This is a genomic window from Mycobacterium sp. SMC-14 (genome assembly GCF_046250075.1).
Lineage (GTDB): Bacteria > Actinomycetota > Actinomycetes > Mycobacteriales > Mycobacteriaceae > Mycobacterium.
This window is the reverse complement of the sequence record NZ_CP176429.1, coordinates 1590934-1647281: the sequence shown is the minus strand read 5'-3', so window position 1 is coordinate 1647281 and position 56348 is coordinate 1590934. Positions and strand designations below refer to the sequence as shown.

Annotated in this window: 55 protein-coding genes (2 of these 55 only partly in view); 20 read left to right on the top strand and 35 right to left on the bottom strand. The window is 67.0% G+C overall.

All coding sequences use genetic code 11. The features are described 5' to 3' along the window. The 3 genes from ACKY0W_RS07825 to ACKY0W_RS07815 form a co-directional block, all read right to left on the bottom strand. A protein-coding gene (locus tag ACKY0W_RS07825) for a salicylate synthase (RefSeq protein ID WP_409437079.1) crosses the window boundary here: on the bottom strand, positions 1–1324 show its 5' portion. Its footprint begins 23 nt before the window's first position; only the first 1324 of its 1347 coding nucleotides appear in the window; its start codon is at positions 1322–1324; its stop codon lies off the left edge, out of view. A 65-nt stretch (positions 1325–1389) separates the two neighbouring features. Next, positions 1390–1884, bottom strand: coding sequence for a hemerythrin domain-containing protein (locus ACKY0W_RS07820; RefSeq protein WP_406758565.1), 495 nt, complete (start codon positions 1882–1884; stop codon positions 1390–1392). Then, positions 1881–2906, bottom strand: a complete 1026-nt coding sequence (locus ACKY0W_RS07815; RefSeq protein WP_409437078.1) for a Rieske 2Fe-2S domain-containing protein — start codon at positions 2904–2906, stop codon at positions 1881–1883. Before ACKY0W_RS07815 ends, ACKY0W_RS07820 begins: the two co-directional genes overlap by 4 nt. A gap of 515 nt (positions 2907–3421) precedes the next feature. Between ACKY0W_RS07815 and ACKY0W_RS07810 the strand changes: the two genes are divergently transcribed. Beyond that, complete coding sequence (locus ACKY0W_RS07810) at positions 3422–3694, top strand: hypothetical protein (RefSeq protein WP_406758563.1); 273 nt, start codon at positions 3422–3424, stop codon at positions 3692–3694. A gap of 48 nt (positions 3695–3742) precedes the next feature. Here ACKY0W_RS07810 and hemW read toward each other — a convergent pair whose 3' ends face one another. From hemW to ACKY0W_RS07795, 3 genes are read right to left on the bottom strand one after another with little or no spacing between them, the layout of a single operon-like run. Then, complete coding sequence (gene hemW / locus ACKY0W_RS07805; protein WP_409437077.1) at positions 3743–4924, bottom strand: radical SAM family heme chaperone HemW; 1182 nt, start codon at positions 4922–4924, stop codon at positions 3743–3745. Positions 4925–4974: 50 nt separating this feature from the next. Continuing rightward, on the bottom strand, positions 4975–5370 hold the full coding sequence (locus ACKY0W_RS07800) for a transglycosylase family protein (protein ID WP_409437076.1): 396 nt from the start codon (positions 5368–5370) through the stop codon (positions 4975–4977). After that, on the bottom strand, positions 5367–6038 hold the full coding sequence (locus ACKY0W_RS07795; protein ID WP_409437075.1) for a hypothetical protein: 672 nt from the start codon (positions 6036–6038) through the stop codon (positions 5367–5369). Before ACKY0W_RS07795 ends, ACKY0W_RS07800 begins: the two co-directional genes overlap by 4 nt. On the opposite strand from ACKY0W_RS07795, the gene ACKY0W_RS07790 reads away from it, so the two are divergent. From ACKY0W_RS07790 to ACKY0W_RS07765, 6 genes are all read left to right on the top strand, one after another. Then, the gene (locus ACKY0W_RS07790) at positions 6024–6194 is read left to right on the top strand and encodes an Ms4527A family Cys-rich leader peptide (RefSeq protein ID WP_406758559.1); all 171 of its coding nucleotides are present in this window, start codon (positions 6024–6026) and stop codon (positions 6192–6194) included. The genes ACKY0W_RS07795 and ACKY0W_RS07790 overlap by 15 nt on opposite strands. Positions 6195–6307: 113 nt before the next feature. Then, positions 6308–7987: a nitrite/sulfite reductase gene (locus tag ACKY0W_RS07785; protein WP_409437074.1), complete on the top strand. Its 1680-nt coding sequence runs from the start codon at positions 6308–6310 to the stop codon at positions 7985–7987. Next, positions 7984–8727 (top strand): phosphoadenylyl-sulfate reductase, encoded by a 744-nt coding sequence (locus ACKY0W_RS07780; RefSeq protein WP_409437073.1) that lies wholly within the window; start codon positions 7984–7986, stop codon positions 8725–8727. The genes ACKY0W_RS07785 and ACKY0W_RS07780 overlap by 4 nt, the downstream gene beginning before the upstream one ends. Beyond that, positions 8706–9446 carry a sirohydrochlorin chelatase gene (locus ACKY0W_RS07775; protein ID WP_409437072.1) on the top strand — a complete coding sequence of 247 codons (741 nt, stop codon included), beginning with the start codon at positions 8706–8708 and terminating at the stop codon, positions 9444–9446. Before ACKY0W_RS07780 ends, ACKY0W_RS07775 begins: the two co-directional genes overlap by 22 nt. 105 nt (positions 9447–9551) lie before the next feature. Continuing rightward, entirely contained in the window at positions 9552–10364 is an 813-nt protein-coding gene (locus tag ACKY0W_RS07770) for an iron reductase (protein ID WP_409437071.1), read from the top strand. Next, positions 10361–11998 carry a sulfite reductase flavoprotein subunit alpha gene (locus ACKY0W_RS07765; protein ID WP_409437070.1) on the top strand — a complete coding sequence of 546 codons (1638 nt, stop codon included), beginning with the start codon at positions 10361–10363 and terminating at the stop codon, positions 11996–11998. Before ACKY0W_RS07770 ends, ACKY0W_RS07765 begins: the two co-directional genes overlap by 4 nt. 44 nt (positions 11999–12042) lie before the next feature. Here ACKY0W_RS07765 and ACKY0W_RS07760 read toward each other — a convergent pair whose 3' ends face one another. The 5 genes from ACKY0W_RS07760 to ACKY0W_RS07740 form a co-directional block, all read right to left on the bottom strand. Beyond that, entirely contained in the window at positions 12043–13074 is a 1032-nt protein-coding gene (locus ACKY0W_RS07760) for a sulfate/molybdate ABC transporter ATP-binding protein (protein ID WP_406758553.1), read from the bottom strand. Beyond that, positions 13071–13883 carry a sulfate ABC transporter permease subunit CysW gene (gene cysW, locus ACKY0W_RS07755; protein WP_409437069.1) on the bottom strand — a complete coding sequence of 271 codons (813 nt, stop codon included), beginning with the start codon at positions 13881–13883 and terminating at the stop codon, positions 13071–13073. Before cysW ends, ACKY0W_RS07760 begins: the two co-directional genes overlap by 4 nt. A 1-nt stretch (position 13884) precedes the next feature. Beyond that, the gene (gene cysT, locus ACKY0W_RS07750; RefSeq protein ID WP_409437068.1) at positions 13885–14736 is read right to left on the bottom strand and encodes a sulfate ABC transporter permease subunit CysT; all 852 of its coding nucleotides are present in this window, start codon (positions 14734–14736) and stop codon (positions 13885–13887) included. Next, the gene (locus ACKY0W_RS07745) at positions 14733–15716 is read right to left on the bottom strand and encodes an extracellular solute-binding protein (RefSeq protein WP_409437686.1); all 984 of its coding nucleotides are present in this window, start codon (positions 15714–15716) and stop codon (positions 14733–14735) included. Before ACKY0W_RS07745 ends, cysT begins: the two co-directional genes overlap by 4 nt. 417 nt (positions 15717–16133) lie before the next feature. Further along, positions 16134–16331, bottom strand: coding sequence for a hypothetical protein (locus ACKY0W_RS07740; RefSeq protein ID WP_047320021.1), 198 nt, complete (start codon positions 16329–16331; stop codon positions 16134–16136). A gap of 197 nt (positions 16332–16528) precedes the next feature. On the opposite strand from ACKY0W_RS07740, the gene ACKY0W_RS07735 reads away from it, so the two are divergent. After that, positions 16529–18577: a glycoside hydrolase family 15 protein gene (locus tag ACKY0W_RS07735; RefSeq protein ID WP_409437067.1), complete on the top strand. Its 2049-nt coding sequence runs from the start codon at positions 16529–16531 to the stop codon at positions 18575–18577. Between the two features lie 16 nt (positions 18578–18593). Here the strand turns inward: ACKY0W_RS07735 and ACKY0W_RS07730 are convergent, their stop codons facing one another. The 4 genes from ACKY0W_RS07730 to ACKY0W_RS07715 all read right to left on the bottom strand — a co-directional run bounded on the left by ACKY0W_RS07730 (position 18594) and on the right by ACKY0W_RS07715 (position 22801). Next, entirely contained in the window at positions 18594–19358 is a 765-nt protein-coding gene (locus tag ACKY0W_RS07730) for a sensor domain-containing protein (RefSeq protein ID WP_409437066.1), read from the bottom strand. Beyond that, positions 19358–21247 carry a translation elongation factor 4 gene (lepA, locus tag ACKY0W_RS07725; RefSeq protein ID WP_406758637.1) on the bottom strand — a complete coding sequence of 630 codons (1890 nt, stop codon included), beginning with the start codon at positions 21245–21247 and terminating at the stop codon, positions 19358–19360. Before lepA ends, ACKY0W_RS07730 begins: the two co-directional genes overlap by 1 nt. A gap of 115 nt (positions 21248–21362) precedes the next feature. Further along, positions 21363–21899 (bottom strand): hypothetical protein, encoded by a 537-nt coding sequence (locus ACKY0W_RS07720; protein WP_409437065.1) that lies wholly within the window; start codon positions 21897–21899, stop codon positions 21363–21365. 353 nt (positions 21900–22252) lie between these two features. Then, complete coding sequence (locus tag ACKY0W_RS07715) at positions 22253–22801, bottom strand: hypothetical protein (protein WP_409437064.1); 549 nt, start codon at positions 22799–22801, stop codon at positions 22253–22255. Between the two features lie 583 nt (positions 22802–23384). On the opposite strand from ACKY0W_RS07715, the gene ACKY0W_RS07710 reads away from it, so the two are divergent. Further along, positions 23385–23999 (top strand): type II toxin-antitoxin system PemK/MazF family toxin, encoded by a 615-nt coding sequence (locus ACKY0W_RS07710; RefSeq protein WP_409437063.1) that lies wholly within the window; start codon positions 23385–23387, stop codon positions 23997–23999. 44 nt (positions 24000–24043) lie between these two features. Here the strand turns inward: ACKY0W_RS07710 and ACKY0W_RS07705 are convergent, their stop codons facing one another. Further along, positions 24044–24472: a CBS domain-containing protein gene (locus ACKY0W_RS07705; RefSeq protein ID WP_409437062.1), complete on the bottom strand. Its 429-nt coding sequence runs from the start codon at positions 24470–24472 to the stop codon at positions 24044–24046. Positions 24473–24597: 125 nt separating this feature from the next. On the opposite strand from ACKY0W_RS07705, the gene ACKY0W_RS07700 reads away from it, so the two are divergent. After that, a complete protein-coding gene (locus tag ACKY0W_RS07700; protein WP_409437061.1) occupies positions 24598–25455 on the top strand; it encodes a ribonuclease Z in 858 nt (285 codons plus the stop codon). 100 nt (positions 25456–25555) lie between these two features. Continuing rightward, entirely contained in the window at positions 25556–25816 is a 261-nt protein-coding gene (gene rpsT / locus ACKY0W_RS07695) for a 30S ribosomal protein S20 (RefSeq protein ID WP_046286530.1), read from the top strand. 69 nt (positions 25817–25885) lie between these two features. Here rpsT and holA read toward each other — a convergent pair whose 3' ends face one another. From holA to ACKY0W_RS07675, 4 genes are all read right to left on the bottom strand, one after another. After that, entirely contained in the window at positions 25886–26848 is a 963-nt protein-coding gene (holA, locus tag ACKY0W_RS07690; RefSeq protein WP_409437060.1) for a DNA polymerase III subunit delta, read from the bottom strand. Between the two features lie 12 nt (positions 26849–26860). After that, positions 26861–28423, bottom strand: coding sequence for a ComEC/Rec2 family competence protein (locus ACKY0W_RS07685; RefSeq protein ID WP_409437059.1), 1563 nt, complete (start codon positions 28421–28423; stop codon positions 26861–26863). A gap of 2 nt (positions 28424–28425) precedes the next feature. Then, positions 28426–29271: a ComEA family DNA-binding protein gene (locus ACKY0W_RS07680; RefSeq protein ID WP_409437058.1), complete on the bottom strand. Its 846-nt coding sequence runs from the start codon at positions 29269–29271 to the stop codon at positions 28426–28428. Between the two features lie 118 nt (positions 29272–29389). Then, complete coding sequence (locus ACKY0W_RS07675) at positions 29390–29926, bottom strand: DUF4352 domain-containing protein (RefSeq protein ID WP_409437057.1); 537 nt, start codon at positions 29924–29926, stop codon at positions 29390–29392. A 109-nt stretch (positions 29927–30035) separates the two neighbouring features. Here ACKY0W_RS07675 and ACKY0W_RS07670 point away from each other — a divergent pair, with 109 nt between their 5' ends. Both ACKY0W_RS07670 and ACKY0W_RS07665 read left to right on the top strand, forming a co-directional pair. Then, positions 30036–31196, top strand: coding sequence for an acyl-CoA dehydrogenase family protein (locus ACKY0W_RS07670; protein WP_409437056.1), 1161 nt, complete (start codon positions 30036–30038; stop codon positions 31194–31196). Between the two features lie 14 nt (positions 31197–31210). Then, the gene (locus ACKY0W_RS07665; protein ID WP_409437055.1) at positions 31211–32320 is read left to right on the top strand and encodes an acyl-CoA dehydrogenase family protein; all 1110 of its coding nucleotides are present in this window, start codon (positions 31211–31213) and stop codon (positions 32318–32320) included. 3 nt (positions 32321–32323) lie between these two features. Here the strand turns inward: ACKY0W_RS07665 and ACKY0W_RS07660 are convergent, their stop codons facing one another. After that, positions 32324–33541: an enhanced intracellular survival protein Eis gene (locus tag ACKY0W_RS07660; protein WP_409437054.1), complete on the bottom strand. Its 1218-nt coding sequence runs from the start codon at positions 33539–33541 to the stop codon at positions 32324–32326. A gap of 75 nt (positions 33542–33616) precedes the next feature. On the opposite strand from ACKY0W_RS07660, the gene ACKY0W_RS07655 reads away from it, so the two are divergent. Further along, positions 33617–34672, top strand: coding sequence for a dihydrodipicolinate reductase (locus ACKY0W_RS07655; protein WP_409437053.1), 1056 nt, complete (start codon positions 33617–33619; stop codon positions 34670–34672). Between the two features lie 129 nt (positions 34673–34801). Here ACKY0W_RS07655 and ACKY0W_RS07650 read toward each other — a convergent pair whose 3' ends face one another. Further along, the gene (locus ACKY0W_RS07650; protein ID WP_409437052.1) at positions 34802–35389 is read right to left on the bottom strand and encodes a PepSY domain-containing protein; all 588 of its coding nucleotides are present in this window, start codon (positions 35387–35389) and stop codon (positions 34802–34804) included. A gap of 231 nt (positions 35390–35620) precedes the next feature. On the opposite strand from ACKY0W_RS07650, the gene ACKY0W_RS07645 reads away from it, so the two are divergent. Next, a complete protein-coding gene (locus ACKY0W_RS07645) occupies positions 35621–36064 on the top strand; it encodes an MmpS family transport accessory protein (RefSeq protein WP_409437051.1) in 444 nt (147 codons plus the stop codon). Beyond that, positions 36061–38979 carry an RND family transporter gene (locus tag ACKY0W_RS07640; protein ID WP_409437050.1) on the top strand — a complete coding sequence of 973 codons (2919 nt, stop codon included), beginning with the start codon at positions 36061–36063 and terminating at the stop codon, positions 38977–38979. The genes ACKY0W_RS07645 and ACKY0W_RS07640 overlap by 4 nt, the downstream gene beginning before the upstream one ends. Positions 38980–39000: 21 nt before the next feature. Here the strand turns inward: ACKY0W_RS07640 and ACKY0W_RS07635 are convergent, their stop codons facing one another. Genes ACKY0W_RS07635 through nadD form a run of 5 tightly spaced genes read right to left on the bottom strand, consistent with a single transcriptional unit; the run spans position 39001 to position 42279 of the window. Then, on the bottom strand, positions 39001–39843 hold the full coding sequence (locus tag ACKY0W_RS07635) for a DegV family protein (protein WP_409437049.1): 843 nt from the start codon (positions 39841–39843) through the stop codon (positions 39001–39003). Between the two features lie 7 nt (positions 39844–39850). Next, a complete protein-coding gene (octT, locus tag ACKY0W_RS07630; protein ID WP_409437048.1) occupies positions 39851–40600 on the bottom strand; it encodes a diglucosylglycerate octanoyltransferase in 750 nt (249 codons plus the stop codon). Continuing rightward, complete coding sequence (gpgP, locus tag ACKY0W_RS07625) at positions 40590–41285, bottom strand: glucosyl-3-phosphoglycerate phosphatase (protein WP_409437047.1); 696 nt, start codon at positions 41283–41285, stop codon at positions 40590–40592. Before gpgP ends, octT begins: the two co-directional genes overlap by 11 nt. Then, the gene (rsfS, locus tag ACKY0W_RS07620; protein WP_409437046.1) at positions 41282–41674 is read right to left on the bottom strand and encodes a ribosome silencing factor; all 393 of its coding nucleotides are present in this window, start codon (positions 41672–41674) and stop codon (positions 41282–41284) included. The genes gpgP and rsfS overlap by 4 nt, the downstream gene beginning before the upstream one ends. Next, entirely contained in the window at positions 41671–42279 is a 609-nt protein-coding gene (gene nadD / locus ACKY0W_RS07615) for a nicotinate-nucleotide adenylyltransferase (RefSeq protein WP_409437685.1), read from the bottom strand. The genes rsfS and nadD overlap by 4 nt, the downstream gene beginning before the upstream one ends. Before the next feature lie 181 nt (positions 42280–42460). Here nadD and ACKY0W_RS07610 point away from each other — a divergent pair, with 181 nt between their 5' ends. Next, complete coding sequence (locus ACKY0W_RS07610) at positions 42461–43513, top strand: class I SAM-dependent methyltransferase (RefSeq protein ID WP_409437045.1); 1053 nt, start codon at positions 42461–42463, stop codon at positions 43511–43513. Positions 43514–43526: 13 nt separating this feature from the next. Here the strand turns inward: ACKY0W_RS07610 and ACKY0W_RS07605 are convergent, their stop codons facing one another. The 6 genes from ACKY0W_RS07605 to ACKY0W_RS07580 all read right to left on the bottom strand — a co-directional run bounded on the left by ACKY0W_RS07605 (position 43527) and on the right by ACKY0W_RS07580 (position 51905). Beyond that, positions 43527–44579 (bottom strand): NAD-dependent epimerase/dehydratase family protein, encoded by a 1053-nt coding sequence (locus ACKY0W_RS07605; protein WP_409437044.1) that lies wholly within the window; start codon positions 44577–44579, stop codon positions 43527–43529. A gap of 60 nt (positions 44580–44639) precedes the next feature. After that, positions 44640–46082, bottom strand: a complete 1443-nt coding sequence (locus tag ACKY0W_RS07600; protein WP_409437684.1) for a vWA domain-containing protein — start codon at positions 46080–46082, stop codon at positions 44640–44642. Positions 46083–46089: 7 nt separating this feature from the next. Beyond that, entirely contained in the window at positions 46090–46998 is a 909-nt protein-coding gene (locus ACKY0W_RS07595; protein ID WP_406758526.1) for an AAA family ATPase, read from the bottom strand. Positions 46999–47023: 25 nt separating this feature from the next. Then, positions 47024–48277, bottom strand: coding sequence for a glutamate-5-semialdehyde dehydrogenase (locus tag ACKY0W_RS07590; protein ID WP_409437043.1), 1254 nt, complete (start codon positions 48275–48277; stop codon positions 47024–47026). A gap of 68 nt (positions 48278–48345) precedes the next feature. Further along, positions 48346–49713, bottom strand: a complete 1368-nt coding sequence (locus tag ACKY0W_RS07585) for a mechanosensitive ion channel domain-containing protein (protein WP_409437042.1) — start codon at positions 49711–49713, stop codon at positions 48346–48348. Then, positions 49710–51905: an adenylate/guanylate cyclase domain-containing protein gene (locus tag ACKY0W_RS07580; RefSeq protein ID WP_409437041.1), complete on the bottom strand. Its 2196-nt coding sequence runs from the start codon at positions 51903–51905 to the stop codon at positions 49710–49712. The genes ACKY0W_RS07585 and ACKY0W_RS07580 overlap by 4 nt, the downstream gene beginning before the upstream one ends. Before the next feature lie 51 nt (positions 51906–51956). Here ACKY0W_RS07580 and ACKY0W_RS07575 point away from each other — a divergent pair, with 51 nt between their 5' ends. Continuing rightward, positions 51957–52826, top strand: a complete 870-nt coding sequence (locus ACKY0W_RS07575; RefSeq protein ID WP_409437040.1) for a ribokinase — start codon at positions 51957–51959, stop codon at positions 52824–52826. On the opposite strand, the gene ACKY0W_RS07570 is transcribed toward ACKY0W_RS07575, so the two are convergent. Both ACKY0W_RS07570 and ACKY0W_RS07565 read right to left on the bottom strand, forming a co-directional pair. Next, on the bottom strand, positions 52810–53205 hold the full coding sequence (locus tag ACKY0W_RS07570; RefSeq protein ID WP_409437039.1) for a tautomerase family protein: 396 nt from the start codon (positions 53203–53205) through the stop codon (positions 52810–52812). The genes ACKY0W_RS07575 and ACKY0W_RS07570 overlap by 17 nt on opposite strands. Positions 53206–53289: 84 nt before the next feature. Continuing rightward, a complete protein-coding gene (locus ACKY0W_RS07565; protein WP_409437038.1) occupies positions 53290–55344 on the bottom strand; it encodes an NAD(+) synthase in 2055 nt (684 codons plus the stop codon). Between the two features lie 56 nt (positions 55345–55400). Here ACKY0W_RS07565 and ACKY0W_RS07560 point away from each other — a divergent pair, with 56 nt between their 5' ends. Together ACKY0W_RS07560 and ACKY0W_RS07555 are read left to right on the top strand one after the other, a co-directional pair. Continuing rightward, positions 55401–55940: a cysteine hydrolase family protein gene (locus tag ACKY0W_RS07560; RefSeq protein WP_409437037.1), complete on the top strand. Its 540-nt coding sequence runs from the start codon at positions 55401–55403 to the stop codon at positions 55938–55940. Between the two features lie 4 nt (positions 55941–55944). Beyond that, positions 55945–56348 carry the 5' end (the start) of an NAD-dependent protein deacetylase gene (locus ACKY0W_RS07555; protein WP_409437036.1) on the top strand. Its footprint extends 448 nt past the window's final position, so the window shows 404 of its 852 coding nt (coding positions 1–404); it begins with the start codon at positions 55945–55947; its stop codon lies off the right edge, out of view.

The window sequence follows — 56348 nt, the reverse complement described above, 5'->3', positions numbered from 1 at the left end:
GCGCCAGGGTGGCCAGCTTCTCGCAGGTCTCCTCGAATTCCCGCTCGGGCCGCGACTCGGCGATGACGCCCGCTCCGGCCCGCAGCCAGCAGCGCCCGCCGCCTTCGTAGGCCGCCCGCAGCGTCAACGCGGCATCGAGGCCGCCATCGTCCGAGAACATCACTACCGCACCGGAGTACAGCCCTCGCGGACACTCGTCGAGCCGCAGGATGGCGTCGATGCCGGCCGATTTGGGAATTCCCGACGCGGTGACCGCGGGGAACAGGGCCTCGAGGGCATCCATCCGGTCCCGGGCAGGATCCAGCTGCCCGCGCACCGTCGACCCCAGGTGCTGGACGCTCCCCCGCTCCCGCACGGTCATGAAGTCGGCGACGACGGTAGTGCCGGGCTCGGCGATCTCGGTGATCTCGTCCACCGAGGTGCGTACCGAGATCGCGTGCTCCACGATCTCCTTGGCATCGGATTCCAGCTCGGCTCGGACCGCCGCGTCGATCGCGGGATCGCCGGTACGTGCGCGCGTCCCGGCCAGCGGCTCGGTGACCACCACGCCGTCGCCGCGCACCTCGGCCACCAGCTCCGGGCTGTAGCCGAGCGCGCGGATCCCGCCCAGCCGCAATAGGAATGACCGAGCCGGGGTGTTGTGCCGCCGGCCCAGCCGGTAGGTCGAAGGGAAGTCCAGCGCGAACGGCACGTCGACGCAGCGCGACAGGATCACCTTGCGGTAGGCGCCGGCGCGGATCTCCTCGACCGCGGTCCCCACCCGATCGCGATAGCCGGCGCCGTCCGCGTCGACCACGATCGGCGACGGCTCTGCCAGCGCGGGGACTCCGTCGGCCAACAGTCGCTCCAGCACCGCGACCGCCCGGTCACCGTGCCCGAAGAGCTCGACCTTCTCGGCGGTGACGACGATGCGGGTCTGCGGCCAGAACACCCGCGCCAGTGCGGTTCCCGGCGCCAACCGGTCCTGCAGTCCGAAGCGGTAGGTCCCGAATTCGAAAGCCACCCAGCCGAATACCTCAGCGGCCTCGAGCAACAACCGGTCCACTGCCTCACCGAGCACCGCTGCCGGTCGGCCCCGCCAGTGTTCGCGACGCACCACCCCGTCGCGGACTGTGCGCAACTCGTCGCTGTCCAGCTCGACGGCGGCACGCACGCCGGCGGCCAGCGTCCAACTTCCACCACGCTCGTAGAGCAGGTACTCCTGACCGTCATGTTCGGGCAGTTCCGCGGCCAGCGCGGCAGCCAGATCAGCCGGCTCGATGCCCGGCGGCAACGGCACCGACGACGCAGCTTCGGAGACTGTTTCGACACCGACCTCGGACACGATTAGTAAATGTAGCCTAACCTACCAAGTGACGTGCGCCTCGCCCCGCGATCCCGCGCGCAACCTCAGCCGGGCAGCAGGGCCAGCAGTCTCGCTCGCGCTTTCACGTGCAGCTGCTCGAACTTGGAATTGCGCTGCCGCTCCATCTCCGCGGCCATCCGATTGCCCAGGTCCTCCAGCTCCGCATCGGTCAGGTCGACCGGCGCCGGCGGGGGCACCAGGTCGCGCTCCTCTTCGTCGGCGTGCGCCTCCAGGACGGTCAGGAAGGAATTCCACTCGTCCACATACCGGGGCGAGCTGGTCGGAGTCCGCAATGCCACCGCGAGCTGGTCGTAGATCTGTCGGTGCTCGGCATGTGCAATCGCGATCAGCTTGCTCGCGGCCGCCAGCGCCGGATAGTAGATGTCGTCCTCGATCTTCATATGGATGGTGAACTCGCGCAGCAATGTATCGAGGGTCTGCTGCCGCTCGGCCGAGCCGACGGGAGCGGCTTTCAGCCGGCCGCCCAACCCGCGCAGCACGTTGTGGTGGTCCCGCAAGACGGTGTAGGCGTCACTCATTGTGCGATCTCCTTCTGTTCCGCGATTTCGGGGCACTCCAGGGTCTGCGGGGCGAGATATTTGACCCGGCCCTCACCAAGGGGTGTCACCGCGCCGTCGCGCAGCTCGACCATCCCGTCACGCACCCGCGCCTGGTAGCAGGGCAGCGGCGCGGCAGACGGTCCGCGCAGCACCGCACCGGTTTCCACGTCGAACTGCGAGCCGTGCCACGGGCACACGATCCGGCCGCGGTCCACCCAGCCGTCTTCCATCGGCGCGGCCAGGTGCGGGCACAATCCGGCGAAGGCCGAGACGCTGTCGCCGTTGCGGCACAGCACCACCGCGACGCCGTCGATGTCGATGCGCTTGGGCTTCTTGCCGGCCGGGAGCTCCGCCTCCGGAAGCACCGGCGTCCAGTCGTCGATGCGCAGCCGATCACCGGACTGATCGATGCCGATTCCGGAGCCGAACACCAGCGCACCGCCCAGGAATCCGCTGGCGGAGGTAATGCCATAGCCGACCGCGCTGGTCACGATGCCGCGCAGCTGCCGGCCGCGGCGCCGGTCCCGCCAGGACTGGATGTACAGGCCCGTGGCGACGAGATTCAGCACGCCGTGCACCAGCCCGATACGCCGGTCCTTGTCGTGGGTGTGCTGCCAGTCGGTCACCCCGGTGGCCGCGGATGCGAAGTTGGCCGCAATCCCCAGCCCCAGGGCGCGCCGGGCGAATCGCGACGCGTCAAGCACTTCTGTCGCGGACTTGCCCGGGAGCAGACTCAGCGCATCCAGGGCGACGGTTGTTCCAATGGCACCGGTGGTCAGCGATGCCAACGGCGGATGTACCGGGTGACCCAGCCACACGCCGTTCAAGAAGTTGGTCACCCGGGTCCGGGCCCCGCCGAAGGCATTGAACGCGAAGCTCAATACGTTCTCCAGCCGGTAGCTGGGCCGGTCCATCCACTCCTGTCGACCGAGAATCTCCAGCACTCGCCCGCCGGCTCCGTGCGCCCGGTCCGCGGCGCCGCGCGCCCGCTGAACTGCCATCCCGTCGGTCCTCCATCTGCCCCCGGCTACGCCATGTATTGGGCCTCGTTTGCGGAGCTATAACCGGGAGCGTATCCGCATATACGATGTCCTACAAGTAACGGATTACGATATTGCTGCCCGCGCTCCGGACTCGATGCCAACCGGACCGGCGCTGCGCGTCGCAGCAATAGCAAAACCACTATTTACCATTGCAATTAATCCTCCTACAGCCGCCACTCCACGCCTAACGAGACGGACCTGGCAACGCCAAGCAAGATTGCTGTGAATACGTTGGCAACGCATTTCCGGTGCATATCACCGACCAGTCGGAGTACCGCCTAAACCGTATCTGCGGTTTCCCTATAAGTCGCCGGACCGGCCAGCGGATGAGTGGCGCCGGCCGCTGCGACGAGATTGCAGTGACGCGTAACAGGCGTTCACGATTCGGTATCAGTCCTCACACAAAGGTTGGCAACGCCGACATCCGTGCGGACTATGGAGTCATGCTAAGTATTCGCAAACTCGTGGGATCGATGTTCGTAGCGACAGCCGCCGCGGCAATCGCCGCAGCCCCGACAGGCGTGATGCTGATGACCGGCTCGGCGGGCACGCCCGGCCAGACCGCGGTGGCCCAACCGCACGGTTCCGGTGGCCCGGACGGCAACGGCGGAGGCGGCGGCTGTGGCCATGACGCCGGTTGGCAGGGCTGTGGCGGCTTTGTCCCCGGCCAGGGTGGTTTCGGCCACGGCTGCTTCAACGGCATCTGCGGCAGCTGGGACGGCGGCCGCGGCTGGTTCAGCGGCTAACTCGCCGCTGAACCAATTGGCGGCGACCCGCCGCGCTCGTGATCGCCGCTAGCCCAGCAGCGAACGCACCACCGCGTCGGCCAACAGTCGGCCGCGATCGGTCAGCACCAGTCGCTCACCGTTGATGTAGAGCAGTCCGTCGCCTATCGCGGTCGCGGCGCGCTCGCGCTCCTGGGCATCCAGAACCGCCAGCGCCAGCCCGTCGCGCATCCGCAGTCGCAACATCACGTCCTCGGTGTGCCGGTCGGCGACGGAGAGTTCTTCGAAGCCGGCCACCGGCAGGGCGTTGTCCCCCAACAGTTGCGCGTAAGTGTTCGGGTGCTTGACGTTCCACCAGCGCAGGGCGCCGTCGTAGCTGTGCGCGCCCGGTCCGGCGCCCCACCATCGGCCGCCGGCCCAGTAGCCCAGGTTGTGCCGACAGGCTGCGCCGGGCCGGCTCCAGTTGGACACCTCGTACCAGTCCATCCCGGCCGCTCGCAGCCGGCCGTCGACCAGCTCGTAGCGGTGTGCCGCCACATCACCCTCGGGAGCGGGCAGTTCCCCGCGCCGGACCCGACGGGCCAGTGCGGTGCCGTCCTCCACGATCAGGCTGTAGGCCGAGACGTGATCCACTCCCGCCTCCAGCGCGGCGTCCACCGACCGCAGCAGATCGTCATCGGTCTCGCCGGGGGTGCCGTAGATCAGGTCGATATTGAGGTGCTCGAAGCCCGCGGCCCGCGCCTCGCGGGCGGCCGCCACGGGCCGGCCCGGCGAATGGATCCGGTCCAGGGTGGCCAACACGCGCGGCGACACCGACTGCATGCCCAGCGAGACCCGGGTGTACCCCGCGGCACGGATCGATTCAAAGAATTCCGGCGACGTCGACTCCGGGTTCGCCTCGGTGGTGACCTCGGCGTCGTCGGCCAGTCTGAAGTGCTCACGAACATGGTCGAGCACGCGCGCCAGCCGCGCCCCGCCCAGCAGCGACGGTGTGCCGCCCCCGACGAAAACCGTGTCGGCCGGCTGGCCGCCCAGCCGGGCGGCCGCCAGTTCCAGTTCCTTCCCCAACGCAGCCACCCAGGCGTCGGGGTTGGCGCCGCCGAGCTCCGCCGGGGTGTAGGTGTTGAAGTCGCAGTAGCCGCACCGGGTGAAACAGAACGGCACGTGCACATACACGCCGAACGGGCCGTCGTGGCCGCGCCGGTCCGGCGCCACGTCGGGCAGCGCTACGGCAGTCGGGGTGGATGTCATGGGGCCCGATCATCCCACGGCGACGCGGGTGGCGCCGTGGCGTCAACGCCTCAGTCGGATGGCCCGCCGGTCGCCGACGTGTCCGCGTCCAGCGTGGACACGTAGTGGGTCAGAGACCCGACCGGCGCAGCCCCGGCAGCGTTGCCACGCGACACGCATCCCGGCCATGCCCCAGGGCCCCGGTTGGCCATGATGCGCTTGGCGACGGCGATCTGCTGTTGCGCCGAGGCCTGCGAGGGCAGTCCCACCCCGCCGTTATCGCCCCAATCCGCCACGCTGATCTGCAACCCGCCGTAGCCACCGTCGCCGGTATCGGCTGCCCAGTTCCCACCGGATTCGCAGCGGGCGATCGCTTCCCAGTCGATCGGGTCGGCGCTGGCCGAGCCGGACAATTCGGCGGCACCGACCAGCAGCACACCCGCCGTCAGCGCTGTGAACTTCCTCATACCAACTCCACCTTGCTGGCCAGCCAGCGACCGTCGACCTTGTCCATGGTCATTCGGATCCGGCTGTGATCAAGCACGGGTTCGGGGTTGTCGGCGTTACGCACCGCCTGGTCGACCAAAAGCACCACCACGGCGTGATTCCGGTCGGCGGACTTCAGTACCGCCTCGGCGACGTTCCCGCGCGCGGTCGCCTTGCTGTCGATCAGTTGCTGACGGAGCCTCACGCTGGAACGGGTGTGCATGGTCCGGAACTCGCCGGTCGATCCGTCGGTGATGTCGGCGAAATTACGATCGATGTTGTCGGCGTCGATGTTGCTCAGCCGCAACACATATGCCTCGGCAGCCTCCAGAGCCTGCTCACCGGCGAGGTGGGTTTGGTAATGCTGGACCGCCAGCCATCCGCCGCAACCGACCGTGGCCGTCAACGTCGCCACTGCCAGCCAGCGCCGCAGTTGGGCACGGCCGCTCGTGCGCGGTGGCGGCTCGGCCACCGGCAGTGGTTCCCACACCGGTTCCCATCCGAAGTCGACACTCACCTGTCCCACCCGCCTTCCGATCGGCTGTCCGTCTGCGGTGGCCCGGTTCCGGGGCGCATAGCCCCGAACCGTTCCGATCCGCTCCCCCGGCCCGACCGCCGCAGCGTCGAGCCCCAGATGAGTTTTGCTCACGCTGATCACAACTTTGCGCCGGTAAGGAAGATTTTCGGCATCCATGGCATAATCGCCGTTGTGACCGCCGCCTACTGCACCTCGTCCGGGGTTGCCTTGGTGGCTCGGCGGCATATCGATTTCAAGCGTGTTTGCAGCTGTCGCTGTCTGCCTTGATGTCGTAGAACCGCCCACCTGTATTTTCCAGCTGGCCGCCGGATCTGCGCCGCCGGAGACAGTTGCCGGTGCACCGCGCTCAATCCCGCCGGCTCCTCTTTGAAGGAGAATCCATGACCGCCACTCCGACTGCTCCCCCGAGCAGGGCCAAGCGCAGCGAGGCCCAGTGGGCGCTCGGCGAGACCGAACCGGTCAACCCCAACGAGCAGTTCAAGCAGGAAGACCCGGCGCTGAACGTGCAGGCCCGGATCGTCGATGTGTACTCCAAGCAGGGGTTCGACTCCATCACCAAGGACGACCTGCGCGGGCGCTTCCGCTGGATGGGCCTCTACACCCAGCGCGAGCAGGGCTACGACGGCACCTTCACCGGCGACGAGAACGCCGACCTGCTGGAGGCCAAGTACTTCATGATGCGGGTGCGCTGCGACGGCAAAGCACTGTCTGCCGCCGCGATGCGGACCCTTGGTGAGATCTCGGTCGACTACGCCCGCGGCACCGCCGACATCTCCGACCGCAACAACCTGCAATACCACTGGATCGAGATCGAGAAGGTCCCCGAGATCTGGGACCGACTGGATGCGGTCGGGCTGCAGACCATCGAGGCCTGCGGTGACTGCCCGCGCGGCCTGCTCGGATCCCCGCTGGCCGGGGAATCGCTCGACGAGGTCCTCGACCCGTCCCCCGCCCTCGACGAGATCGTCCGCCGGTACATCGGCAACCCGGAATTCGCCAACCTGCCCCGCAAGTTCAAGACCGCGGTCTCGGGCCTGCCGGACGTCGCCCACGAGATCAATGACATCTCTTTCATCGGCGTCAACCACCCCGAGCACGGCCCTGGCCTGGACCTGTGGGTCGGCGGCGGCCTGTCCACCAACCCGATGCTGGCCCAGCGTCTCGGCGCGTGGGTGCCCTTGGACGAGGTGCCCGACGTCTGGGAGGCCGTCACGAGCCTGTTCCGCGACTACGGCTACCGCCGGCTGCGTTCCAAGGCCCGGCTGAAGTTCCTGGTCAAGGACTGGGGCGTCGAAAAGTTCCGTGAAGTTCTCGAAACCGAGTACCTCAAGCGCCCGCTGATCGACGGGCCGGCACCGGAGCAGCACACCGCGACCGTCGACCACGTCGGGGTGCAGAAGACCCGCAACGGCCGCAACGCGATCGGGGTGGCCCCGATCTCCGGCCGGGTGAACGGCGCGACGCTGCTCAAGGTCGCCGAACTGATGGAGCAGGTCGGTTCGGACCGGGCCCGGTTCACGCCGTACCAGAAGCTGGTCATCCTCGACGTTCCCGACGACAAGGTCGACGCCCTGGTGGCCGAACTGGATGCGCTGGGCCTGCCGTCCAACCCGTCGCCGTGGCGGCGCAACCTGATGGCCTGCACCGGACTTGAGTTCTGCAAGCTGTCGTTCGTCGAGACCCGCGTGCGGGCCCAGAGCCTGGTCCCCGAACTCGAGCAGCGCCTCGATGACCTCAACGCCGTCCTGGATGTCCCGGTCACGGTCAACATCAATGGGTGCCCGAACTCGTGTGCCCGGATCCAGGTGGCCGACATCGGGTTCAAGGGCCAGATGATCGACGACGGCAACGGCAATTCGGTGCCCGGCTTCCAGGTGCACCTCGGCGGCAGCCTGGGCGCCGACAGTGGGTTCGGCCGCAAGCTGCGCCAGCACAAGGTCTACAGCGACGAACTCGGCGACTACATCGAACGAGTGGTGCGCAACTTCATCAAGCAGCGCAGCGCCGGTGAGCGTTTCGCCCAGTGGGCGGTGCGTGCCGAAGAAGACGATCTGCGATGAGACCCCACAGCGAAGCGGAGTTGCGTGAGCTGGCCGCCAAGGGCGCGGCCGAGCTCGACGGCGCCAGCGCCACCGAGCTGCTGGAGTGGACGGATGCGAACTTCGGCGGGGTGAACGGGCTCGACGCTTCAGGAGGACCCGCCTCCTCGTGCAACTACGTGGTGGCCTCCAACATGGCCGACGCGGTGCTGGTGGATCTGGCGGCCAAGGTCCGCGCGGGAGTTCCGGTGCTGTTCCTCGACACTGGCTACCACTTCGCCGAGACCGTCGGCACCCGCGACGCGGTGGAGGCGATGTACGACATCGCGTTGGTCAACGTCACCCCGCAGCAGACCGTGGCCGAGCAGGACGCGGCCCACGGCAAGGACCTGTTCGGGTCCAATCCGGCGCTGTGCTGCCGGCTGCGAAAGGTCGAGCCACTGTCCCGCACGCTGCGCGACTACTCGGCGTGGGTCACCGGGTTGCGCCGGGTGGAAGCGCCGACGCGTGCCAATGCGCCGCTGGTCAGCTTCGACGAGCAGTTCGGTCTGGTGAAGATAAACCCCATCGCCGCATGGTCCGACGAGGAGTTCGACGCCTACATCGTCGCCAACAACGTGCTGGTCAACCCGCTGATCGACGAGGGCTACCCGTCGATCGGCTGCGCGCCGTGCACCATCAAGCCGGCGGAGGGTGCCGATCCGCGTAGCGGACGCTGGGCGGGCCTGACCAAGACCGAATGCGGGCTTCACGCCTCGTGACCACCACGCTGGTGCTGACCGCACACGGCAGCCGGGATCCGCGCTCGGCCGCCAACACGCGTGCGATCGCCGGGCATCTGCGCCGGGTGGCGCCCGAATACGCCGTGCGGGTGGCGTTCTGCGAAAACAGCACCCCGAACCTGCGCGATGTGTTGCGCGAGACGGCTGGTAGTGGCGACGACACCGTCGTCGTCCCGCTGCTGTTGGCCAGCGCGTACCACGCCCGCGTCGATATTCCGGCGATGATCGCGGACTCCGGCGTCGGCGTACGAGTGGCTCCGACGCTGGGTGAGGACAGCCGTCTGGTGCAGGTTCTCGGTGAACGCCTGACGAGCGCCGGCGCCTCGCGATTCGACCCGGAACTGGGCGTGGTGGTGGTCGCGGTGGGCTCCTCGCACGCGGCGGCCAACGCTCAGACCGCGACGATCGCAGCCCCGCTGTCTCGCGGAACACGTTGGGCCGGAGTAGAAGTCGCCTTCGCCACGGACGGTCCCCAGCCATCGGTGCCCGAAGCGGTGGAACGCTTGCGAGCCCGCGGCGCGACGAAGCTGATGATCGCCCCGTGGTTCCTGGCCCACGGCAGGATCACCGACCGGCTGGCCACCTACGCCGCGCAGGCTGGTATCCCGATGGCCGAGCCACTCGGCGCGCATCGCCTGGTGGCAGCGACCGTGCTGGACCGCGTCGAAGACGTCCTGACCGCCCAGGCTGCTGCCTGACGCACGACGGTCTATCAACAACCGTTCCGCAGTGAAACCCGTCACAGCACTCATCACCACCCCTCACCCTTAGTATGGTTAGCCTAACCTACTTAAGGAGCTTGGGTGACGTCCACGGGCGAGGATCCCCTTATCGCGAGAATGGTAATTCGTCGGCGGTTCGCGCTGCACGAATCATGTACCAGGCTTCGCCAGATCCATCCGCATTGCCCGCGAACCTACGGTGTCGCGGTTCTCGCCGATGTCAACAAGCGCCGATGGTTCCCATTGGATTCGGTTTTCACCATCGACCGCCTGCGGGTCCGCTTCGACGAGACCGCTGCCCTGACCGACCGCCGCGCGGCCGGGAACGTGTTGGCTGCGCGCTTGATCCACGAAGTGCTGGGTCGGCTCCTTCCGCTGGTGCTTCTCGAGGGACGCGCGTGGGACGCGGGCCTGGAGAACCTGTGGGTGCACTTCGACCGGGACAACGACATCGACTGGGTGGCCGTTGTCGATCCGACCGTGCGGGTGCTGCCCGACGATCCCTGGCTCCAGCAGAAGGGCGAGCGCTGCCAGGCCGACGCGGTGGTGGTGCTGCCGAGCGAGTCGGCCCTGACCACCTGGGCGGCACACCGCTGCCACCGGACCCTGGCGCCGCTGTTCGTCTGGCTCCACTCGGTATGCGAGGGCGCGATCTCGATCTCATCGATGTGGCAGCTCCTGGGTTCGACTGTGGTGGTGGCGGCCGCCCAGCTGCCACGCCACACCGAGCAGGACGAGGCCATCAGCTTCCGGCGTAGCCAGGCCATGCTGGACGCGATGGTCGGCTTCGGCCTGCCAGTACGGGGGCCCGCCATGTCAGCACTGCAACCGAGGACAGCTCCCCGTCGGGTCCCCACCAGCACTGCGTCGAGTTCGGGCGGGCGACAACTGTGAGCTCCCGCCCCGACTTCTCGATGCTCGTCGGCTACGGCAGCGACATGGGCAACGCCGAAGACGCCGCCATGTCGTTCGCCGAGGCCTTCGAAGAGACCACCGGTCTCAGCGCGGAGGCCGTCGAACTGAACCAAGTGGACATCGCCGACCTGCAGTCGGCCACCCACCTCATCGTCGTCACCTCGACCTGGGGCGACGGCGAGTTTCCCGACAACGCCACGCTGTTCTGGGAGGCATTGAGCGCGCAGGCCGCCGACCGTCTGGAACACCTGAGCTTCGCGGTGCTCGCCCTCGGCGACACCGGCTACGACCTGTTCTGCAACGCCGGCCGACTGCTCGATGCACGCCTGGAACAGTTGGGCGCCACCCGGTTGGCCGAACGCGTCGAGATCGACGGCTCCTACGCCAAGCCGGCCGCGGCGTGGACGACGGACGTCGTCAAGCTCCTGGCAGCAGAGCACACCACGCCCGCCGCCGGTGGCGTGGTGTCCAGCCGCGCAGCACAGCCACCCGATGAGGCCGCACCGGCCAACCCCGACCGGGATCACCCCTTCGAAGCCCGCGTCGTGGTCAACCGACTGCTCACGGCGCCCGGATCCGACAAGGAGGTCCGCCACTTCGAGCTGGACCTCACCGGCTCCGGCATCGCTTATGCCGCAGGCGATTCCCTGGCCGTGCACCCGGTGAACGATACCGCCCTGGCCGACGCCATCCTGGCCGAGTTCGGCTTGGGGCCCGAACACGCGGTGCCCGGCCACGACGAGCCGCTCGGAACGCTGCTCACACACCACCTCGAGATACGGACGCCGTCGCGGGCACTGCGGGAGCTGACGGCATCGCGCACCAGCGATGCACACGCCGCGGCCGCCCTCAGCGGGAACGCTGCTGCGGCACAGGACTCTTGGCTCTACGGCAGGGACGTCCTCGACCTGATCAGACTGGGCTCGCTGACTGCGGACGAGGTGATCGACACCTTGCGCCCGCTTCAGTACCGCGACTACTCGATCGCGTCTAGCCCGCTGGTCAGCCCCGACCACGTGCACCTGACCGTCGCCACCGTCCGTTATGCCCTCGCGGACCGCCACTATGGCGGCGTGGCCACCACGTTTCTGGCCGATCGCGCCGAAACGGTGCGAGTACATCTGCGGCCCACCCATTCGTTCCGACTGCCCGGGCACGATGTCCCCGTCATCATGATCGGACCTGGGACCGGAGTGGCGCCGTTTCGCGCGTTCCTGCAAGAACGCCGCGCCGTCGGGGCGCAGGGACGTTCGTGGCTTTTCTTCGGGAATCGGCGCCGGGCCGGCGACTACCTCTACCAAGCCGAGTTCGAGGACCATCTCCGGTCAGGAGTGCTGTCCAGGCTCGACCTTGCATTCTCCCGTGACGGCGCCGCCGACGCACCGAACCGGTATGTCCAGCAACGCATGTGGGAGAACTCGACCGAGCTCTTCAGCTGGCTGGAAGAGGGCGCGCTGCTCTACGTGTGCGGCGATGCCGAACGCATGGCCAAGGACGTCGACGCCGCACTGCATGCCATCGTGGCCAGCGCCGGCAACATGGAAACCGCCGCGGCGCACGCGTATGTCAACCAGCTCATCAAGACTCACCGCTATCTGCGGGACGTCTACTAAGGCTTTCCCCGCGCGGTCCGGCACGGGGAAGGCCTACCGAGCTGTTAGGCCGACACCGGTGCGTCTGCCGCCACATCGGTCAACGGCGGCACCCGGGTGGCCCGCACATAGACGGTATCCCCCTCGGCCAGCGCGAGCGCTTCGGCGTCCCCGCGGGTGATCTGCGCGGTAAACGGCACCTGCGTGGCGGCGTTGGTGAGCTCGACCCGCACCTCGAAGCCCAGAGCCACCACCCGGTCGACGACGGCGCGCAGCACCCCAACCCCGTTGGTGCCGTCGACCGCCGCCGCGGACACCGCCATGTCGGGGGTGCGACCGACCCGGATGTCGTGCGGACGGACCAACGCTCCGTTGAGCGAGGACACCGCGCCCAAGAACGACATGACGAACGCGTTCGCCGGAGCGTCGTAAACCTCGGTCGGGGTACCGAGCTGTTCGATACGCCCCTGATTCAGCACGGCGATCCGGTCCGCGACGTCCAGCGCCTCGGCCTGATCGTGTGTGACCAGCACCGTGGTGACGTGCACCTCGTCGTGCAGCCGACGCAGCCAGGCCCGCAGGTCTTCGCGAACCTTGGCATCCAGTGCCCCGAACGGCTCGTCGAGCAGCAGCACCTGCGGGTCCACCGCCAGGGCCCGTGCCAGGGCCATCCGCTGACGCTGACCGCCGGACAGCTGGTTGGGATAGCGGGTCTGAAAACCGCTGAGCCCCACCACTTCCAGCAGGTTGTCTACCTTTTCTTTGATCTCAGACTTGGGCCGCTTGCGGATCTTGAGCCCGAACGCCACGTTGTCGCGCACCGTCATGTGCTTGAACGCCGCGTAGTGCTGGAAGACGAATCCGATCCCGCGCCGCTGCGGCGGTACACCGGTGACGTCGACTCCGTTGATGGTGACTGTTCCGCTGTCCGGGTGATCCAGACCCGCGATGGCCCGCAACAGAGTCGACTTGCCCGAGCCGCTGGGGCCGAGCAGCGCCGTCAGTGAACCGGACGGGACCGCGAAGTCGACGTTGTCCAAGGCGACGAAGTCGCCGTAGCGCTTGTTCGCCCCGCGCACCGTAATTGCGTTGCTCATTTGTCTCCCTTTCCGGCCCGCACGTGGAGCACCACCTGAACGATCAAGACCAATACCGACACTGTCATCAGCAGCGTGGACAAGGCGTAGGCGCCGTACTCGGCGCCGCGGTTGTAACGGTCGGACACCAGCAATGTCAGGGTCTGGGACTTTCCGGGCAGGTTCGACGACACGATCAGCACCGCGCCGTACTCGCCGAGGGTGCGCGCCACCGTCAGCACGATCCCGTACGTCAGGCCCCAACGGATCGAGGGCAGCGTGATCCGCCAGAACGTCTGCCACCAGCTCGAACCCAGCGTGGCCGACGCTTCCTCCATATCGGTGCCCAGTTCATGCAGCACCGGTTCTACTTCCCGGATCACGAACGGCAGCGTGACGAAGATGCTGGCCAGCACGATGCCGGGAAGACCGAAGATGATCTTGAAGCCCCAGTCGTTCTCGACGAAGCCCAGCAATCCCGCAGATCCCCACAGCACGACCAGCGCCACACCGACAATCACCGGCGAGACCGCGAACGGCAGGTCAATGACCGCCTGGAGCACGCCCTTGCCTCGGAACTTGTTGCGCGCCAATACCAATGCTGTCGGAATACCGAAGATGACGTTCAGCGGCACCACGATCGCCACCACCAGCACCGACAGTTGCAGCGCCGAGATGGCCGCCGGCGTGGAGATGTAGTCGTAGAACTGTCCCAAGCCGGGCTCGAAGCTGCGCCACAGGATCAGCGACACCGGGACGATCAGCAGCAGCCCGATGTAGGCCACCGCCAGGAAACGGAACAGATAGCGGATTTTGCGTGACGACGTCATGTCAGGACCTCTCCTGCCGCTTGCTCACTCGCGATCCCAGCACCCGCAACGCGAGCAGCACCAGGAACGAAATCGCGAGCAGCACCAACGAGATCGCCGCCGCGCCAGTGCGATCGTCGTTCTCGATCAGCGTGCGGATCCACTGCGAGGACACCTCGGTCTTACCGGGCACCGCGCCACCGATCAACACCACCGAACCGAACTCGCCGATCGCCCGGGAGAACGCCAGCCCCGCCCCCGTCAGCAGCGCCGGGGTCAGGGCCGGCAGCACCACCACGCGGAAGATGGTCAGCCCGGAGGCGCCCAGCGACGCGGCAGCTTCCTCGACTTCCCGGTCGATCTCCAGCAGCACGGGCTGCACGGACCGCACCACGAAGGGCAGCGTGACGAATGCCAGCGCCAAGCCGACGCCCCAGGCGGTGTGCTGCAGATGCACGTGCACCGGGCTGGCGGGACCGTAGAGCGCCAGCATCACCAGGCTCGCGACGATGGTGGGCAGCGCGAACGGCAGGTCGATGATCACATCGATAAAGCGCTTGCCGATGAAGTCGTCGCGCACCAGTACCCACGCGATCAACAGGCCGAAAATCAGGTTGAGCACGGTGACGCCGGCCGCGATCGTCAGTGTCACCCGAAACGACTGCAATGCAGCGTGCGAGCTGACCGCCAACTGGAACGCACGCCATCCGCCGCCGCCGGCCTGCCAGGCGATCGCGGCCAGCGGCGCCAGCACAATCAGCGACAGCCACACCGTGGCAGCACCGACGCGCAGCGACACCCCTTCCCGGCGGAATCTCGAATGAGTGCCGCCCTCGCCGGGCCGAGTCGCCTCGGTGACCACTGTCGCGCTCATCCGGTGACCCGGGTGTAGATCTTGGTGATGGCGCCGTTCGACTTGTCGAAGAGGGAGTTGTCGACGACGTCCCACCCGCCGAGGTCGGCGATCGTCCACAGCTTGTCGGGATCCGGGAACGCGTGGCGGAATTCGTCGGCGATGCTCGGGTCGGCCGGGCGGAAGCCGGCTTCGGCCCAGAGGCGTTGCGCCGCCGCCGTGTACTGGAAGTTCTTGAACGCGGTGACGGTGTCAAGGTGCCGACTGGAGGTCACCACCGCCAACGGGTTTTCGATCTTGAAGGTCTGCGACGGGTTGACGTGCTCCACCGGCTTGCCCTTGCGCTCGACTGCGATCGCCTCGTTCTCGTAGCTGATCAGCACGTCGCCACTGCCCTGCAGGAACACATCGGTGGCCTCGCGACCGGAGCCCGGGCGCAGCTCGAAATGGTCACTGACGAGCTTCTCGATGAAGTCCAGGCCGGCCTGCGGATTCTTGCCACCCTCACTCTTGACGGCGTACGGGGCCAGCAGATTCCACTTGGCCGAGCCGGAGCTCAGCGGGCTGGGGCTGATCACCTCGACCCCGGGCCGCAACAGGTCGTCCCAGCCGCTGATGTGCTTGGGATTGCCCTGCCGGACCACCAAGGTCACCACCGAGCCGAACGGGATACCCCTGGTGACATCGGCGTTCCAGTCCTCCGCGACCTTGCCCGCCTTCACCAGGCGAGTGACGTCGGGTTCTACCGAAAAGTTCACGATGTCGGCGGGTTTGCCGCTGGCGACCCCGCGAGACTGATCACCCGATGCGCCATAGGAAGTGACGATCTGGACATCGGCGCCCTCCTCGGTGTTGTAGAAGGCCGGGATCACCTTGCTCCAACCGGGTTCGGGAACCGCGTAGGCCACCAACGTCAGGGTGGTGTGCGCGTCGGAGCGCTCACCGCCTCCAACGACATCGCTGGGTCCGCCGCCGCATCCTGCGAGCGTGGTGACTGCCATGGCGGCGGCCAGTGCCAGCGCGATGCTGCGCGCGATGGTGTTGGGCATTGATGACCTTTCCGGGCGAATCCGTATAGACGTCGGCAAGAATGCTTGTCCGTCGGATCGCGAAAGGCGTTCGATTTCTAAAGAACGTGCGTCAACAAAGACGACACCGGTACGCCGACGGGTGCGGTATCAGCGACAACAGTGCAGGTCGGCCACAGCGGAAGTGATCACGGCGAGTTTCGGGAACGCCAAAAACTGGCGCCGCCGGTCACCGGTCGCTGCGAACATGCGGGGAAGCATAACAGAGGGCGATGCGGGCAGCGCCCGGCCCGGTTCAGCGCGTCTGAAGGGCTCAGCGCGTCAGCAGCCAACTGACGATCACCAGCACAATCAGGCCGACCAGCACCAACGTGACCTGCGAACGCGGCATCAGCGGGCCCCACCGTCGCGACCGTGCCGGACACGCTCCTGCACCCGGATTCCCTCCCCCAATGCCGCGTCCAGCACCGAGGCCAGACCGTAGGCCAGCAACAACACCACGGGCATCACCACCGCGGTCTGCACCACGAAGCCGAGGCCGGACAGCCACAGCTCAACACCGTCCCACCAGCTCAGGAAGCCCACCACCCTGCCTACTGTAGCGGCGATCGCAAATGCGGCGCAGCCGGGCGAATGGGGTCGCCGCCATCGCCCCAGCGCGGCGATCGCAAATGCGGCGCAGCCGGGCGAATGGGGTCGCCGCTGTCGTCTTGCCGGGCCGCAGCCGAAGCCACGATCGGCCGATCCGGGTAGACGCACGGCATGAGGCCAGAGATGATGGCGGAATGGATCTGCACACCCCGCCGGGCGATGCACCCGCCAAGACCGCCCCGGAGATCATCACCCCCGCCGGTGGCTCCAACACCGCCGCTCCGACGCCTCCTCTGTCAGCGACCGCCCCGGTGCCCTATGCGGCGACACCGAGTCAGGTCCGCAACCCGTTTCCGCCGATCGCCGACTACGCATTCCTGTCGGACTGCGAGAACACCTGCCTGATCTCGGCGGCAGGCTCGGTGGAGTGGATGTGCCTGCCACGCCCCGATTCCCCCAGCGTCTTCGGCGCCATCCTGGACCGCAGCGCCGGGCACTTTCGGCTCGGGCCGTACGGGGTCTCGGTGCCCGCGGCACGGCGCTACCTGCCCGGCAGTCCGATCATGGAAACCACCTGGCAGACCCACACCGGCTGGCTGATCGTGCGGGACGCGCTGGTGATGGGTAAGTGGCACGACATCGAAGCACGGTCCCAGACCCACCGGCGCACACCCACCGACTGGGACGCCGAACACATCCTGCTGCGCACGGTGCGTTGCGTCAGTGGCACCGTCGAGCTGACCATGAGCTGCGAGCCGGCCTTCGACTATCACCGCACCAGCGCCACCTGGGAATACTCGGCCAACGCCTATGGCGAGGCGATCGCGCGGGCCCGGCAGAACCCGGACGCCCACCCGACGCTGCGATTGACCACGAACCTGCGGTTGGGACTGGAGGGCCGCGAGGCCCGGGCCCGCACCCGACTGACCGAGGGCGACGACGTCTTCGTGGCCTTGAGCTGGTCGAAACACCCTGCGCCGCAAAGCTATGCCGAAGCCGCCGACAAGATGTGGAACACCACCGAGTGCTGGCGGCAATGGATCAACATCGGAAACTTCCCCGACCATCCGTGGCGCTCCTATCTGCAGCGCAGCGCGCTGACGCTGAAGGGCCTGACCTATTCACCCACTGGAGCCCTGCTGGCCGCGCCCACCACGTCGCTGCCGGAAACACCTCAGGGCGAACGGAATTGGGATTACCGGTACAGCTGGGTACGTGACTCGGCGTTCACCTTGTGGGGCCTGTACACGCTGGGGCTGGACCGCGAGGCCGACGACTTCTTCTCGTTCATCGCCGACGTGTCCGGCGTCAACAACGGGCAGCAACACCCGTTGCAGGTGATGTACGGCGTCGGCGGGGAGCACGAACTGGTCGAGCAAGAGCTGGACCACCTGTCCGGTTACGACAACGCCCGTCCGGTGCGGATCGGCAATGGTGCCTACAACCAGCAGCAGCACGACATCTGGGGCACCATGCTCGACTCGGTCTACCTGCACGCCAAGTCCCGCGAGCAGATCCCGGAAACCCTGTGGCCGGTACTGAAACGCCAGGTGGAGGAGGCGATCAAACACTGGCGCGAACCCGACCGAGGCATCTGGGAAGTGCGCGGCGAACCGCAGCACTTCACCTCATCGAAGGTGATGTGCTGGGTGGCGCTCGACCGCGGGTCGAAGCTGGCCGAGCTACAGGGCGCGGTCTCCTACGCCAAGCAGTGGCGCGCGATCGCCGAGGAGATCAAGGCGGATGTGCTGGCCAACGGGGTCGATTCCCGCGGCGTGCTGACCCAGACCTACGGCAACCCGGCGCTGGACGCATCGTTGCTGCTGGTGGTGCTCACCCGGTTCCTGCCGGCCGACGACCCGCGGGTGCGCGCCACCGTGATGGCGATCGCCGAAGAGCTCACCGAAGACGGCCTGGTGCTGCGCTATCGCACCGAGGAGACCGACGACGGATTGTCCGGCGCCGAAGGCACCTTCACCATCTGCTCGTTCTGGCTGGTCTCGGCACTGGTGGAGATCGGCGAGGTCAGCCGGGCCAAGCATCTGTGTGAACGGCTGCTGTCATTCGCCAGCCCGCTGCACCTCTACGCCGAGGAGATCGAGCCCCGCACCGGCCGGCACCTGGGCAACTTCCCGCAGGCCTTCACGCACCTGGCGCTGATCAACGCGGTCGTCCACGTGATCCGCGCCGAGGAGGAGGCCGACTCCACCGGAGGCTTCCAGCCCGCGAACGCGCCGATGTAGCGCTCGGCCCGGGCGGTCAGCCGCTGAGGTTGCGGACCTTGTCCAGCATCGCCCGAGCCAGGTCGGCGGCTGTGGTGTCGCCGGCCGGCGGAGCACCGGAGTGGTCGTCCTCCTCGACGAACCAGAACACGTCGACGTCGACGACACAGTTCACCCGCGCGGCGAGCGCCCGCGAGACCCGCAGTCCCGCTTCGCCGTCCACGGTGGTGCGCACGGTGGCCACCAGCACCGCATCCTGGTTGGAGACCTCGGTGATCTCGCCGCTGGCCTCGCTGTCGGCTCCACTGTCGCGGGTCACCACCACGCCGTCGCAGCTGCCCCACTGCTGGACGAACTTCTCGAAGAGCTCGCCGGCGTCTGCGGCATTGTCCAGTGCGATCACCGCCTCGCCCACCCCGGTCAGCGGCGAGTCGCCGTCGCTCGAGCTGTCCCAGAACTCATGGGCGACGTCGCGTACCCGGGCAGAGCTGTACACGCTGCGCTGACCGCCCACCGCTGCGCCGACGCAGTCTTCCGGCGCCGCGGACTCCCACGCGTCCGGCAGTTCATCGAGACCGCCGAACCGCGGCGGCAGGGAGGGATCGCTGCGGAAGGGCTGGCCGGTCAGCTTCGACAGCTCGGAATCGTCGAGCAACACCTGCCGGACCGCCATCCCACTCACCGGGGTGGGCGCCAATCCCGCTGCGGGCCGGACGGTCCCGGCGACCACCGTGGTGCACCCGCTGGCCAGCAGCACGACGGCCACCGCGCCCGCCGCGATTGCGCCTGCCCGGGCGGTCACTACTTCTTGGCCTTGTCTCCGGCGCCGCCCCCGCTGTCGGTGGACAGTGCCGCGACGAAGGCCTCTTGCGGTACGTCGACCCGGCCAATGGTCTTCATCCGCTTCTTGCCCTCTTTCTGCTTCTCCAGCAGCTTGCGCTTACGGGTGATGTCACCGCCGTAGCACTTGGACAACACGTCCTTGCGGATAGCCCGGATGTTTTCGCGGGCAATGATTCTCGAGCCGATCGCGGCCTGTACCGGTACTTCGAACTGCTGGCGCGGGATCAGCTCCTTGAGCTTGGTGGTCATCTTGTTGCCGTAGGCCGAAGCCGAGTCTTTGTGGACGATCGCGCTGAACGCGTCCACCGCCTCGCCCTGCAGCAGGATGTCGACCTTGACCAATTCGGCCTCCTGCTCGCCGGCCTCCTCGTAGTCCAGGCTGGCGTAGCCCCGGGTGCGCGACTTCAGCGAATCGAAGAAGTCGAAGATGATCTCGCCCAACGGCAACGTGTAGCGCAGTTCGACCCGCTCCTCGGAGAGGTAGTCCATGCCGCCGAGCTCCCCACGGCGGGACTGGCAGAGCTCCATGATGGTGCCCACGAACTCACTCGGCGCAATCACGGTGGTCTTGACGACCGGCTCGTAGACGGTGCGGATCTTGCCCTCCGGCCAGTCCGACGGGTTAGTCACCACGATCTCGTCGGACTCGCCGCCCTTGCCTTCTTTGATCACCCGGTAGACGACGTTGGGTGCGGTGGAGATCAGGTCGAGGTTGAACTCGCGTTCCAGCCGCTCTCGGGTGATCTCCATGTGCAGCAAGCCCAGGAAGCCGCACCGGAAACCGAAGCCCAGCGCCACCGAGGTTTCCGGCTCGTAGGTCAGGGCGGCGTCGTTGAGCTGCAGCTTGTCCAGCGCCTCGCGCAGGTTCGGGTAGTCCGAGCCGTCCACCGGGTACAGCCCGGAATAGACCATCGGCTTGGGCTCGCGGTATCCGGTCAGCGCCTCTGTGGCGCCGTTGCGTGCGGAGGTGACCGTGTCACCCACCTTGGATTGGCGCACGTCCTTCACGCCGGTGATCAGGTAACCCACCTCGCCGACGCCAAGCCCCTTGGTGGCCTTGGGTTCAGGGGAGACGATGCCGACTTCCAGCAGCTCGTGGGTGGCGCCGGTGGACATCATGGCGATCTTCTCGCGCGGGGTGATCTTGCCGTCGACGACGCGGACGTAGGTGACCACTCCGCGGTAGATGTCGTAGACCGAGTCGAAGATCATCGCCCGTGCGGGCGCGTCGGCGTCGCCGGTGGGTGCCGGCACCTGCTTGACCACTTCGTCGAGCAGTTCGGCCACGCCTTCGCCGGTCTTGCCCGATACCTTCAACACGTCTTCGGGCTCGCACCCGATGATGTGGGCCAGTTCGGCGGCGTAGCGCTCGGGGTCGGCAGCGGGCAGGTCGATCTTGTTGAGCACCGGAATGATGGTCAGATCACGGTCCAGCGCCAGGTACAGGTTGGCCAGGGTCTGCGCCTCGATGCCCTGTGCGGCGTCGACCAGCAGGATGGCGCCCTCGCAGGCCTCCAGCGCACGCGACACCTCGTAGGTGAAGTCGACGTGTCCGGGCGTGTCGATCAGATGCAGCACGTAGTCGCCGGCCGCAGCACCGTTACGCGGTTCCTTGACCGTCCAGGGCAGCCGAACGTTCTGCGCCTTGATGGTGATGCCGCGTTCGCGCTCGATGTCCATCCGGTCCAGGTACTGGGCCCGCATCGATCGGTCGTCGACGACGCCGGTGAGCTGCAGCATTCGGTCGGCCAAGGTGGATTTGCCGTGGTCGATGTGGGCGATGATGCAGAAGTTCCGTATCTGCGCCGGCGCGGTGAAGGTCTGGTCGGCGAAACTACTGATGGGAATCTCCTGGTGAACGGGGGGCGGTGGTGCCTACTGCCTAGTCAGGGTAGCGAGGCGGTGGCTTCAAAACGAAACCCCCGGAGACCCATCTCCGGGGGTTTGCGCTTCCGATCGCCAATTACAGGTCAATTGCCAAGTAGCCGCCGATGTCGGCCATGCCCGCCTGGAAGAAGAGCGCGGCATCTTCCCAGGCACTTTCGCCGGCCAGACCGGCGGCGATCGCGGCGTCGGTCCCGAACAGGTAGTCAGCGGCGTTTTCGAAGTCGATCTGGTCGCCGCCGTTGAGGATCGCGAACAACAGCACGTTGTTGCCGTCGATGAACTGCGTCAACGCGCCGTTGAGCAGGCTGTAGGCGCCCGGGTCGGAGGAGATCTCATTCTCCCAGTTCACGCCGTAGAGCAGCGTGCCGAAGGCGGCGTTCACGTCGTCTTTGTCGATGGTCAGGAACGGGTTGGCCTCGGAGGCGTCGATGACTTTGTCCCCGACGCCGGCCATGGTGGCCTGCGACTCGAAGAGGAAGTTCATCGACTGGATCTCGCCCGCCAGCACAGCGCTGAAGTCGAAGCCGGTCGAGTCGGTGTCGGCAGCCGCCAGCGGCGCCAACGCAAGTGCCGTACCAGCGACGAAGCTGCCGAGCACGCCGATTTTCCGCATGTCCATCCCCCCAAATGCCCTTCACTATTGCTGCCCGGCGGCCGGTTTCCCCAACCCCCGCCGGAAGCTCCCCCCAGCACCGTTGCTGTAAGCCGGATAAAATCTAACAAGGACCTGTGATCAATACAAGTTAATGTTCACTTTCGCCTTGGTTTCCTCGGGCACTTCCCCGAATTCCCCAGACGTCCCCCGCGTTTGCGCAGGTCAATATGTGCTCAGGATCACGTCGCCGCCCGCCCATGCACAGCATCCGACGGCCTGAACACCCCCAAGTGAACGGCCGGACCGACGGCGTCGACGGCAGGACGAAACCCCCGGAGAGGATCCTCCGGGGGTTTCGCTTCGGGCTGCGATTAGGAGTCGAAGATGCCGAAGTAGCCCATCAAGTCACCCCAAGCGAAGCTGAGGTAGTTGGCGGCCTCCGCCCAGCCGGTGTCGGCGTTGCTGGCGATGTCCATCGCACTGTCGCCGCCGAACAGATCGCCGCTGGTCCAGTCGAGCACATCGCCGTTGTTCATCAGCGCGTACAACAGCGAGTTGATGCTGTCGTCGAGCGGGACCATCGCGCCATTGAAGACGCTATAGGCGCCCGGATCGGAGGCCAGTCCCGCCATGGCCGGGTTCAGTCCGTAGACCAGGTAGTCGAACAGGGTGTTGCCGTCGCCCTGCACCGTCGGGATGGCTGCCGACTTGATGGTGTCGAAGTCGCCTGCAGGAGTATTGATGTCGCCGGCAGGCACACCCGCCAGCAACGTGTCGGTGCCGAAGAGGAAGTTCATCGACCCGATCTCGCTGCTGACGATGGGCGACAAGGGGTCGGTGTCGGCAGATGCCAACGGCGCCACTACGAACGCGGCGCCGGCGGCGAAGCCTCCAACGACGACGAATTTGCGCATGCTCATGTTCAATGCCTTTCGCGAATGTCCTTCTTTTTGGCGGCAGTCCGCCCAGGAGCCCCCCAGCACCGCCACTGAAATCCGTAGGGGCTCTGTCAGTTTCACGAATCTTGGTTCGATTGGAACCTTGCGAGATAGGTGCCCAAATCCATATACCTCCTGATAGCCCGTCGGTGCGCAGACGAGCCCGGGCGAACACACACCGGACTCAACCAAGGCATCAGTTGCCGGCGAACGCCATGTCGTACATGTCGCTCCGGGCGGTGACTTTCCCCATTTCAAGTACCCCCGGAGGAAAAGCTAAGACCCTCCCCAGACTGCAGTTTGTCGGCGACTTCCACTCACCGCCTGAAATATTCCGCCTAGCTGACGCCGGCGCCCGCCCCGTTGAGAAGAAGCCCCCTTGTGAATCGCTATTCCCGTACCGTACGCCGATGTAACTCTACGGACAACACAAGTGGCACTTCAGTTTTCGTATAGATTCCTGTGTGCTTTGTTTACGTTCACGTCACGGAATCGGTGTCGCTGCGGCGCCGCCACGAAAGCGCGCACGCCGGTGCCCGAAACGGGTTTCGCCTATGCTGCGAGCATGGCTTCCCCGCGGAAGACCCCATGGGAGTCGGTGCAGCGATTCGCGGAGAACCTGGTGTTCAACGAAGCCCCACGGTTCATCCGCCAACTCGAGCAGGCACCGCTGGTACAACAGCGCATCCAGCGCGGCATCGAGCAGGGCATCAAGATCGGTCTGGAGATGCTCAGCGGCGCGACATCGGAGCCGGCTACCGAAATCGCCTCCGGCCGCCCGGTGACCGACAGCAGTGTTCCCACCGCGCACCGCGCACGCCGGCTGGTCTACTCTCCCGATCTCAACGGTCGCGCCGACCCGGGCGAGATCGTCTGGACCTGGGTGGCCTACGAGGACGAGCCGGACCGCGGTAAGGACCGACCGGTGCTTGTCGTCGGCCGCGACCGCAACATGCTGCTGGGCCTGATGCTGTCCAGCAGGCAACGGCATGCCGAGGACGCGAACTGGGTCGGCATCGGCGCGGGCAGCTGGGATGACGCCCATCGGGTCAGCTGGGTGCGACTCGACCGGGTGCTCGACGTGCCCGAGGAATCGATCCGGCGCGAAGGCGCCATCCTGGAGCGTTCGGTGTTCGAGGTGGTGGCCGCCCGATTGCGCAGCGAATATTCATGGAGCTGACGATGCCGGCTGATCGGCGACTCGCTGCGGCCGGCTAGCGATTGCTAGCCCTGGGCGATGTAGTCGCGCAGTTGCTCGTGTTCGGCCTGCAGCTCTTCCATCCGGGACTTGACGATGTCGCCGATGCTGACGATCCCCGCCAATCGGCCGTTTTCGAGCACCGGTATGTGACGCGCGCGGTGTTCGGTCATCAATATGCTGACGTCGTCGGCGGAGTCGGCCTTGGCGCAGGTCGCCACCAGTCGGGTCATGATGGCCGACACCGGCCGGGCCAGCAGACTGGCGCCGTGGACGTGCAACTGGCGTACCACGTCACGCTCGGAGGCCACCCCCTCCAAACCCTCACGTCCGATCACCACCATGGCGCCGATATTGTGCTCGGCCAAGCCAGCCAGCAACTCCATGACCGTGGCATCCGGATGGATGGTCACCACCGCCGCACCCTTGTTCCGCAATACATCCGCGATCCGCATTGAAGCCTCCCGCCGCAGTGATCTGCTTCACACCAGGCTAGGCCATTTCGGTCGGACCTGGGTGGCGATAACGAAACTCCGTCGATCGCATGGCGCGCAGCCGAAATCTGTGGCATATGTGACGCATGACGATCGAGATCACCCTGCTGGGCACCGGAAGCCCGATCCCCGACCCGAACCGCGCCGGACCGTCGACCCTGGTCCGAGCCGGGGGCCAGCAACTGCTGGTCGACTGCGGACGGGGGGTGCTGCAGCGCCTGGCAGCGGCGGGCGGCTCGGCCAACACCCTGTCGGCACTTCTGCTCACCCACCTGCACAGCGACCACATCGCCGACCTGGGCGATCTGCTGATCACCCGATGGGTCACCACTTTCACCCCCGACGCCCCGCCGCTGCCGATCATCGGGCCACCGGGCACCGCGGAGGTGGTTGAGGCGACCCTGCGAGCTTTCGGTCACGACATCGGCTACCGCATTGCCCATCACGACGATCTGACCACCCCGCCCCCCGTCGACGTGCAGGAACACACCTCGGGTCTGGTCTGGGATCGCGACCAGGTGCAGATCACCGTGGCACCCACCGACCATCGGCCGGTGACGCCGACCATCGGTTTCCGGATCGAGCACTCCGATGACAACGGGACCGCCTCGGTGGTGATGGCCGGCGACACCGTGCCCTGCGACAGCCTCGACGAGCTGGCGGCCGGAGCCGATGCGCTGGTGCACACCGTCATCCGCAGCGACCTCATCGAGTTGCTGCCCCAGCAGCGCATCCGCGACATCTGCGACTACCACTCCTCGGTGCCCCAGGCGGCCGCGACCGCCCGACGGGCCGGCGTGGGCACCCTGGTGCTGACCCACTATGTGCCCGCTATCGCGCCCGGACAGGAGGAGCAGTGGCGGGCGTTGGCCGCCGCGGAGTTCGACGGGCCGATCGAACTCGGCGACGACCTGCATCGAGTCGAGGTGACCGCCCGCAGCTGAGTCGAGTTGGGGAGTTGCCGAACCAGCTGGTACCCTGAACAGCTGTTGCTCCCGCCTCGGGAGGCAAACCCAACTCAAGCTTTTGCGAAGGAATTACTCCGTGGCCAACATCAAGTCGCAGGTGAAGCGCAACCGGACCAACGAGCAAGCCCGGCTGCGCAACCAGTCGGTGAAGTCCGCGGTGCGCACCGCGATCCGCGCCTTCCGCGAGGCCGCCGCAGCCGGCGACAAGGACAAGGCCGGCGAGCTGCTGGTCTCGACCAGCCGCAAGCTGGACAAGGCCGCCACCAAGGGCGTCATCCACAAGAACCAGGCTGCCAACAAGAAGTCGGCCCTGGCGAAGGCGCTCAACCAGCTCTGACCTAGCGGATTGCCCGCAAGCGGCGGCCCCTGATTCCACATCGGAACAGGGGCCTTCGTGTTGCCTGGGTCAGCGGTCGGCCAGCTCGGCGACCCCACGGACCGCGGCCTCCAGCGCGTAGTCGGCGTCGGCTGCGGCGCCTTTGACGTCGGCGTTGAGGGCGGCCACTAGCCGCACCGCGGCCGCCATCGTCCCCGGCGACCAAAAACGGGCCTGCTTCTGCGCCTTCTGCACCCGCCAGGGCGGCATGCCCAATTCACCGGCCAGCCGGTAGGGATCACCAGACTTGGACCGCACCCGGGCGATGGTGTGAATCGCCTCTGCCAGGGCGTCGGCCAGCACCACGTGCGGTTCGCCACGAATCATCGCCCAGCGCAGCGCCTCGGTGGCACCGGCGACGTCGCCGACGACCGCCCGATCGGCGACGTCGAACCCTTTCACCTCGGCTTTGCCGCTGTGGTAGCGGCGCACCGCGATGGCGTCAACGTGCCCGCCGGTGTCGGCGACCAGCTGCGAACACGCCGAGGCCAGTTCGCGGATATCGGAGCCCACCGCGTCGAGCAACGCCGCCACAGTGTCGTCGTCGACGCGGACCTTGAGCGCGCGGAACTCGGCGCGAACAAAGTCGGTGCGTTCGGAGGCCTTGGTGATGCGGGCGCAGGCGTGCACCTCGGCGCCGAGTTCCCGCAGCTTGCCCGCCAGCGCCTTGGCCCGCCCCGCACCGGAGTGCACCACCACCAGCACGGTGCCCAGCGGAATGTCGGCGGCCGTCGCTTCGATCAGCGTCACGGCGTCCTTGCCTGCTTCGGCGGCGGCCTCGAGCACCACCACCCGTTCGTCGGCGAACAGCGACGGGCTCAACAGCTCCGCGAGTTCACCCGCCGCCACCTCACCGGCTCGCAACCGGTCCACCGGGATATCGGTGCTGCCGGCCTGGGCCCGCACCCCGGCCAACACCTGGGCAACGGCCCGCTCGACCAACAGTTCCTCGTCCCCGAGGATCAGATGCAGCGGCGAAACCGGTTGGCTCACCCGCCAATCGTGTCACGCTGTGCCGACACCCGCCCAGGCGGTCAGCACCTGCGCTGCCGACCATGCCAATAGGAAAAGCGCCATCACGGCCAGCACCCGGCGGCACCACCGCCAGCGCCAACAAATCACCACCAACACTGCGGCAGCTGCGACCCCGACGACCCCGGCCGCTCCTCCCGGCACCGGCACGGTGGCGGCAGGCATTGCACCGGCCCAGCGCGCGATACGGCACACCCACCACAACTCCGGTCCGGTGAAACGGATCAAAAGATAGGCGCCCGCCGGCCACCACCCGCACAACACCGCCGCCGCGCTGCCCAACACGGTGATCGGCGCGACCAGCGCCGCCACCGCCAAATTGGCCGCGGTACTGACCAGACTGAGCCGCCCGGAGATGCCGGCGATCAACGGCGCGGTGACCAGGTTGGCGGCCCATGCCACGCAGACCGCGGCGGCCAGCGACCGAGGCCAGCCGCGCGCCACCAGCCGGGCCGTCCACACCGGCGCGACGAGCACCAACGCCGCGGTGGCCACCACCGACAGCGCGAACCCGACATCCACGGCCAGGTGTGGGGCCAACGCCAGCAGCACCAGCACACTGGCGGCCAGGCTCGGCACGGCCTGGCGACTGCGCGCCGAAAGCACGCCCAACAACGCGATGGCCCCCATCACCGCCGCCCGCAGCACACTGGCCGTGGGTTGCACGACGATCACGAACACCACCAGCGCTCCCGCGGCCAGCACGGCCGCCGTCCGTGGACCGACCAGCCTCGCCGAGAACAACACCGCGCCGCAGACGATCGTCACGTTGGCACCGGAGACGGCCATCAGGTGCGTCAGGCCTGCGGCCCGAAAGTCCCGACCGGTGGGGACGGTTATCGCCGAGGTGTCACCGAGCACCAGCGCGGGCAACATCCGAGCCTGTTCGTCGGGCAGCACCCGCGCGGCGGCGGCCGCGAACCGGGCCCGGACCCGATGCGCCGCCCGTGCGACCGGCCCGGGCTGGCCGCGCACCGCAGCGCCGGTGGCCGTGAGCACCGCCACCGACAGGTCCCGCCGCGCCGGGCGGGCGACCTTGGCGCGGAACGCCGTCGGCTGGCCGACCATCACCTCGCCGAAGTCGACGCCGGAGGCGAATACCACCACCCGGCCGGACGCTGCGGTGTTGTCGACGCGCTGCAGGGTGGCCCGGAACATCACCCGCCGGGCGCCGGCCGGCAGCGGGCTCTCGCTCGGGGTGACCGTCACCGCCGCTACCGTGCCGAACACCGCGGTGATCGGGTGGTGCTCGACGGAGGCGGTACGCAGCGCAACAGCCCATCCGAAGCCCGCGCCCGCCATCGATGCCGCGGCAACCGCCGCACCCGCCAGCCGCCAGCCGGGACGCCGGAGCCGCCCGGCGTAGCCGCACAACACCCCGGCCGTCACACCCAGCAGGGCGCACAGCACGGCCAGCACGCCGCCGATCTGCCACTGGATGCCGGCCGCCGTGACCAGCCAGCCCACCACCGCCGCCGGCACCAGCCGAACGTCGAGCCGGGCCACTGGTGTCGGTTCGGCCGCGGGCGGTGTCACGCTCAGACGCGAACCAGGGCACGCAGCTTCTCCAGGCGCGCCGGGCCGATCCCGTCGACGTCGCCGAGCTGATCGACGCGGGTGAACTTGCCGTGGGCGTCGCGCCAGGCCACGATGGCGGCCGCCGTCACCGGCCCCACCCCGGGCAGGGCGTCGAGCTGCTCGACCGTCGCGGTGTTGAGGTTGACCGACTCGCCGGATTTGGGCTCAGGACCGGTTGGCGCGGTGCTGGTGCGGGGTGCCTCCGGAACCGGCGAGACGGCCCCGACCGAACTGCCCAGTACCGGCAGCCCGGCCGGCGGTGCCAGACCGACCACGATCTGTTCGCCGTCGACCAGGATCCTGGCCAGGTTCAGGCCGACCGTATCGGCACCGTCGAGCGCCCCGCCGGCGGCGGTCAGCGCATCGGCGATGCGGGAGCCGGGCGACAACGTCGCCAAACCCGGCTTGTGAACCAGGCCGACCACGCTGACCACGACCTGCTCAGCGGGCGGCGCCGCGACACTGGCGGCCGATTCGTCGGTGCGCGGGCTGGCAGTCGAAACCATCTCCACCGGTGGCAGTTTGGCGCTGAGCACCGGCGCAGGCTGATCACGCAGCACGGTGAATACCGTGATGAGCACCGCGACCGCGGCGATCACCGCCAAGGCGATGGCACCGGCCCGGCCCGGGTCGGCCCGCACTTTGGCAAGCCAGCCCGCGTCGGCTGCGCCGTCAGGCAACCACCGCGGCAGCAATGAATTCGGGTCAGCCTCGTCGTCGGCTTCGGAGCTGTGCTCACCATGGTCGGATTCCGGCAGCAGGCCGAGTCGACGCTGTAGCCGCTCGCCGGGCAGTTCGGATGCCATGCGCCCGACGGTAGGTGCCCGCACCGTCAGACCGGTTCGCTCACCTCACGATCCCAGCTGATCTGTGGATCAATCCGGGACTGTGCGCAACCTGCCGCGACGCCAGCCGTCACCGCCGTTACGGGTTCAGCCACTCCCCGACGTCTTGCGAGATGCCCGACGACGGCGCGTAGCGCACCTTCGACGCCGTGACCCCGGTGGGCAGTGCGAAGACCACGCAACCTGTGTTCGACGATCCGGCCGGGATCAGAAACCAGCCGTAGGCGAAGTCCTTGCATTCGGTCACGGTGGCGAAGTCGGCCTGGTAGTTCTGATCATCGGAACCCACCACCGTCACGTCGCTGTTGCTGTTGCCGACGATGGTCGTGGTTCCGGCGTTCTCGATCCGCACCTTGGTGGCCAGGTAGGTCTTTCCGGCCGCGCCCCAGCCGTTCGGGACCGTCGCTGGTGCGATGACCTCTGTCAACGTCACGGCGATCTTCTGCCCGCCGATGCGCATCAGGTCCAGCGTCTGCCCGATGTGCGCGGCCGGTCGCGGGGCCGGCGTTTGCCGGGCCCCCGCCGGCGAGTCCGGCTTGGCCTTCTCCGCGGGCTCCGCCGAGCACGACACGAGAGACAAGACCAGAACACCGAGCGCGACGACCCACCGTCTCATGAGGTCCAGCCTACAAAAGCGCACGGTAAGCCCTCCCCCGAACGGCCGCGGAAGTGGCGATTAGGGTGCATACCAACCGTGAGTTCACCCAACCAACCGGGAGGTCGACGTGAGACTGGCACTGAGCGCGGAGGAGGCAGCGTTCCGCGACGAGATGCGGACCTTCTTCACCACCGAGATCCCCGCTGACATTCGCGAACGCAGCCGGTTGGGCCATTCGAACTTTCCCGAGGACATCGTCACCACCCAGCGGATCCTCAACGCCAACGGCCTTGCGGTACCGAACTGGCCGGTCGAGTGGGGCGGCAAGGACTGGACGCTGACCCAGCACCAGATCTGGCATGACGAGATGCAGCTCGCCTCGGTGCCCGAACCGCTGACCTTCAACGCCAAGATGGTCGGCCCGGTGATCGCGGAATTCGGCTCCCAGGCGATCAAGGAGCGCTTTCTGCCCGCCACGGCCAACCTGGACATCTGGTGGTGCCAAGGCTTTTCCGAGCCAGAAGCCGGCTCCGACCTGGCAAGCCTGCGCACCACGGCGGTGCGTGACGGCGACAGCTACATCGTCAATGGGCAGAAGACCTGGACCACGCTCGGCCAGTACGCGGACTGGATCTTCTGCCTGGTGCGCACCGACCCGCAGGCACCCAAGAAGCAGGCCGGTATCTCTTTCCTGCTGTTCCGGGTCGACACACCGGGTGTCACCATGCGGCCGATCAAGCTGATCGACGGCGGCTACGAGGTGAACGAGGTGTTCTTCTCCGACGTACGGGTGCCCGCCGATCAGTTGGTCGGTGAGGAGAACCACGGTTGGACCTACGCGAAGTTCCTGCTGGGCAACGAGCGGACCGGCATCGCCGGGGTGACCCGCACCAAGGTGCGGGTCGCCGAGCTCAAGCAGCGCGCCAAGGCGTTGGGGGCCCTCGATGATCCGCTGTTCGCCGCGCGGGTCGCCGAACTCGAAAACGATCTGCTGGCACTGGAGCTCACCCAGATGCGAGTGTCGAGCGACTCCGCCGACGGCAAGCCGAACCCGGCGTCGTCGGTGCTCAAGCTGCAGGGCAGCCAGCTGCAGCAGGCCGCCACCGAGCTGTTCGTAGAGCTGGCCGGTCCCGATGTCCTGCCCTTCGAGGCCGGCGACGGCATCGCAACGCCCACCTGGGCGCAGGACGCGGCACCGACGTATCTGAACTACCGCAAGACCTCGATCTACGGCGGCAGCAACGAGGTACAGCGCACCATCATCGCGTCGACCATTCTCGGCCTTTAGGAGGTATGACAGCTATGGACTTCCAACTCAGCGACGAGCAGGTTCTGCTGCGCGACACCACCCGTTCGATGTTGTCCGGCTATGACACCGAGACCCGCAACAAGGTCATCGAGGCCGAGCCCGGCTTCAACCCCGAGGTGTGGAAACAACTGGCGGACATCGGAATTCTCGGTCTGGGTTTCGACCCGCAGGAATCCGGCCCGCTGGAGATCATGGTGGTGCTCACCGAGGTCGGCCGGCGGGTGGCCCCGGAGCCCGTCGTACACGGAGCACTCGGGCCGGGCGCACTGATCGCCGAGCGCGGCACCGCCGAGCAGCGCGCGCTGCTCGACTCTGTCGCCGAGGGCGAGCAGATCCTGGCGTTCGCCCACACCGAGCCGGGCATGCGGGGAACCGCAGGCAAGGTGGCCACCACGGCTGTGCCGCAAGGCGATTCGTGGCGGGTGAGCGGGCGTAAGAACCCGGTGCTGACCGGGGATCGCGCCGACACGCTGGTGGTCAGCGCCGCGTTGCCCGACGGCGGGACCGGACTGTTCCTGGTCGACGCGGGCGCCGACGGTGCGACGCGGGCGCCCTACCGGACCTTCGACGGCCAGCGTGGCGCCCAGATCGACTTCGCCGACACGCCGGCTACCGCGCTGGGTGAGGCGACCGACGCCTCGGCCGCCATCGAGCGCGCCGTCATCCGCATCTCTTCGGCACTGTGCGCCGAGGCCGTCGGAGCGATGGAAGAGGCTTTGCGGCTGACCACCGACTATCTCAAGACGCGCAAGCAGTTCGGGGTCACGCTCAACACTTTCCAGACCCTGACCCAGCGTGCCGCCGACATGTACGTGTCGCTGGAGTTGGCCCGCAGCATGAGCATGTACGCGGCGATGTCGCTCGCCGACGACAATTACGATCCGGTGATCGCGGCGCGCGCCAAGCTGCAGGTCGGCCGCTCCGGGCGCCACATCGCGCAGGAAGCCATCCAGTTGCACGGCGGGATAGGGGTGACCTGGGAGTATCCGGTCGGCCACCTGGCCGCCCGGCTCACCGCGATCGACCACACCCTGGGCTCGTCGCAGGATCAGCTGCACGTGCTGATCGACAACCTGGGCGGCTACGACCTGGCCAAACTGTAGCCCCTAGAAGTGGTAGCCGATCTGGGCGCCGGCGTCGCTGACGAACGCCGCGTCCAGTCGGCGAACCAGGGCGTCGTCGCGACAGCGCAGTCTGCCCGCCGCGGCGAGCACGGATGCCCGATGCGTCCCCAGATACAGGCTGCCCAGGACGTCCAGGTCCAGCTCCACCTCGGCTTCGGCCTCGGTCGGGACGCAGTCGGCCACTCCCTCACTGATGGTCAAGGCGAATCGTCCACCGTCGCCGCGGAATCCGTCGTGCACCGCCACCACGACGGATAGCTCTGGCACCGCCAAGGAGTAGCGGCGCGCCTTCAACACCGCCGGAATGTCCATCATCCGCAGCCACAGCGCGTCCGAGCGCCCGGTGGTGGTGGCCAACCGGGTATCGGTCAGCAGATACGGCATCGGATCGTCTGGGAAGGTCTCGACGATGATCTTGCCCATCAGGTCCAGCCCGAGCAGCGCCCGCCACAGTGCGGCGTGCGCGGCCGGGGTGACAGCGCGGAACTCGCCGACCCGCACCGACTTTGGATGCTCACCGTGCACCCGGTAGAGCACATAGCCGTCAGGATGCAGCAGCCCGAACCATTCGGTGCCGCCGTCACGAGTGTTCTCCCGGTCGGCGAGCACGTCATCCCAGAGCGGCCGCGGGCGCGCCAAACCGCCCGGGACACGCTGGCGCCACCGCTCGTAGACCGCGGCGAATTCGTCGCGGCACCCACCCGCTTTGACCAGCCGCACGCCACCGGGGTCGGGTGCGTCGGCGTGCAACTGGGCGAACCGCCGGTCAATGGTCAGCTCGTGGTCCACCGTCGCCGGGCCGTAGCCGAACCGCCCGTAGATGCCGCCCTCGCTGGCGGTCAGCGCCGCGATCGGATAGCCCGAATCGGCAATGCGCCGGTGCAATTCGGTGTACATCATCCGAAGCACACCCCGGCGCCGATGGGTCGGGGCCACGACGACGAAGCTGATCCCGGCCGTCGGCAACACCGCTCCGCCGGGCACCGTCAGCTCCAGATCCAGGTAGCCCGACATGCCGACCACCTCATCGCCGTCGCAGACCACGATGGAGCTGTCGGGGGTCGTCAGGGTCCGCCAGGCGACCATCGACTCGGCGTCCCAGTCCTCTCCAAAGCCCACGGCGGCCAGCACGGACATCGCCGACCAATCGTCATCGGTAGCGGTACGCAGGGTCAGGGTTTGGGATACGGTGCCGGTCACGTCGTCCGAGGCTGCCACAAACACTCTTGGACCGCACCCCAATAATGTTGGGTACACCCGTCACCGAGGAGCATGATGCCCACTTTCGATCGCCCGCTTCGCGTCATCCAATGGACCACCGGAAACATCGGTCAGCGCTCGCTGCACGCCATCATCGGCCGTCCCGACATGGAGCTCGTCGGGGTCTACGCCCATGGCAAGGACAAGGTCGGGGTGGACGCCGCCGAATTGGCCGGTTGGGCGGAACCGACCGGGATCACCGCCACCAATGACATCGATGCGCTGATCGCGCTGAATCCAGATGCGTGCTGTTACAACCCCCTGTGGCCCAGCATCGATGAGTTGGTCGCACTGCTCGAGGCCGGGGTGAACGTGTGCTCAACCGCGGCCTGGATCACCGGGGGCAAGCAGAGCGCCGAAGACCGCAAGCGCATCGAGGACGCCTGCCGGGCCGGGAACTCCACCATGTTCGGCAGCGGCGCGCACCCCGGGCTGACCAACATGGTCGGCATGGTGCTGTCCGGGGCCTGCGAGCGGGTCGACGAGATCCGGATCACCGAGTCGGTGGACTGCTCGACGTACGAGTCGGCGGCCACCATGGCGGCGATGGGATTCGCCCAGGATCCCGACACCCCCGGGCTGGCTGAAAGCGTCCGCCTCGAGAGTGAGGTTTTTGCCGAGTCCGCGGCGATGATGGCCGACGCGATCGGCGCACAGTTGGACCGCATCACCTTCGATGTGCAGTTCACTGCCGCGACCGGGGACAGCGACCTGGGCTTCATGAAGATCCCGGCGGGCACGGTGGGCAGTGTCTTCGGCTATCACCGCGGCTGGGTGGGGCCGCGCAACGTGGTCAGCGTTGGCTTCAACTGGATCATGGGCAACCAGGTCACCCCACCTAAGCCGGTGGCACACGGCCACGTCATCCAGGTGTTCGGACTGCCCAATATGCGCACCGTCATCAACTGCCTGCCGCCCAAGGACTGGAACGAGCCGAACTTCAACGGTCTGGGATCCATCTACACCGCGATGCCGGTGACCAACGCGGTTCCGTCGGTGGTCGCAGCTGAACCGGGCATCGTCACGCTGGCCGATCTGCCGCCGATCACGGGCCGAACCGGCGTGCTCTGAGCGGCTGGACCGCCGAATCAGAACCGGCGGTTAGCGAGGCTCGACGCAGGAGAGACGAAGCTGGACCGCCGAATCAGAACCGGCGGTTAGCGAGGCTCGACGCAGGAGAGACGAAGCTGGACCGCCGAATCAGACCTGCCGGTTGGCGGTGACGGCCCCCGAGGCCGCATCGACGGTGACGTCGCGTTCGGTCAGCTGGTCGTCCCACACGTCGGCTTCCCAGACGACGGTGCCGTTCATGTCGAGCAGGCTCAGCTCGGTGATCGAACTGTTGGGCACTGCCCGCAATACCCTTTCCACGGCGTTGCGGTAGTCCAGATGGGTACCGTCCACATTGGCGCGCCGCTTGGACTTGTCGGCGTCACTGTCCTCGGTCACGGTGGGGCCGACCAGGACAGACACCCCGTCGGAATCGATTTTGACCTGGTGTTCGGTGCCGTCGGCCGTGACCACGCCGGCCTTCCAGGTACCGGCGTCGCTGGTCTGACTCTCGATGAAGATCAGCACACTGTCGGGTACCTGCGAGGTCGCGAGGGCACCGGCGCGAAGCAGTGTCTGTGGGTCTGGCGGCGCGTCGGGGCGAGTCCAAGACGCCTCGGGGGCCGCCGAATCCTGCGACGACGTGCCGGACGTACCCTTACCGCTGCACCCGGCCAGCGCCAGCGTTGCCACGATGACCACCGCACCGAAGCGGACGACATTTCCCAGAGCGCGCATCAGCGGCCATGCTACTGAAGTCGGGGCGCCGGCGCTGAAGTCAGGCACCGCGACCGCCGCCCGTTCGCGGGGCCGCGCCAGAATTGCACCGTGTGCGGTCCTTAGCTAAGCGAAGGGTTATGCTGCCGAAGGGCGCGATTCGCGGAATCATCGATGCTTCCGACGAAGCCGGAGAGCAGTCCGTCCAGCGCCGACGTTCAACCGCACTATCGGTAGGCGGAAGGCGGTGAGATGGGGAAAGTCTCGGTCGCCGGCATACTCAAACGGCATTGGATTCCACTGGTCTTCATCGTGGTCATCGCGATCTCGAGTGTGATCGTCAGCCGACTGCACAAGGTGTTCGCCTCCGAAGACCTCAATCCTCACGCTGGTACCGGCATCGAAATCGTGCAGTTCAACCCGAAATCCGTCGCCTACGAAGCCTTTGGGCCGCCCGGCACCACCGCCGACATCAACTACTGGGATGCCGAGGCCAACGTCCATCAGCTGGTAGGCGTGCCGCTGCCCTGGACCCACACCGTGGTCACGGTGCTACCCGCCGTCATGGCCAACATGATCGTGCAGGGCAACACCGGTGAGATCGGCTGCCGAATCAAGATCGACGACCGGCTGCTCGACGAACGCCGTGCCACCGGCCTCAACGCCCAGACCTTCTGCCTGGTGAAGTCCGGATGATCAGGCGGATCAAAGAGCAGCTGGACCGCCACCAGGATCCGCACGTCAAGCGGCCCTTCTTCGCGCACATGCTGCGTATTTTCGCGGTGCCGATCATCATTGCCTGGATCGTGCTCACCGTGCTGGTGAATGTCCTTGTCCCCCAACTGGAAGTCATCTCCGAGGAACACTCCGCGCCGCTGGCACCCGTCGATGCGCCGTCGATGATCGCCAGCAAGCTGGTCGGCGAGAACTTTCAGGAGTACAAGTCCAACAGCACCGTGATGATGGTGGTGGTCGGCGAGGAAGAACTGGGCGAAGCCGCCCACCACTACTACGACGAGATCGTCGCGAAGCTGGTCGCCGACAAGGACCACGTCGAGCATGCCCAGGACTTCTGGCGCGATCGACTGACCGCGGCAGGCGTTCAGAGCTCCGACGCCAAGGCCGCCTACATCATGCTGAACCTGGTGGGCAATCAGGGCATGACCGAGGCCAATGACTCGGTCGTCGCGGTCCGCCAGGCCATCGACGACACTCCCGCGCCGCCCGGGGTCCAGGCCTATGTCGCCGGACCTGCCGCGCTGACAGCTGACCTGCGCGAGATCGGCGATTCCAGTCTGGTCAAGATCACCCTGTTCACCATCGCCGCGATCGCGATCATGCTGCTGATCGTCTTCAGGTCCGTGTCGGCGATGTTGACCCAGCTGTTCTTGACCCTGCTCGAGCTGATCTGTGCCCGCGGCGTGGTCGCCGTCCTCGGCTTCAACAACGTCATGGGTCTGACGACGTTCGCGGTCAACATCATGGTGATGCTCGCGATCGCCGCCGGCACCGATTACGGCATCTTTCTCATCGGCCGGTACCGGGAAGCCCGGCTGGCCGGCGAGGATCGGGTGGACGCCTACTACACCACCGTGCGCAGTGTCACCCCGGTGGTGCTGGGTTCGGGACTGACCATCGCCGGGGCGTCGGCGATGCTGTACTTCACCCGGCTGCCCTACTTCCACACCATGGGCATTCCGGTCTCGGTGGGCATGCTGGTGGTGGTCGGCGCCGCGCTGACCCTGGGACCGGCCATGCTGGTGGTGGCCACCAGCTTCGGCCTGCTCGAGCCTAAAAAGGCCACGCGGGGCGGGTTCTGGCGCCAGGCCGGTGTCTCGGTGGTGCGCTGGCCCGGACCTATCGCGGTCGCCAGCCTGGCGATCATCATGATCGGCCTGGTCGCCCTGCCGGGATTCAGACCGGGTTACGACGACCGTAAGTACCTGCCTGCCGACACCCCGGTCAACGTGGCCTATGCCGCCGCGGAAAAGCACTTCTCGGCGGCCCGAATGGCGCCGGACATCACCATGGTCGAATCCGACCACGACATGCGCAATCCCGCCGACATGCTGGTGCTGGACCGGGTCGCCAAGAACATCATGCGCGTCGTCGGGATCGGGATGATCCAGGACATCACCCGCCCGTTGGGAATTCCGCTGCAGCACAGCTCGGTACCGTTCCAACTCAGCGTCTCCAACCAGCTGATGATCCAGAACATGAAGACGCTCAAGGACCGGATCAAGGACATCGACACCATCTCCCAGCAACTCGACAAGGACATCGAGCTGCTGATCCAGATGTATGGATACCTCCAGGAGGTCGACCGAACGTTCGACGACACAGCCGAGGTCACCCAGCGCACCGTGGATGTCTCCGACCGGATCCGCGACCACATCGCCGAATTCGACGACCAGTTCCGTCCGCTGCGCAGCTACTTCTACTGGGAGCCGCACTGCTTCGACATCCCGATGTGCAACGCGCTGCGCAACACCTTCGACGCCACCGACGGGATCGACCAGCTCGCAGAGCAACTGCACTACCTGTCCAACGACATCACCAAGACGGCGCACCTGCTGCCGCAGGCGGTCGAACTGCTGCCTGCCGTAGTCGACACCATGCGAATCATGCGCGGGCTGGTGCTGACCGTGCACTCGACGTTCTCGGCGTTCATCGATCAGATGGAGGACCTGAGCAACACCCAGATCATGATGGGTCAGAGCTTCGACGACTCCAAGAACGACGACTTCTTCTACCTGCCTGCAGAAGCGTTCGACAACAAGGACTTTCAAACCGGCCTTCGACTGTTCATGTCGCCGGACGGCAAATCGGCGCGGTTCTTTGTCACCCACCAGACCTATCCGGCGACCGCGGAAGGTATCAAGCGGGTCGAGCCGGAGCGGATCGCTGCGCAGGAAGCCCTGAAGCAGTCGTCCTTGTCAGATGCCAAGGTCTACATCGGCGGCATGGCTGCGCTCTACGAAGACATGCAGAACGGCGCGAAGTACGACCTGATGATCGCGGTCGTGGCGTCGCTGACGTTGATCTTCTTGATCATGATGATGATCACCCGCAGCCTGGTGGCCGCCGCGGTCATCCTCGGCACCGCATCCAGTTCGATCGCCGCGTCGTTCGGCATCTCGGTGTTGATCTGGCAGCACATCTTCGGCCAGCACATCTATTGGGTGACGCTGGTCCTGGCGGTCATCGTGTTGCTGGCGGTCGGCTCGGACTACAACCTATTGCTGGTCTCCCGTTTCGAAGAGGAGATACATGCCGGGCTCAAGACCGGCTATATCCGGGCGATGGCCGGCAGCGGCGGCGTGGTGACCTCGGCCGGAATGGTGTTCGCCGCCACCATGGGCATCATGTTCTTCAGTGACCTCAAGGCCATCGGGATGTATGGCACCACGGTGGCAATCGGGTTGCTGCTGGACACCTTCGTGGTCCGGGCGTTCTTCATGCCGTCGATCGCGACGTTGCTGGGCAAGTGGTTCTGGTGGCCGCAGGTGGTCCGGCCGTGGGGACCCAACAAGAACATCCGCGGGATCGCCGCGCACACCCCGCGTGAAGAGTCCACCGACACAGACAGATTCGCAGCTCCCACGCAGTAAGCAAACCTAGCGTAGGCGCGTTCAGACCCCACCCGGGTCGACGTCGACACACACCGCGACGGCACCGGCCCCGACATGCAGGGCCAACGTCGGGCACAGGCTGGTGATGACCGCGGGCTCGCAGATCGGCAAGCGCTCCGCCAGCGCACCGGCTACGTCTTGGGCCCCCTGCGGATTGGCGACGTGATGCACCGCCAGCGCCGCAGAGCGGTCTCCCACCACATCACAGACCCGGTCGATCATCGACGCGACAGCTTTGCTGACGGTGCGGATGCGTTGCGACAGAACGAGCTTTCCGTCCTCAACCGCCAACAGCGGTTTCAGGGACAGGGCGGTGCCCAGCCAGGCCGCCGCGCTGCCGATCCGGCCGCTGCGCCGCAGGTTGTCCAGCCGCTGCACCACCATGTAGGCGTGACCGCGTTGCACCGCGGCGTCCGCCGCCGCCGCAACTGTCCGCAGGTCGGCGCCGTCGGCCGCCGCTCGGGCAGCGGCCAAGACCGCGAATCCGGTGCCCATCGCTGCCGACTTCGAGTCGATCACCCGCACGCCAGAGCCGATCTGACCGGCTACCTGCTCGGCGGTGCCGAAAGTCCCGGACAACGCCGAGGAGATGTGCACCGCCACCACCCCGGAACCGGCACTGTGGGCGAGTGCATTCCGGTATATCTCAGCCAGTTCCTCCGGTCCCGCGCCGGAGGTGGTGACGCGCTCGCGTGCATAGATGTCCGCGGGCACGTCGTCGATGCCGTCCCGCAGATCGGCTCCGTCGAGCAGGATGTGCAGCGGCACCGTGCGGATACCCCAACGGTCACGCGCCTCGAGCGGCAGGCAGGCGGACGAATCGGTCACGACGACAACGCTCATCGGATGGTCACACCAACGGACCGGGGACGCCGGCCTCACTCAGGGCCTTGAGCATCAGGTCGGCGACCGCCCGGTGCGCCTCGAAGTTCCAATGGATGCCGTCGGGATTTGCACGCCCGCTCATGACCTCATCACCCACCGCGGCCTTCAGATCCACCAGTGGCACATCGTGTTCCCGCGACCAGGCCGTGATGGCGCGCACCGTGGGCTCTCGTCCCTGGTGAGCGCGGCCGTAGGTGTCAGCGATATGCACCGACGGCAGCGAGGCCACAATCGGAATACCCGGCCGGTTGAAATCGATCGCACCCCTGGTCATCTCAAGATATTCGACGGTGAGATGCGGCGGCAGCGCCGCCCGTGCCACCGGCGAGAACCGGGGCTGCAGCCAGCCGTAGCCGTCACGGACCCAACGCCGCAACCAGGCTGGCCGCACATAGCGGATCAACTCACGCAACGCCGTCGGCCACACCGACGGCAGTGAGTCCATCCCGCTGGTGGCGAAGACGACTGCCCCGGCCCGGGGCAGTGCCGCCCACGCCCGCGGGTCCTGGGTGGACGCCCACCAGACGTCTCGACTGGTCCAGCCGATCCGACCGATCAGTTCGACATCCCAGTCCAGCTGGCTGGCGACGATGTTCGGCCAGATTCGCGGGTCATCGGCGGGCAGGCCGCCGGTGGGCCCGTAGTAGGACAGCGAGTCGGCGAAGACCAGCAGCGTGGGACGGGCCTTTGCGGGCTTCCGTGGTTCAGAGGACATCGCCGGCCACCTGTGCTGAGGCATTCCAGACGTCGAGACGCCACCGCACGTCGGCGAAGTCTTCCTGGTCTGAATCCGAGCCGGAATCCGGTCCGCCGGAGTAGCCGCTGAGCTGGGTCCAGCTGGCGTTGGCCATCCCACCCAGCACCGGCCAGTTCTCCACCGGCAGCCGCAGCAAGGCCGCGGTCAGCGCGGCGATCAGCCCGCCGTGGGCGACCAGCACGACTGGCTGATCGGCGTGATCGGCTCTCCCCCAGTCCGGTTCCCCGGCCACCAGCTCGCGCACCAGCGGAACGCTGCGCTCGGCCACGTCGATGCGGCTCTCCCCGCCGTGGGGTGCCCAACGGGCGTCGTCGCGCCAGGCCAATCGGGCTCCCGGTGCGGCGGCATCGACCTCTTCGTGGGTCAGCCCCTGCCAGTCACCGAGGTGGGTTTCCCGCAGCCGGGTGTCCACCCGGACCGTCAACCCGTTGTGTTCGGCCAGCACGGTGGCAGTGTCGTAAGCCCGCCACAGGTCCGATGACACGATCAGCAGCGGGTGCCGCTTGCGCAGTACCTCCGCCGCCGCCTCGGCCTGCGCACGGCCCAGGTCGCTCAGAACCGTGTCCAACTGGCCCTGCATCCGGCTGCCGGCGTTGAACTCGGTCTGTCCGTGTCGCAGCAGGATCAGCCTGCGGATCCTCACGACACATCCTCCGGCGCCTCACCGGCTGGGCCCTCTAAGTCCACCGGCACCAGCGGGCAGTCCTTCCACAGCCGGTCCAGCGCATAGAAGTCGCGCTCGTCCTGGTGCTGGATGTGCACCACGATGTCGACGTAATCGAGCAGGGTCCAGCGCCCCTCCCGAGTGCCCTCGCGGCGCGCCGGCTTGTACCCGGCCAGGCGCATCTTTTCCTCGACCTCGTCGACGATCGCGTTGACCTGTCGCTCGTTGGACGCCGAGGCGATCACGAAGCAGTCGGTGATGACCAGTTGGGCTGAGACGTCGATGACGACGACGTCGTCGGCCAGCTTGTTCGAGGCGGCGCCGGCCGCCACGGTGGCCATCTGCACGGCCTCGGGTGTCGCGGTCATTGTTGGTCTCCGGGGGTCGGTTGGTAGAGGCGGCGCTTTGACACGTACTGGACCACCCCGTCTGGTACCAGGTACCAGATCGGGCGGGATTCTGCCGCGCGCCGGCGGCAATCGGTGGACGAGATCGCCAACGCCGGCACCTCGACCAGCGTCAACGCGTGCGGAGGCAGGGAGCCGAGCGCATCAGCGAGATGATCGCCGTTGAGCTCGTAACCGGGCCGGCTCACCCCCACAAACCGCGCCATCTCGAACATCTCCGGCCAATCCTGCCAGGACAGAATCGTGGCCAGCGCGTCTGCACCGGTGATGAAGTAGATCTCGGCATCGGGGTTCTGTTCGCGCAGGTCACGCAAGGTGTCCTTGGTGTAGGTGGGACCGCCGCGATCGATGTCGGCGCGACTCACCGAGAACCGCGGGTTCGACGCGGTGGCGATCACCGTCATCAGGTAACGGTCCTCTGCGGCGGTGACGCGGCGTTCCTTGAGCCACGGTTGCCCCGTCGGCACGAACACCACCTCATCGAGCTCGAACAGATCGGCCACCTCGCTGGCGGCGACCAGGTGGCCATGATGGATGGGATCGAACGTCCCACCCATGACTCCCAGCCGCCGTTTTCGCACGATAGGCCAGCTTACTTGGGGTCCTCGACGGCGCGAGCGCACTGGTGGCACCGCCGTCGTACGGCCCGCTCGGCGGACGCACCGAGCTACTTTCCGCTTCGGCGTACGCTCATCGCAGGCGCAACCCCCCGTTGCTGCCGCGAAGCCGATGCCAATCGTGTAGAAGATGTCTGTGGAAGATTTTCCGTTGAGTTCAATTGATCGCGCGCAGGCGACCAAGGACGCCATGCTCAGGCGTTTTCACACTCGGGCGCAGATCACCGGCGAGATCAGGCTTCCGGCCGTGCCGAGCATGCTGGATGAATACGTGTCGATGTGCGCGGACGTGTTCGCGGGCCTGGGCAAGCCCTTCAGCGACCTCGAACTCAACCGCCTCAGAGAAGTGCTGGAAGGCCAACTGGCCGAGGCCTACTCGCACTCGCTGCGCTCGAACATCATCATCTCCTACAACGCCCCCATCGGCCCCAGCTTGAACTACACGGTCCGCGCCCAGTGGAGCAGTGTCGCCGAGGCATACGAGGCCTGGCTGGCAACGCGGAAACCACCGTTGTTCGGCACCGAACCCGACGCACGGGTTTGGCACCTCGCCTGTGAGGCCGACAATCCGGCCGCCCATCGGGTGCTCGAGATCGGTGGGGGCACCGGGCGTAACGCCCTGGCGCTGGCGCGTCGCGGGCATCCGGTCGACGTCGTCGAGATGACCCCGAAGTTCGCCGAGATGCTCAGGACCGATGCCGAGGCGGAATCCTTGGACGTGCGAGTCATCGTGCGGGACGTGTTCGCCGACGCCGACGACCTGCGCGACGACTACCAGATGATGGTGCTTTCTGAGGTCTTGACCGATTTCCGGTCCACCGCACAGCTACGCAGCCTGTTCGAGCTCGCCGCTCGATGCCTGGCTCCCGGTGGACGGCTGGTGTTCAACAGCTTCTTGGCGCACGACGGCTACGAACCCGACAGCGCCGCCCGGGAATTCTGCCAGCAGGTGTACTCGGGTTTGTACACCCGCGATGAAATGGCGGCAGCGACGGCCGGACTGCCCCTGCAGCTGCTCTCCGACGAGTCCGTCCATGACTACGAGAAGGCGAACCTGCCCGACGGTGCCTGGCCGCCCACCAGCTGGTACATCGAATGGGTCAGCGGGCAGGACGCGTTCCGAACCACGCGTGAAGAAAGCCCCATGGAGTTGCGCTGGATGATCTTCCAGCGGACGCATTGAGCGTCCCCGCCTACTAGCGCCGGGCGATGCCGTCGTCGATCATCTGCTGGAAGTGCTCCACGACGGAGTCGGCAACCGGTCGGAAATCGATGGCCAGCTCAGTACGCGCACGCGAACTGTCCAGGCATAGTGGCCAGCCGACATTGTGCTCGACAAACGGGCGCGTCAGCCCCGCCACCGGCGCCACCAGCTTGACCATGAACTTGGGCAGCTCGCAGGTCGGGAAGGACAGTCGGGCACCGAAGTGCCGCCGCAACATTCGGCTGAGTCCCAGCATGCTGACGACCTCGGAGTTCACCACGTAGCGCCCCTGCGCCCCGGGCGTGTAACCGGCCGTGATGTGCGCGCGGGCCACGTCGCGCACATCGACGCAGCCCATCTGCAGCGCGGGAGCACCCAGTGCCATCGACATGTCGATGAAGTGCGCCATGGTGTCCATGCTTCCCGAGGCGCTGGCCGTGGTCAGCGACGGCCCCAGCACCAGGGAGGGGTGAATGGTGACCAGGTCCCAGCGCTGCTGGGCCTGCTGGATCTGCCAGGCCGCCCGCTCGGCGACGGTCTTGGAGTAGGGATAGGGCTGGTGCTCGGGTGTGCTGGTGGTGTTCCAGTCCGCCTCGGTGAAGCACGCCTTGCCCTGCATATCCGCGTTGTCGCCGTAGATGGCCGCCACGCTGCTGGTCAGCACCACCCGGGCCACCGAAGGGGTTGCCTCCACGGCGGACAACACGTTGCGCGTGCCTTCGAGCGCGGGCCGTACCAGTTGCCGGTCGGCGTCGCGGATGGTGCCGAGCAGGAACGGTGAGGCGGTGTGGATGACCAGTTGGCAGCTCCGCATCGCCTCGGTGAAACTGCCCGGTTCGAGCAGGTCGGCCCGGTGCAGGCTCAGCTGCCCCGGGTGGCGCTCGGCGAGCGCGTGCAGGTGTTCCAGGCCATGGGGCTTGTCAGGATCACGGACCGTGGCCCGCACCTGGTGCCCGTCCTCGAGCAGATAGCGCACGATCCAGCTGGCGATGTAGCCGCTGCCGCCGGTAACCAGCACGGGTGCGCTGGAATCGATGGTCGTCATGAACCACCCTTTCTGATCGTTGTCCGGGTACGCCGGCAGCGGGCGACCTTGACGCGGTGGCTAGACCGGCAGCAGGGCGTCGATGACCCCGGCCAGCTGCTTGGCCGAGCGGCATTCGTGCATCGGGATCACGTCGGCATAGCGCGGTACCGCGGAGTCCCCGCTGCCCCAAAGGTGCCGGGGCTCGGGGTTGAGCCAATGTGCGTGCCGGCTGGCGGTCACCAGATGCGACAGCACTTCCACCCCGGGGTTTCGGTAGTTGGTACGACCGTCGCCGAGCACCAGCAACGCGCTGCGCGGCGACACCACGTTCGGGTAGCTCTCGGCGAACGAAACGAACGCATTGCCGTAATCGGAATGGCCGTCGCGGGTATAGACGCCGGACTCCCGGGTGATCCGCTGGATGGCCACCGCCAGGTCGGCCTCCGGCCCGAACAGATGTGTCACCTCGTCGGTGGTGTCGATGAACGCAAACACGCGGACCCTCGAAAACTGTTGGCGCAGTGCATGAACCAACAACAGGGTGAAGTGACTGAACCCGGCGACCGACCCGGAGACATCGCACAACACCACCAGTTCGGGCCGGGCGGGACGCGGCTTGCGCAGCACCACGTCGATCGGCACCCCGCCGGTAGACATCGACTTGCGCAGGGTCTTGCGCAGATCGATGGTGCCGGCACGGGAACGTCGCCGGCGCGCGGCCAGCCGGGTTGCCAGGGTGCGGGCCAGCGGCGCCACCACCCGGCGCATCTGGCGCAGCTGTTCGCCGGACGCACGCAGGAACTCGACGTTCTCGCTCAGCTGCGGGATTCCGTACATCTGCACATGCTCGCGGCCCAACTGTTCGGCGGTGCGCCGCTTGGTCTCGGCGTCCACGAGCTTGCGCAGCGCAGCGATCCGCTGCGCTGCCATCGCCTTGGCGATCTGCTCCTGGGACGGGCTCGGTTCGTCACCGTAGGGCGCGAGCAGCCCGGCCAGCAGCTTGCCTTCCAACTCGTCGAGCGCCAGCGCTTTGAGCGCCTGGTAGGCCGAGTACGACGGGCCCCGGCTCGAGCGATATTGCCCGTAGGCGCCGACGATCGCGGCGATCATCGCCGATAGCCGGGGATCGGTGTCGGCGAGATCAGGATTCTCGGTCAACAGATCGAGCAGCATGGCCCGCATGTCCTCGGCGTCCTCCGGCAGCGGCACGTCCTCGGCCGGCTGCTCGTCGCCATCGACCACGACCGTGCGCCCGCCCAGCGCGGCCGGGAACCACAGATCGAACATGGCGTCGTAGGTGTCACGGTGGTCGGGCCGGCGCAGCACCGCGCAGGCCAGCCCTTCCCGCAGCACCTCCCGGTCGTCGAGCCCGATCACGGTCAGCACCCGCCCGGCGTCGACTGTCTCAGAGGGGCCCACCGAGATCCCCTGCCCGCGCAGCGCTTCCACGAACCCCACCAGGTGCCCCGGAATTCCGTGCGGGGCAAGGGGTTGCGGCGGGCGGGTACGGCGCACCATCAGACGGCCATCAGTTCAGTCGCAGCTCTCCGGACGCCCGCACCTGATCGGATTGGTGCTTGAGCACCACCCCCAGGGTGGCCGCGACGGTGGCGTCGTCGATGGTGTCCATGCCCAAGGCCAGAATGGTGCGGCCCCAGTCGATGGTCTCGGCCACCGACGGGAGCTTCTTGAGCTGCATGCCGCGCAGCACCGCGATGATGCGAACCAACTCGGCGGCCAGATGTTCGGGCAACTCGGGTACCCGCGACAGCAGAATGCGGCGTTCCAGGTCAGGATCGGGGAAGTCGATGTGCAGGAACAGGCAGCGGCGTTTGAGCGCCTCGGACAGTTCCCGGGTCGCGTTGGAGGTCAACACCGTGAACGGGGTCCGCGTTGCGGTGATCGTGCCCAGTTCCGGGACGGTGACCGCGAAGTCGGAGAGCACCTCCAGCAGCAGGCCCTCGATCTCGATGTCGGCCTTGTCGGTCTCGTCGATCAGCAACACGGTCGGATCGGTGCGCCGGATCGCGGTCAGCAGTGGACGCGTCAGCAGGAACTCCTCGGAGAACACGTCCATCTTGGTGGCGTCCCAGTCCTCGCCCTGACCGGCAGTGTTGCCGGACTGAATACGGAGGATCTGCTTGGCGTGATTCCACTCATAGAGCGCCCGGGCCTCGTCGACGCCCTCGTAACACTGCAGCCGCACCAGCCCGGAGCCGGTGGCCGCGGCGACCGCGCGGGCCAGTTCGGTCTTGCCGACCCCGGCCGGTCCCTCCACCAGCAGCGGTTTGCCCAGCCGGTCGGCCAGGAACACCGCGGTGGTGGTGGCGGTGTCTGCCAGGTAGCCGGTCTCGGCCAGCCGGCGCGCGACGTCGTCGATGTCGGAGAACAGCGGCGCCTGGCGGGCCGGGGTGGCGGGGCTGGCGGGTTTTTCCATGCGGATGTAACTCCTTCGAGGCGCCTTAGACAGGACGGGTGTGGCCGTCACCCCACACGATCCATTTGGTCGATGTCAGCTCCGACAGCCCCATCGGGCCACGGGCGTGCAGCTTCTGGGTGGAGATGCCGATCTCGGCGCCAAAGCCGAACTGCTCGCCGTCGGTGAAGGCCGTGGAGGCGTTGACCATCACCGCTGCGGCGTCGACTTGCTCGCTGAATCGCTGGGCAGCCGCCATGTTGGTGGTGACGATGGCCTCGGTGTGGCCGGTGCCGTATTCGTTGATGTGGTCGATCGCGTCCTCGAGCCCATCGACCACGGACAGCGCGATGTCCATCGCCAAATATTCACGGCGCAGGTGGTCCTCGGCAGCGGCGTCCTCGGCATCGCCGTGCACCGTGACCCCGGCAGCGGTCAACGCGTCCACCAGCCGAGGCACTGCGGATGCGGCAATGGACTTGTCGATCAGCAGGGTCTCGGCGGCGTTGCAGACGCTGGGCCGACGGGTCTTGGAGTTCAGCAGCACCTGCTCGGCGATGTCGAGGTCGGCGGCCTCATGGACGTAGACGTGGCAGTTGCCGACGCCGGTCTCGATGGTGGGTACCAACGCGTCGCGCACCACGGCTTCGATCAACCCGGCCCCGCCGCGCGGGATCACCACGTCGACCAGTCCGCGGGCCTGGATCAGGTGGGTGACGGTGGCGCGATCGACAGATGACAGCAGCTGCACCGCGTCGGCGGGCAGGTCTTCGCCCTCCAGGGCGCCACGCAGCACGTCGACCAGGGCCTGGTTGGAGTAGGCCGCCGACGAACTGCCGCGCAGCAGCGCGGCGTTGCCGGACTTCAGCGTCAACCCGAATGCGTCCACGGTGACGTTGGGCCGGCCCTCGTAGACCATGCCCACCACGCCGAGTGGGACGCGCTGCTGACGCAGCAACAGTCCGTTGGGCAACGTGTAGCCGCGCAGTACCTCGCCGACCGGGTCGGGCAGGCCGGCGACCTGCCGCAGTCCGGCGGCGATCCCGTCGACCCGGGCCTTCGACAGCGCCAACCGGTCCAGGATGGCCTCGGGCGTCCCGGCGGCACGGGCGTTCGCGACGTCGCGCTCATTGGCCGCCAGGATGTCGTCGGCGTGGGCCAGCAGCGCGTCGGCTGCAGCGTTCAGCGCACTGTTCTTGGCTGCGGTGGACAACGCCGTCAGGGAACGCGAGGCGATTCTCGCGCGGCGGGCGGCGTCGTGGACCTCTTGGCGCAGGTCGGGAAGCACGGGGACGCTCATCGTGCCAGAGTATCGGCGAACGCCCGATCAGGTAAAACGGCCCCACTGTGTTGACGTGCGGCGACCCGCTACGTAGCTGCCGCGGGACGCCGCTGATCGATGATGCGGCCCAGTTCTTGCAGCAACAGCGGCTTGGTCATCACCAGTTCTTCGATGTTCTCGCGATCGATGACTACCGCGGTCACTTCCTCCAGGGCATGTGCGTCGAACAGACTGGGTTGCCGGGTCAGCGTGGTAACTCCGAGAAACGCACCATGCCGCAGCGTGGCGTCCGACCAGGCCGGATCCGCACTGGTGAGTCGGACACTGCCCTCGGTCAGAAATGTCATCGCGGTCGGCACCTGGCCGGCCCGTTGCAGGGCCTCATCCCTGCCGTAGCGGACCACCGTGGCGTATGACTCCAAAGCGCGCTGGTCGTCGTCGGTCAACCGGAGCGCGGGTGCCACTACTGCCCGCAGTGCCTCAGCCACCCGTTCCGGTGTCGAGAACACGTCCTCGGCTTCGTCAAGGTGTAGTCCCTCCCGTCGGGCGGCATACCAAAGCCATCGCAGGAAGGTGGTCTGCGCCGCACCGTCGTCGGCCGGCGAGCCCAACGCAACCGTGGTGCGGTACTGGCCACCACCGAGCGCCGCCGAATCCGGCGCCTCGCCGGGGGTTCGCATCGGCAGAGCGATCGCAACCCGCGACAACAAAGCGCACACTTGATCCGGCGGATCGATGACGGCGAATGTGGTCGTGATCGATACCCGGTGGGCACCGCCGGATCGACTGATGTTGGTGAACGAGGTGCCGGCCAGCACCGAGTTCGGCGTGACCTGTAGCCCGTCGGCGGTGCTGATGTGCACCGCCCGCCAGTTCACTTCGACGACCCGGCCGCGCGCGGTGGGGGTGGAAAGCCAGTCGCCGATCCGAAATGGCTGCTCGAACAGCATGAACAGGCCCGACACGATCTGGCCGACCGAATTCTGCAACATCAGGCCGATGACCACCGACGTGACACCCAGCGCGGTGAACAGGCCTCCGATTCTGGCACCCCAGACGTGGGACAGGATCAGCGCCAGGCCAACACCGATCAGCAGGAATCGTGCGACATCGACGAAGATGGTCGGTATCCGGCTGCGCCAGGAGCCTTTCGGAGCGCTCTGGAAAAAGGTCACGTTCAGCCCCGACAGCAGCACCACCAGAACCACGAAGCCGAACGCGGTGTAGATGATCCGCAGCGTCGGATCGTGTCCCGGTACGCCGGCGACATGTGCCAGTAACACCAGTAATGCGCCCAGCGGCAACAGGTAATTGCGCGCCAGAGCCACCGGTCGGGCGAGATGGCTGCCTCTGCGTGCCAGCGCCACATGCCCTTCGGTGAGCAGTACCAGGCCCACCGGGAGGCCGATCGCGACACCGGCCGCCCAGTACAGCCATGCCCCGAAAATGTTCACGGTGCCTCGGACAATCGCCAGGCCTGCTCCTCGGCGTCACCCATCGTGAGGGTGCCGGCCAGTGAGAACTCCGCGGTGCCGTCCAGCATGTCGCGCACCCTGGCGGTGACGTAGATGCCGGATTCCGGTGTGACTCTGCGCAACTGATAGGCCAGGTTGACGGCAGAGCCCCACAGGTCATAGGTGACCCCGGACCGGCCCACCAGCCCGCTGACGACTTCGCCGGTGTCGACCCCGGCCCACAAGCTCAGCCGGTAACCGGTTTTGACGTCGAACCGATCAACGATGCGCTGCATCTCGCAGGCGAATTCGACGATACGGTGCACCCCATCCAGCCTCGGGGTGGTCAAGCCACAACCCGCGAGATAGCCGTTGTACATGGTGCGAATCCGTTCGACCCCAACGGCTTCAGCCGCTGCGTCGAACTGTCTGACCAGATCGTCGACGGTTGTCACCAATTCGCTCGCGGAGACCTCGGAGGACAGCTGGTCGATGCCTTGCAGTTCGGCGTAGACAACGCTGACGTTGTGATGCTCTTCCGCTATGGCCTGCTCGCCCCCGCGGTAACGCCGTACCACCGACTCCGGCATCAGGGACAACAGGAGCTCATCGTTCTGTTTACGCTGCTGATCGAGCAGCTCCTCCTTCGTGCGAAGGCTGTAGCTCATCTCGTTGAACGCCTTGGTCAGTTCGCCGATCTCGTCAGCCGTCCGGGCCGGCACAGCGGCGCTGTAGTCGCCGGCGCTGATGCGCTGGGCTGCGACCTGCAGGCGGCGGATCGGCTGCAGGAAGAGTCGCGCCAGCAGCATGGCCAGCACGCAGATGGCGAAGATGACGCCGGTGGTGGCAAGCACCACCCGCTTACTGAACGAAGTGACCGCGGCATAGGCGTCGGAGTAGTCCCTGGTCGCCAGAATCGACCACTGCAGGTCCGAGTTGGGCACGGTCAGCGGCGCGTACGCAGCCAGCTCGCGGTTTCCCAGATAGGCATACCCGTTGGTCAGCGTGCCGGTCTGGCCACGCTGCGCGGCCTCCAGTCCCGGTCCGCCGACCGGCTGCACCAAGGTGGTGGTTCCCAGCCGCAGCGCGCGTTCCACCGTCGCCTCCGAGGTCCCCGCCGCCACCGCCTCCCGGCGATACCGCTCCGGATCCTCCAGGAACAGTCGCGAATCGGAGCGCATCAGGTGGTCCGGACCTGCCAGGTAGGTCTCGGTGGTGTGACTTAGCCCGGCGGCCTCCCACTCACGGTCGGCGGTCATGATCCGATTGACTTTGGCGCTGGGCAGCGGCAAAGCCAACACGCCCTCGACCGTGCCCTTGGTGCCGACCGGAGACACCAGCCAGGCGGTGGGTGTGTCCAAGTTGGGTTGGTACGGCTGGTAATCGGTGATCCATACAAAATTGACTGCGTTGGCCGCCAACGCCTTGCGATAGGCGTCGCGCAGACCGGATTCGCGGTAGGGACCGGTGAGCACGTTGGTGCCCAAGTCCACGCCCTTGTTCACCGAATAGACCACGTTGCCTCGGGTGTCCAGAAGCAACGCATCCAGGTATTCATTGAGTCGGACGATTTCAGCGAAGATGTTGTTGAACTGGGCATTTGCCGCCGACCATGCGCTGCCGTCCCCGGCGTCGCCGGACTGTTTCGGCTCCGCCGCAATGCCCGCGGTGTAGCGGGCCTGCAGGTAACGCTGCGCGTTCGCCGTGGGCAGCAACGCGGCGATGTCCGGCTGCTCGCCGCTCCGTTCGCCCAGCGCCTTGGTGAAGTGGTCTTGGTAATAGGCCTCTATCGCCCGCTGTTGTTCGGGCGTGACTGTGGCAGTTGCGAGCTCGTCGAATCCGGCGGTAAATGCCTTGAGTGCGGTGGCCGCGGTCACTCCCCCGCTGAAAACGACCAGGGAGTTGGTCATCTCGGCGAACAATCCAGTGACCGCACGGCGCTGCGCCTCCCGTGCCTGCACCAATTTATTGGTGGCCGCGTGCTGCAATTCCTGTGCGCCATACTGGAACTCGACGAATCCGACGACTGCAACCGAGGCGACGCTGGTGAGCAGCAGGATGAACATCAGCTTGGTCTGAATGCTGAGCCGAGACAGCAGCCGCCAGCGCCGGCGCTCATCACTCGCCGTGGCCACTGTCGACGGTGCCGAGTCCACCCGGCTGCTCCCTTCCCCGAATACCGGATGGTTCATCACCCTAGGGGATGCACGACATTCCGCGGTCGTGAATGCGAAGCTGGATGCATGGCGACGCGGGTGTGCGTGGTGGGCAGCGTAAACCTCGATACCGCCTTCGTCGTCCCCGCGCTTCCGGCTCCGGGCGAGACGGTGCTGGCCACGGCGCGAAGCACCCACCCCGGCGGAAAGGGCGCTAACCAGGCGGTTGCCGCGGCACGGGCGGGAGCGCAGGTGCAGTTCGTGGGCGCGGTCGGAGACGACGACGCCGGGTTGCTGCTGCGCAGGCACCTGCAGAGCAACGGTGTCGGGACCGACGGCCTGACGACGATGCCCGGGCCCAGCGGCTCGGCGGTCATCACGGTGGAACCGTCCGGGGAGAACACCATCGTGGTGGCACCGGGCGCCAACGCCAGCTGGGCGCCGGATTCCGGCCAACGCGACCTGATCGCCGACTGCGACGTGCTGCTGATGCAGCTGGAAATTCCGATCCCGCTGGCCACCGCGGCGGCACGGCTGGCCCATGCGAGCGGGGCGACGGTGATCCTCAACGTGTCGCCGCCCGCCACCGACCTGTCCGAACTGGCCGGGCTCATCGAACTGATAGACGTGGCAGTGGTCAACGAATCCGAAGCCGCGCGGTTCGACCACGTGGTGCCGCACCGGGTGGTCACCCTTGGTGCCCGTGGTGCCCACTATCACGGGGCCGATAGCACCCGTAGCGTGCCGGCACCGGTGGTGCAGGCCCTCGACAGCACGGGAGCGGGTGACGTATTCGCCGGGGTGCTGGCGACCGAATGGGCCGGCGGCGTCGTACACGCACTGCGACGAGCCTGTGTGGCAGGGGCGTTGGCGACACTGGTGGCCGGTGCCGGTGACTGCGCCCCAACTGCCGAGGCGATCAGGGCAGCACTGGAGGCGTTCAGACCCCGACGTTGAAACCCAGGTCGACGTCGGACGCGGCCTGCCCGCCGCGGATCCCCCAGTTGTCCCGATCCACCTCGTGCAGGGTGATCATGACATGGTCAGCGGGAATACCCAGCGCAGCAAGGTTTTCGACTATCCCTGAGTAAAGCAGCCGCTTGGCCTCCAGCGACCGGCCCGAGAAGCAGTCGATCGAGACCAGGGTGCGGTACTCGGGCTTCGCGAGCTGCGCGGGAACCGCGAACCGGTGCGGCTCGTGGACGACCAATCGCACGTTCTTGTCCTTGGCCGGGATCTGGAAAGCGGTCACCAGCGCGCCGTGGACCGCGTCGATGATCGCGACTTCCTCGGCCGGCTGGTAGGGGCGACGGACCTCGATCAGGACAGTCGGCATGATTCCCACCCTGCCAGATGGTCAGTCCCGGTCGGCCCGCACCCTTGACCCGCACGCTGGTGAGGCCATCCTCGGCGCCCCTCCCTACCCTTGCGGAATCTCCCGTTCGATCTCGTCGAGCCAGATCCGCGCCGACATGTCCGACGGGGCCCGCCATTCACCCCGCGGCGACAACGAACCGCCGTGGGATACCTTCGGTCCGTTCGGCAGCGCCGAACGCTTGAATTGACTGAACGAATAGAACCGCTGCACAAAGACTTTCAGCCAGTGCCGGATGTCTGCCAGCGAATAGGCCTGCCGTTTGTCCGCCGGATATCCGGGCGGCCAGGAACCCGCTTCCACGTCATGCCAGGCGTGCCAGGCCAAGAATGCGGTCTTGGCAGGTGTGAATCCGTACCGCAACGCCTGAAACAGCGCGAAATCCTGCAACGAGTACGGGCCAACCTTGTCCTCGCTGCGCTGAATCTCCTCGCCGTCAGCCGCCGGCACCAGTTCCGGGCTGATCTCGGTGTTGAGCACTGAGGCCAATACCGCGCACACGTCGGAATCAAACTCTCCGGAGTTGATCACCCACCGGATCAGGTGCTGGATCAGGGTTTTGGGCACACCACCGTTGACGTTGTAGTGCGACATCTGGTCGCCCACCCCGTAGGTGGACCAGCCCAGCGCCAGCTCGGACAGGTCACCGGTGCCCAGCACGATCCCGCCGTTCTGGTTGGCGATCCGGAACAGATAGTCGGTGCGCAGACCGGCCTGCACGTTCTCGAACGTGACGTCGTAAACGGCTTCACCACGGGCGAACGGGTGCCCGAGCTCGGACAGCATCAGTTTCGCGGTCTCGCGGATGTCGATCTCCGCGAACGTCACCCCCAGCGCTTTGCTCAGTGCAGCGGCATTGGCCTTGGTGCGCTCACCGGTGGCAAAGCCGGGCATGGTGAACGCCAGAATGTCACTGCGCGGTCGGTTTTCCCGGTCCATCGCCCGAGCCGCGACGATCAGGGCGTGCGTCGAATCCAGTCCGCCCGACACCCCGATGACCACCTTGGGACAGTTCAACGCGCGCAGTCGCTGCTCCAGACCGGAGACCTGAATGTTGTAGGCCTCGTAGCAGTCCTGTTGCAGTCGCTGCGGATTCGACGGCACGAACGGGAATCGTTCGACCACCCGCCGCAGTCCGATGTCCCCCGCCGGGGGGGCCAGAGCGAACTCCACCCGCCGGAACGCCTGCACCGCATCCCGGTGGTGGCGGCGGTTGTCGTCGAAGGTGCCCATTCGCAAGCGCTCCGAGCGCAGCAGCCCGAGGTCGACGTCGGCAACCGATCGGCGGGGGCCGTTGGGGAACCGTTCGCTTTCGGCCAGCAGGGTGCCGTTCTCCCAGATCATGGTCTGGCCGTCCCAGGCGAGGTCGGTGGTCGACTCCCCCTCTCCCGCGGCGGCATAGACGTAAGCGGCCAGGCAGCGCGCCGAGGCCGACCGGGCCAACAGGCAGCGGTCCTCGGCGCGTCCGACGGTGATCGGACTGCCGGACAGGTTCGCCAGCACCGTCGCACCGGCCAGGGCCGCCTGGGCGCTGGGCGGCACCGGCACGAACATGTCCTCGCACACCTCGGCGTGCAGCACGAACCCGGGCAGATCGGTCGCGGCGAACAGCAGGTCCGGCCCGAACGGGATCTCTACCCCGCCCAGCCGAATGAGTCCGTGTTCGCCGGCGCCGGCAGCCAGCTGGCGGCCCTCGTAGAACTCCCGGTAGGTGGGCAGGTAGGACTTCGGCGCGACCCCGAGGATGCGCCCGCGGTGGATGACCACCGCGGTGTTGTAGACGCGATGCCCGTAGCGCAGTGGCGCCCCCACGACCAGGACCGGCAGCAGTTCCGTCGACGCCGCGACCACGTCGAGCAGGGCCGCTTCGACGGCACCGAGCAGGCTGTCCTGCTGGACGATGTCGTCAATGGAGTATCCCGACAGGGTGAGTTCGGGAAAGACGGCCAGCACGACACCGTCGTGGTGGCATTCGCGCGCCAGCTGCAGCACCGACTCGGCGTTGGCGGCCGGGTCGGCGAGCGTCGTACGGTGCGTGCAGGCGGCAACCCGTGCGAACCCATGCCGGTACGCGTTGTAGAAGTCCCCAGAATGCTCCATTGCCCCCATTGTCGCCTGGACTGTGTCAACGTGCAGCTTTCGGGTATCACCAGGGCATGACCGATACCGCGGTGGTCGTCGTCGACATGCTCAACGCCTACCGCCACGCCGACGCGAAACAACTGGCCGACAACGTCGCGCAGATCGTCGAACCACTCGCCGACCTGGTCGAACGCAGCCGGGACGCCGGTGATGTCGACCTGATCTACGTCAACGACAACTACGGCGACTTCACCGCTGGATTCGCCCAGATCGTCGCCTCGGCACTGGAGGGTGGTAGACCCGAGCTGGTTCGACCGATCGTCCCGGTAGCCGGCGACCGGTTGATGACCAAGGTGCGACACAGCGCCTTCTACGCCACTGCGCTGGAGTATCTGCTCGGCCGGCTCGGGACCCGCCGATTGATCCTGACCGGACAGGTCACCGAGCAGTGCATCCTCTACACCGCGCTGGACGCCTATGTCCGGCACCTATCGGTGGTGATACCGGTCGACGCCGTCGCCCACATCGACCCAGAACTGGGCTCCGCCGCACTGGAGATGATGTCCCGCAACATGGCTGCCGAGCAGTCGACCGCCGAGAAGTGCCTACGCTAGCCGGATGGGTGGACCCGAGCCGACGGTCTGCGACCTGCTGACGCTGCTGGCCGGCCGGCGGGTCGCGGTGCTCACCGGCGCCGGTATCTCCACCGATTCGGGCATTCCGGACTATCGCGGCCCGGACTCCCCACCGAGCAACCCGATGACCATCGCCCAGTTCACCCGCGACCCGGTGTTTCGGCAGCGGTACTGGGCTCGCAACCACATCGGCTGGCGCCACATGGCCGACACCGCGCCCAACCTCGGCCACGTGGCCCTGGCCGCACTCGAAGAATCCGGCGTGGTGACCGGGCTGATCACCCAGAACGTCGACCTGCTGCACACCAAAGCAGGGAGCCGGCGCGTGGTGGATCTGCACGGTAGCTACGCGACGGTGATCTGCTTGTCCTGCGGGCGCACGGTGAG

Coding starts and splice junctions, on each gene's coding strand:
- ACKY0W_RS07820 (WP_406758565.1), bottom strand. CDS start 1,884: ATGAGTGACGCCTACACCGTCTTGCGGGACCACCACAACGTGCTGCGC.
- ACKY0W_RS07815 (WP_409437078.1), bottom strand. CDS start 2,906: ATGGCAGTTCAGCGGGCGCGCGGCGCCGCGGACCGGGCGCACGGAGCC.
- ACKY0W_RS07810 (WP_406758563.1), top strand. CDS start 3,422: ATGTTCGTAGCGACAGCCGCCGCGGCAATCGCCGCAGCCCCGACAGGC.
- hemW (WP_409437077.1), bottom strand. CDS start 4,924: ATGACATCCACCCCGACTGCCGTAGCGCTGCCCGACGTGGCGCCGGAC.
- ACKY0W_RS07800 (WP_409437076.1), bottom strand. CDS start 5,370: ATGAGGAAGTTCACAGCGCTGACGGCGGGTGTGCTGCTGGTCGGTGCC.
- ACKY0W_RS07790 (WP_406758559.1), top strand. CDS start 6,024: ATGAGTTTTGCTCACGCTGATCACAACTTTGCGCCGGTAAGGAAGATT.
- ACKY0W_RS07785 (WP_409437074.1), top strand. CDS start 6,308: ATGACCGCCACTCCGACTGCTCCCCCGAGCAGGGCCAAGCGCAGCGAG.
- ACKY0W_RS07780 (WP_409437073.1), top strand. CDS start 7,984: ATGAGACCCCACAGCGAAGCGGAGTTGCGTGAGCTGGCCGCCAAGGGC.
- ACKY0W_RS07775 (WP_409437072.1), top strand. CDS start 8,706: ATGCGGGCTTCACGCCTCGTGACCACCACGCTGGTGCTGACCGCACAC.
- ACKY0W_RS07760 (WP_406758553.1), bottom strand. CDS start 13,074: ATGAGCAACGCAATTACGGTGCGCGGGGCGAACAAGCGCTACGGCGAC.
- cysW (WP_409437069.1), bottom strand. CDS start 13,883: ATGACGTCGTCACGCAAAATCCGCTATCTGTTCCGTTTCCTGGCGGTG.
- cysT (WP_409437068.1), bottom strand. CDS start 14,736: ATGAGCGCGACAGTGGTCACCGAGGCGACTCGGCCCGGCGAGGGCGGC.
- ACKY0W_RS07745 (WP_409437686.1), bottom strand. CDS start 15,716: ATGGCAGTCACCACGCTCGCAGGATGCGGCGGCGGACCCAGCGATGTC.
- ACKY0W_RS07735 (WP_409437067.1), top strand. CDS start 16,529: ATGGATCTGCACACCCCGCCGGGCGATGCACCCGCCAAGACCGCCCCG.
- ACKY0W_RS07720 (WP_409437065.1), bottom strand. CDS start 21,899: ATGCGGAAAATCGGCGTGCTCGGCAGCTTCGTCGCTGGTACGGCACTT.
- ACKY0W_RS07715 (WP_409437064.1), bottom strand. CDS start 22,801: ATGAGCATGCGCAAATTCGTCGTCGTTGGAGGCTTCGCCGCCGGCGCC.
- ACKY0W_RS07710 (WP_409437063.1), top strand. CDS start 23,385: ATGGCTTCCCCGCGGAAGACCCCATGGGAGTCGGTGCAGCGATTCGCG.
- ACKY0W_RS07705 (WP_409437062.1), bottom strand. CDS start 24,472: ATGCGGATCGCGGATGTATTGCGGAACAAGGGTGCGGCGGTGGTGACC.
- ACKY0W_RS07700 (WP_409437061.1), top strand. CDS start 24,598: ATGACGATCGAGATCACCCTGCTGGGCACCGGAAGCCCGATCCCCGAC.
- ACKY0W_RS07680 (WP_409437058.1), bottom strand. CDS start 29,271: ATGGCATCCGAACTGCCCGGCGAGCGGCTACAGCGTCGACTCGGCCTG.
- ACKY0W_RS07675 (WP_409437057.1), bottom strand. CDS start 29,926: ATGAGACGGTGGGTCGTCGCGCTCGGTGTTCTGGTCTTGTCTCTCGTG.
- ACKY0W_RS07665 (WP_409437055.1), top strand. CDS start 31,211: ATGGACTTCCAACTCAGCGACGAGCAGGTTCTGCTGCGCGACACCACC.
- ACKY0W_RS07655 (WP_409437053.1), top strand. CDS start 33,617: ATGCCCACTTTCGATCGCCCGCTTCGCGTCATCCAATGGACCACCGGA.
- ACKY0W_RS07650 (WP_409437052.1), bottom strand. CDS start 35,389: ATGCGCGCTCTGGGAAATGTCGTCCGCTTCGGTGCGGTGGTCATCGTG.
- ACKY0W_RS07645 (WP_409437051.1), top strand. CDS start 35,621: ATGGGGAAAGTCTCGGTCGCCGGCATACTCAAACGGCATTGGATTCCA.
- ACKY0W_RS07640 (WP_409437050.1), top strand. CDS start 36,061: ATGATCAGGCGGATCAAAGAGCAGCTGGACCGCCACCAGGATCCGCAC.
- ACKY0W_RS07635 (WP_409437049.1), bottom strand. CDS start 39,843: ATGAGCGTTGTCGTCGTGACCGATTCGTCCGCCTGCCTGCCGCTCGAG.
- octT (WP_409437048.1), bottom strand. CDS start 40,600: ATGTCCTCTGAACCACGGAAGCCCGCAAAGGCCCGTCCCACGCTGCTG.
- rsfS (WP_409437046.1), bottom strand. CDS start 41,674: ATGACCGCGACACCCGAGGCCGTGCAGATGGCCACCGTGGCGGCCGGC.
- ACKY0W_RS07610 (WP_409437045.1), top strand. CDS start 42,461: ATGTCTGTGGAAGATTTTCCGTTGAGTTCAATTGATCGCGCGCAGGCG.
- ACKY0W_RS07605 (WP_409437044.1), bottom strand. CDS start 44,579: ATGACGACCATCGATTCCAGCGCACCCGTGCTGGTTACCGGCGGCAGC.
- ACKY0W_RS07595 (WP_406758526.1), bottom strand. CDS start 46,998: ATGGAAAAACCCGCCAGCCCCGCCACCCCGGCCCGCCAGGCGCCGCTG.
- ACKY0W_RS07590 (WP_409437043.1), bottom strand. CDS start 48,277: ATGAGCGTCCCCGTGCTTCCCGACCTGCGCCAAGAGGTCCACGACGCC.
- ACKY0W_RS07580 (WP_409437041.1), bottom strand. CDS start 51,905: ATGAACCATCCGGTATTCGGGGAAGGGAGCAGCCGGGTGGACTCGGCA.
- ACKY0W_RS07575 (WP_409437040.1), top strand. CDS start 51,957: ATGGCGACGCGGGTGTGCGTGGTGGGCAGCGTAAACCTCGATACCGCC.
- ACKY0W_RS07570 (WP_409437039.1), bottom strand. CDS start 53,205: ATGCCGACTGTCCTGATCGAGGTCCGTCGCCCCTACCAGCCGGCCGAG.
- ACKY0W_RS07565 (WP_409437038.1), bottom strand. CDS start 55,344: ATGGAGCATTCTGGGGACTTCTACAACGCGTACCGGCATGGGTTCGCA.
- ACKY0W_RS07560 (WP_409437037.1), top strand. CDS start 55,401: ATGACCGATACCGCGGTGGTCGTCGTCGACATGCTCAACGCCTACCGC.